Here is a 53,560-nt window from a genome sequence, read left to right on the forward strand (position 1 = left end):
CGCGACGCCCGGGTGCTCCACCAGGGCGCTCCCGGCCACCGGGCCCTCGCCGGGCAGCACTTGGAACAGCCCCTCGGGAAGGCCTGCTTCCAGGGCGAGTTCGGCCAGCCGCAGAGCGGTCAGCGGGGTGGTCTCGGCCGGCTTGAGGAGGACGGCGTTGCCCGCGGCGAGCGCGGGGGCCAGACCCCAGGCGGCGATCGGCATCGGGAAGTTCCAGGGCGCGATGACCCCGATGACGCCGAGCGGTTCCAGGATCGTGAAGTCGATGCCGCCCGCCACCGGGATCTGCCGGCCGAGCAGCCGCTCCGCGCCGCCCGCGCTGTAGTCGAGGAGGTCGCGGACGTTGCCCGCCTCCCACCGGGCGTTGCCGATGGTGTGACCGGCCTGCCGGACCTCCAACTGGGCCAGTTCCTCGATGTGTTCGTCGACCACGGCGGCGAAGCGGCGCAGCAGCCTGGCCCGGTCGGCGGGCGCTGCGGCCGCCCAGGGGCGCTGCGCGGCGGCGGCGCGGTGGACGGCCGCGTCCACGTCGGCGGCCGAGGCGGCGGGCACGGTGGCGATGACCTCGGCGGTCGCCGGGTTCAGGACGTCCAGGGCGGACGCTGCGGGGTGCTGTGACACGTACGGACCTCGATCAGGGAAGCAGGGGGTGGTCGGAGGCGTTCTCGTGGTCAGAGGCGTTCGAAGGAGCGGCGCAGCTCCCAGTCGGTCACCGCGGAGTCGTACGCGGTGAGTTCGACCTTCGCCATGTTCAGGTAGTGCGCGACGACCTCCTCGCCGAACGCCTCCTTCGCGATGGGGCTGGCCTCCCACAGCTCGGCCGCCTCGCGCAGGGTCGTCGGCACCTGGTCGTACGCGGCGGTGTAGGCGTTGCCCGTACACGCTTCCGGCAACGGCAGCCGGTGCTCGACCCCGTACAGACCGGCGGCGACCAGTCCGGCCACGGCCAGGTGCGGGTTGACGTCGCCGCCGGGCAGCCGGTTCTCGAAGCGCATCGAGCGGCCGTGGCCGACGACCCGTAGGGCGCAGGTGCGGTTGTCGACGCCCCAGGCGACGGCGGTGGGGGCGAAGGAGCCCGGCTGGAAACGCTTGTAGGAGTTGATGTTGGGCGCGTAGAGGAGGGAGAAGTCGCGCAGGGCGGCGAGCTGGCCGGCCAGGAAGTGGCGCATCAGCTCGGACATGCCGTCCGGACCGTCGCCGGCCATCACGTTCTCGCCGTTCTCGTCGGTGAGCGAGAGATGGATGTGGCAGGAGTTGCCCTCGTTCTGGTCGTACTTGGCCATGAAGGTGAGCGAGACACCCTCCTGGGCCGCGATCTCCTTGGCGCCCGTCTTGTAGACGGCGTGCTGGTCGCAGGTGGTCAGCGCCTCGTCGTAACGGAAGACGATCTCGTGCTGCCCGGGATTGCACTCGCCCTTGGCGGACTCGACGGTCAGCCCGGCCTGCTGCATCTCGTTGCGGATGCGGCGCAGCAGCGGTTCGATGCGGCCGGTGCCGAGGATGGAGTAGTCGATGTTGTACTGGTTGGCCGGGGTCAGCCCACGGTAGTCGCGGTCCCAGGCCTCCTCGTAACTGTCCCGGAAGACGATGAACTCCAGCTCCGTGCCGACCTGCGCCGTGTAACCGAGCGCGGCCAGCCGGTCCAGCTGGCGGCGGAGGATTTGGCGCGGCGCGGCCACGACGGGGCTGCCGTCGTGCCAGGCGAGGTCGGCGATCAGGAGCGCGGTGCCCTCGTGCCAGGGGACCGGGCGGAGCGTGGCGGGGTCGGGGACCATGCCGAAGTCGCCGTAGCCGTTCTCCCACGACGACATCGCGTAACCGTCGACGGTCCGCATCTCGGTGTCCACGGCCAGCAGGTAGTTGCAGCCCTCGGTACCGTGCTCCAGCACCTCGTCGAGGAAGAAACCGGCTGCGAACCGCTTCCCCTGGAGCCGACCCTGCATATCGGGGAAGGCCAGCACCACGGTGTCTATCGACCCGTCCGCGACGCGTGAGCGGAGCTCGTCGACGGTGAGCGGGGGTGTGCGGTCTGCCACGGGATTCCTCCTTGGGTGAACCGGGAGGCTTAAGGTATGACAGAGAACCATTGATTGGGAAGGGAATCCGCGAGTGGTCACCAGAGGGAGAACCGACGGCACCCGTCCGGTGGCGGCGGACGGTGTCCCGGACGCCGTGGGCGAGGACGCGACAGGCGGGGAGGGCTCCGCGGCTCCGGTCTCCGTCCTGCGCCCCGTCCGCGCGGGCAACGGCTTCGAGGAGACCCTGGAGCAGGTCCTGCAACTGCTCCGCCTCGGCCTGGTCCCGCCCGGCGACCGGCTGCCCGCCGAGCGCGAGCTGGCCCAGCACCTGGGGGTCAGCCGGGTGACCCTGCGCGAGGTGCTCAAGGTCCTCCAGGACCAGGGCATGGTGGAGAGCCGGCGCGGCCGCTACGGCGGAACGTTCGTCCTGCCGCGCGCCGCCGCGGCCGACGGCAGCGACGAGCTGCGGCGCCGGGTGGCGGCCGTCGACGTGGAGGACACCCTGCGCTTCCGCGAGGTGCTGGAGACCGGGGCGGCCGGGCTCTGCGCCGACGGGCTCGCGGACGGCGGGGCGGCCCGGCTGCGGGCGGCCCTCGAAGCCACCCAGGGCGCCCGCCTGGAGGACTACCGCCGCAGGGACACCCTGCTCCACCTCACCCTCGCCGAACTCTCCGGCTCCCGCTCGCTCGCGGCGCAGTACGCCTCCGTACGCGCCACCCTCAACGAACTCCTGGACTGCATCCCGCTGCTGGTGCGCAACCTGGAGCACTCCCAGCAGCAGCACGCGGCCGTCGTCGAGGCCGTGCTCGACCGGGACGCGGAGGCGGCGCGCGAGATGATGCGCGAACACTGCGCCGGGACGGCGGCGCTGCTGCGGGGCTTCCTGGCCTGAAATCCACGGGGGTCGGTTTTGAGCGGCCCGGGACGCATCCGTAACCACTCTTTAACGCAGGCCCCTTGCCTTTCGCGCCGACGTTCCACAAAGGTGTGCCGACGAACCTTTGATCGAAGCAGTTCCATCGACGACGTCGACAGAGATCTGGAGCGCCTCATGGCTCAGGGAACCGAAACACCTGCCGGACCACCCGATTCCACGAGCCCGGGGGCGACCGGCTCGGCCGCGTACCTGCGCCGCCGGACCCTGAGGCGCGGCAGCGCGGGGTGGCTGCTGCTGACCGGACTCGGCGTCGCCTATGTCGTCTCCGGCGACTTCTCGGGCTGGAACATCGGCCTCTCCAAGGGCGGCTTCGGCGGACTCGCCGTCGCCATGGTCCTCATGGGCGTCATGTACGCCTGTCTGGTCTTCGCACTGGCCGAACTCTCCGCCATCCTGCCGACCGCGGGCGGCGGTTACGGCTTCGCCCGGCGCGCGCTCGGCACCGGGGGCGGCTTCCTCACCGGCACGGCCATCCTCATCGAGTACATCCTCGCCCCCGCCGCCATCTCCCTCTTCATCGGCGACTACGTCGAATCGCTCGGCCTGTTCGGGCTGACCTCCGGCTGGCCGGTCTACCTCGCCTGCTTCGCGATCTTCATCGGCATCCACCTCTGGGGCGTCGGCGAGGCCCTCCGCTTCAGCCTGGTCGTGACGGCGATCGCGGTCGCCGCCCTGCTGATCTTCGCCGTCGGCGCGTTCACGGAGTTCGACGCGGGCCGCCTCAACGACATCCCGGCCGACCCCAGCGCCTTCGGTTCCAACTCCTGGCTGCCGTACGGGCTCCTCGGCATCTGGGCGGCGTTCCCGTTCGGCATGTGGTTCTTCCTCGGGGTGGAGGGCGTACCGCTCGCCGCCGAGGAGGCCAAGGACCCGGTCCGCTCGATGCCGAAGGCGCTGGCCATCTCGCTCGCCGTGCTGGTCTTCCTGGCGCTCATCACCTTCGTCTCCGCCACCGGCGCCCAGGGCGCCAACGCCATCAAGGAGGCCGGGAACCCGCTCGTGGTCGCCCTCCAGGGCGACGGCGAGCCGACCGCCCTGAGCCGCTTCGTCAACTACGCGGGCCTCGCGGGGCTCGTCGCCTCCTTCTTCTCCCTGATCTTCGCGGGCTCCCGCCAGCTCTTCGCCCTCTCCCGGGCGGGCTATCTGCCGCGCTTCCTCTCCCTCACCAACCGCCGCAAGTCCCCCTACCTCGGCCTGCTCATCCCCGGCGTCATCGGCTTCACCCTGGCCGCCTGGAGCGGCAACGGCGGCCGGATGCTCAACGTCGCCGTCTTCGGGGCCACCATCAGCTACGCCCTGATGGCCCTGTCCCACATCGTGCTGCGCCGCCGGGAGCCGGACCTGCCCCGGCCCTACCGCACCCCCGGCGGCGCGCGCACCTCGGGTGTCGCCTTCGTTCTGGCATGCTCGGCGCTGGTGGCGACCTTCCTGGTGGACCGGGACGCGGCGTTCATCGCACTCGCTGTGTACGCGGTGGCGCTCGCCTACTTCGCCTTCTACAGCCGCCACCGGCTGGTCGCGGCGGCCCCGGAGGAGGAATTCGCCGCACTCGCGGCGGCGGAGGCGGAACTCAAGCGCGACTGACCGCCCCGCACCGTCGTCGATCCGTAACGAGTCAACCGAAGGAGCCGTTCCATGTCCCGGCCCGTCATCGGCATCAGCACCTACCAGGACCCGGCCCGCTGGGGTGTCTGGGAGATGCCCGCGGTGCTCCTGCCCGCCGCCTACCCCCGGCTGGTCCGGGCGGCGGGCGGACTCGCGGTGCTGCTGCCGCCGGACGAGGCCGCGGACGCGGCCCGGGAGACCGTGGCCGCCCTGGACGGGGTGGTGATCGCCGGGGGAGCGGACGTCGAGCCGTCCCGCTACGGCGCCGCTCCCGACCCTCGTACGGGGCCTCCGGCCCGCGAGCGTGACGCCTGGGAACTCGCCCTGATCGAGGCGGCGATCGAGCTGCGCGTCCCCCTGCTGGGCATCTGCCGGGGCATGCAACTGCTGAACGTCGCCCTCGGCGGCACCCTGCACCAGCACCTGGACGGTCACACCGGCGGCCACGCCGTCTTCGGCGGCCACCCGGTGGACCCCGTGCCCGGTACGGCGTACGCGGCGGCCGTCCCCGAGCAGACCACGGTGCCCGCCTACCACCACCAGGCCGTCGACCGCCTGGGCACCGGCCTGATCGCCTCCGCCCACGCCCCCGACGGAACGGTGGAGGCGCTGGAACTCCCCGACCACGAGAGCCTGGTGCTCGGGGTGCAGTGGCACCCGGAGATGGGCGACGACCCCCGCGTCATGGCCGCCCTCGTCGAGGCGGCCCGCCACCGCTCGCGCGTATCAGCGCCGGGTGTCGGGCAGCTGGGGTGATCCGGCGCCCGGACTGCCGTGACCGGGCCCGGAGAAGCCCGGGCCGGTGAAGTCGGGGCGGGTGAAGTCGGGGCGGGAGAAGTCAGGCCGGGTGTGGTCGGGCCGGGTGTGGTCGGGGCCTGCGAAGGCCGGCGGGGTGAAGCGCGGGCCGCCGGGTGCCGCCGCCGCTCTTCCCGCCTCGGCGAGTTCCCCGAGCAGGAACGGGCGGATCGCCTTGTCCCGCAGGGCGGTGCGCCAGGTCTCCCGGGCGCGGTCCAGGTCGGCCGAACGGTCCACCCCCGGCGGTGAGCCGGGCGCCGGCCGGCGGGCGGCGGTGCGGTAGACGGCGACGAGGCTGATCAGGGAGGTGGCGGCCGCGATGGCCAGACTGATCCAGCCGACCCGGACGAGGGTGTCGGCCAGGGCCGCCATGCTGTCGGTCAGGCGGAGCCCGTACCCCAGCAGGAGGAAGGTCGCCCCCGCGACGGCGGCCAGGATCGGGGTCAGCACCCCGAGGACCGCCAGGGCACCGGCGCCCGGCCGCTCCTGGTGCCCCGGCCCCGACAGGGGAGCGGGACCGCCGTCGCCGCGCCGGCCGTGCGACGCGCGCCGCAGGGCCGCGTACGCCCGGTACTCCGCAGCGGCGGCCGGAGCCGTACGCCCCACCGCGGCCAGGGCCCGGATCCGCAACCGGCCGCCGCTGACGCCGGATTCCTCCAGCAACCGCTGGAACTCCGCCGACGCGAGCACCTCGTCGACCACTTCCGCGTAGGCGGATCTGTCCTCGTCCCCGAGCGGGGAAGGCCTGCCCATACTGTCCCTCTGTCGATATGTCGCTGTGTCGCTGCGGAGGCCGCAGGTTCCCGTGGGCTTCCTGCGGCCCCGGAGCCGTCGTGGCTACAGGTGCTGGGCGACGGCGGGCATGAGGTCCTGGAACGTACGCCCGTCGGCCGCGGCGCCGATCGCGGTCATCTGCCACCCCGAACCGGCCCGCTGGACCTTGGCCATGATCTGCGCGGTGTGCCGCCCGCCGCCGGTCAGCGTGTACCGCGCGAGCTCCTGGCCGGTGCTCTCGTCGACCAGACGGCAGAAAGCGGCCTCGACCTCCTCGAAGGTCTGGCCGGTGAACGAGTTGACCGTGAAGATGATCTGGTCGACGTGGACGGGCACGCGCCGCAGGTCGACGACGATCGACTCGTCGTCGCCGCCCTCGCCCGCACCGCCGACCCGGTTGTCACCCGTGTGCTGGACCGAACCGTCGTCGCTGGTGAGGTGCTGGAAGAAGACCACGTCCTGCGGGTCCTTGCCCGCGAAGAGCACGGCCGAGGCGTCCAGGTCGATGTCGCGGGCGGTCAGCCGGGCCAGGAAGCCCTTGCGGGGCGCGGACTTCCAGCCCAGCCCCATCCGTACGACCCCGAGTTCGCCGCCGCCGGACTTGGTGAGGCTGACCTGCTGGCCCTTGGAGAGGTTGATCGTCATGGCTTCCGCCTTCGCTGTTGCGGTGAGGTGAGGTCAGGTGAGATGAGTGTGTCCGGGCGGCGGGGCGGGGTCAGAGACCCACGCCGAAGTCGGCGACGATGCCGCTCAGCCCGGAGGCGTAACCCTGCCCGACCGCACGGAACTTCCACTCGGCGCCGTGCCGGTACAGCTCGCCGAAGACCATCGCCGTCTCGGTGGAGGCGTCCTCGCTGAGGTCGTAACGGGCGATCTCCGCGCCGCCCGCCTGGTTGACCACACGGATGTAGGCGTTGCGGACCTGGCCGAAGCTCTGGCCGCGCCCCTCCGCCTCGTGGATCGAGACGGGGAACACGATCTTGGCGACGGTACCCGGCACGGCGGAGAGGTCGACCTTGACGATCTCGTCGTCCCCCTCGCCCTCGCCGGTGAGGTTGTCGCCGGTGTGCTCGACCGAACCGTCCGGGCTCTTGAGGTTGTTGTAGAAGACGAAGTGCGCGTCGGAGAGGACCTTGCCCGACTCGTCGCAGAGCAGCGCGCTCGCGTCGAGGTCGTAGTCCGTGCCGGTGGTCGTGCGGACGTCCCAGCCGAGGCCGACGAGGATCGCGGTCAGCCCCGGAGCCTCCTTGGTCAGCGAGACATTTCCGCCCTTGGCCAGACTCACGCCCATGGTGTTCTCCCTCTGTGTGGTGACGGTGCAGACACTCTGCGGCACCGCCATAAAATCTACAACACTGTAGATTTTATAGGGCAGGTGGGAAGGGGTCGTAGGTGTCACCGGAGGGCCGGTGGCTGGATACGATTTCCCGGTCGCCCGGCAGATGAACGGCAGGGACCGGGCGGCTGAGCGAAGCAGGACGAGAGGGGGGCCGGACGGTGGACACCGAAGGAGCCGGTGGCGAACGGGAAACGCCCGCCCGCAGGCGGGGCCAGGGCGAGCTGGAGGCCCAGGTGCTGTCCGTGCTGGGCGAGGCGACCGAACCGGTGACCGCCGCCTGGGTGCTGGAACGGCTCGGCAGCGGCCTGTCGTACAGCACCGTCATCACGATCCTCACCCGCCTGCACGCCAAGCAGGCCGTCACCCGGACCGGGCGGGGGCGCCCGGTCCTGTGGCAGCCCGTGGCGAACGAGGCCGGCCTCGCCGCGCTGCGGATGCGCAGCCTCCTCGACAAGCAGAGGGACCGGGACGCGGTGCTCGCCGGCTTCGTCTCCGTCCTGTCGGCGGACGACGAGGAGCTGCTGCGCTCGCTGCTCGCGGAGAGCGAGCCCGGGGGCGGCGGCGCGCCGGGGAGCGGCCCCGGCACTGGACCCGATGGGCCTGGTGGGCCTGGCGCAGCGCCCACGGACCGGCCGGAGGGCTGACGATGGGCGTCTTCGTGTATCTGCCTCTGGTCCTGCCCCTCACCGCGCTGCCGATCGCGCGGCTGGCCGAGCAGCACCTGCATCCACGGAGAGCCGCACGCCTGCTGACCACCGTCGCCGTGATCCTCGCCTCCTGCAGCCTGGTCTGTCTCGGGCTGCTGGTGGTGGTCGGCACCGCGCAGCTGCCCGGCAACCCGCTGCCCGACGGCTGGTCCGACGAGGAGGTGCGGGAGGCCGTCCCGCACGACGCCTTCGCCGGCAAGGCCTCCATCCTGGCGCTCGTCGCCGTCACGATGGCCTGCGGGTTCACCGTCCACCGCCACTACCGCTTCCGCGCCCGCGCCCACCGCACCCTCGCCGGCCTGCCGGGCGGCGGCGACCTCGCCGTGCTCCCCGACGACGTGCCGTACGCCTACGCGCTGCCCGGTTCGCCGGGCCGGGTGATGGTCTCCACCGCCATGCTCGCCGCCCTGGACCCGGCGGAGCGCCGGGCGCTGCTCGCCCACGAACGCGCCCACCTGGACGGCCGCCACCACCGGCTGCTGCTCGCGACCCGGCTGGCCGGGTGCGTCAACCCGCTGCTGCGGCCCCTCCAGGCGGCCCTCGTCTACTCCACCGAGCGCTGGGCGGACGAGGAGGCGGCCCGGGTCACGGGCGACCGCCGGCTGACGGCCCGTGCGGTCGGCAAGGCGGCGCTCATCTCCGCCCCGGGCCCCCGGGCCGCGGCCGTGGCGGGCTTCGCCGCCGCGGGCCCGGTGCCGCGCCGGGTGGCCGCGCTGCTGGGCCCGGTGCCACCGGACCGGGGCTGGCCGCCCGCGCTCACCCCGGCCGGCGCCGCCGCGTTCGTCGCCGCCGCCGGGACGACCGTCTCCGCGCTCTCCGCGCTCAACGCGGCCGTCGCGCTCTTCCTCGTACTGGAGGCGGCGACGACGCCGCTGTAACCCCTGCGGGACCTCAGGGAGTGTTTCAGGGAGTGGTGTCCCGCTCGGTCGTCTCCCCGCGGATCACGCGGGGAGCGGACGGGGACGGGCCGCCGCCCTCGCTCCTGCCCTCGTCCTTGAGCGCCTGCTTCTCGCTCTTGAGGATGCGCGCGGCCTTCCCTGCTGACCGCACGAGATCGGGGAGCCGTTTCACGGCCAGCACCGCCACGATGACCAGGAGAAGGATGGTGAGCTCGCCGATCCCGAACATGGCTGCTGCTTTCTCTGGGCGGACGTGACGAGAAGTCATCCGGATCCCCTGACGGGCGGCCGGCAGAGTGCAATCTACAGGGCTGTAGAGCACTCGTTCCCCGGGTTCCCGGATCAGGCTGATCCGGGCAACACCCGCGCGGTGGCGTCCGGGAGGCGGCTCCACCAGTGGCCGTAGCGCCGGTAGACCTCCGGTTCACGGCCGGCGAGGAACCCCACCAGCGACCGGGCCTCGGCGGCGAGCCCCTCCCAGACCTCCTCGGCCAGGGGGTGGAACGCGGTCGCCTCGATGCCCCCGGCGACCGGGCGCCAGATCCCGGCCACGTACCCGTCGACCAGCAGCGTCGGCAGCACATCGCCGTTCGCGCGGATCACGGTCCTGCGGTACGCCTCCGGGAGGACCCGGCCGCGATCCGCGTACGCCAGCAGGACGCTGTCCCACATCGCCATCAGCCGGGGCGGTGCCGGCTCCGCCCCGTCCGGCCGCGGAGCCCCCGGCAGGTCGAACAACTCCACGCCCTCCGGCCCCTCCAGCCGCTCCAGACCCTCGGCAAGGTCCGCCAGCGCCGCCCGCGCCCGGGCCCGCGTGACCATGGCGAACTGCGCCACGTCCGCGACCGAGGCGGGCCCGAACCCCGAGAGGTAGCGCAGGACCAGCGTGCGCAGGGACGCGGCCGACGCCTCCGGATCGGTCCGTACGGGACCGGTCCGGGGCGCGATGTAGGAGGGGCGGTGGCCGAACGACCAGGGCGGGGCGGTGGGTGCGTGGAGCAGCGGCGTGTACTGCCGCAGCCCCCACCACGCCCCGTCCTGCGGCGGCGTCCCCAGCTGCTCGCCCAGCCAGGCCTCGCACTCGGCGGTGGTCCGGGGCCGGTCCGCGAACTCCAGCAGCCGGGGGACCAGCGCGTCGGCGTCCGCCGCCGTCAGCCCGGACGCGGTGAAGCGGCTGCCCAGCCGGGAGGCGCGCACCACCGGGTGCATGGCCTCCCGGAAGGCCGGGTGGTCGTCGGCGTGCACGGCGTGGAGAGTGAGCCGCATCATGGTCGCCTTGACCACGCGGTGGTCCGTGAACGCGGTGTCGAGTCCGGCCGGGTCGAAGGCGGTGAGCCGGTTCCACAGCGCGACGTACGGCGAGGCCGGCTGCTGGGCCTGGAGCGCGACCACACGACGTACGCCCTCGGCGGCGTCCAGCGGCTCGCGCCGCAGCAGCAACTGCCGGGCCAGCGTGGAGCGGTTGAGCCCTCGCGCGGTGATCCTCGTGCCCGTCATCGGTGCGTTCCTCCGGTGGTCGTCCGCGATCCGTCCCCCGCCCGCCGTGCGGCCGTGGGGGCGGCGAACGACGAAACCGTACGCCGCCGGTCCCGTCGGCCGGACGGCGCGGTCCGGGGCCGACTCCGGGCGGGGGACCGCCGGGACGGCGGACACGTCACCGCGCTGCTCTCCTGAGCCGCCCGGGGGCGCGTCCCGGCCGGGGTGCCGGGACGATGCGGAACGCGGTGTTGAGGACATGGTCGATCACATCGCGCGAGGGCTTGTCCGTGAGGTCGGTGAGGAGCCGGGCCAGGGTGTTCAGGAGGAACGGCGAGTTCATGACGTACCGGTTGAGCACGGGCTGGAATCCCGAGCGGCTGAAGACCACGTCGGCGGCCGCGTTGCCCAGGCGGTAGTAGCGGCCCCAGCGGCGGTTCATCTCCACCGGGTAGCCGCGCAGCACCTGTTCGCGGCGAGCGCCCTCGGGGTGGGCCAGGGCGAGTGCCGCCGTCTCCGCGGCGACCTCGCCCGCCTCCAGGGCCTGGCCGATACCTTCGCCGTTCCACGGGCTGACCATGCCGCCGGAGTCGCCGACCAGCAGAAGCCCCCGCGCGTACAGCGGATGGCGGTTGAAGCCGAGGGGCAGTGCGGCGCTGCGGACCGGGCCCTCGGCGTTCTCCTCGCGCAGCCCCCACTCCTCGGGGGTCCGGTCCAGCCACTGGTCCAGGGTGGCCCGCAGGTCGGCCTTGCCGTGCCGGCGGTGGGGGAGCGCCCCGAGGCCTACGTTGACCCGGCCGTCGCCCATTGGGAAGATCCAGCCGTACCCGGGGAGGTACGGTCCCCCGTCGGGGAAGCGGAGGTCGGCCCAGAGCTCCAGGTACTCCTCCCGCGAGCGCTCCGGGCTGCGGTAGTAGCGGCGGGCCGCCGTGGCGATCTGCCGCCCGGGGTCCCGCTCCAGACCGAGCGCCAGGGCGAGCCGGGCGGAGGCCCCGTCGGCGGCGACGACGACCGGCGCGCGGAAATCCACCGGCCCCGGGGCGTCCGGCGTGTCCGAGGTCGCGCTGACCCCGGTGACCCGGCCCGCCCGGTCCGTCAGCGGCCGCTCCGCCTTCCAGCCGCTGTACAGCCGCGCCCCGGCCGCCACCGCGTGGTGCGCCAGGATGTCGTCGAAGTCGTGGCGGCTGCGGGAGAGCCCGAAGTCCGGGTAGCGGCCCAGCGCGGGCCAGTCGATGTGCACCCGGTGCTTCCCGGCCACCCAGCGCATCCCGCGCGAACGCGTCCACCCCGGCGCGGAGATGTCGACGCCCATCCGGATCAGCTGGTGCACCGCGCGCGGGGTGAGGCCGTCGCCGCACACCTTCTCCCGGGGGAAGCGGGCCTTCTCCAGCAGGATCACGTCCACACCCGCCCGGGCCAGGTGGTACGCGGCCGACGAGCCGGCCGGGCCCGCCCCCACCACGATCACCTGGGCGTCCTCGCCCGCGCGCCCGCCCGCCGCCGGATCCGCTGACATCTCCCGCATCACAACCCTTCTCGCCTGCTCACGGACGGCCGGTGCTCCGCCGTGGGTGGTGGCCCCGGTGGACGAACATCATCGGCCAGGAGGGGCCGCAGCGGAACCAGGCCTCGGGCCTGCCCGGCCCGCCCGACAAGCCCTGTGTCTACGATCCCCGGGTGACCACACCTCCGCAGGAGCTCATCGAGGCCGCCCTCGCCCGCGCCGACGCCGGTCTCCTCGCCCGGCACCTCGACGCCCGGACCTGCGCCCCGGAGCTGCTCGGCCGACTGGTCCGCCACCCCGACCCCCGCGTACGCCATCTCGGCCTCGCCCTCCTCACCGAGCGCACGAGCGCCCCGGCCACCGCCGCCCGTTCTGAATCCGGCTCCGGTCGCGGTTCCGACTCCGGCTCCGCTTCTGGTCAACAGGAGCTGCTCGTCAGTCTGTTGCCCGACTCCTCGGGGGCGACGCCTGAGGAGTCCCTCGCCCTGGCGGAGCTCCACGGGCGGCTGCGGACCGAGCCGGACCGGCCCCGACGGCCGCTGCCCGACTGGCGTGCGGCCGGGTGGCCCGCCCGCGTACAAATCGCCTGGCTGCGGGCCGAACTGCTCGCCGATCCCGCCGTCGTCTTCACGGAACCGGCCGGAGAGCTCCTCTACCAGGCCGTCCGCGCCACCGATGTCCTGGACGCGCACCACCCCGAGCGGCTCGTCGCCGGGCTCGCCGCCACCGGGAACCCGGTGCTCCAGGACGAGGCGCTGCGCCTGGCCCGAGCCGGACTGCACGCCGGCCTCCTCGCCCCGGCTGTCGTGCGCGGGCTGCTGGTCCGGCTGCTCGGCGCCCCCGACGCCGGGGTGGTGGGGGCCGCGCTGCGCGAACTGGCCGAGCCCTGGGCGGTGGTGGTGCCGCTGGACGCGTCGGTGATGGGTGAGCACCTCTCCGGTGGCGGCCACGGTGACGCGACCGGGTCCGACTCCCTTGGCGCCGCCGCCCTCACCACCGCCGCCCGGCACGGCCACCGCGACCTGCTCCTGCGCACCGCCGGTGACGAGGCGGCGGACCCCGCCCTGCGGCGGCGGGCCGTGGAACTCCTCGGCGGTCTCGCGGAACGTACCGACATCGGCCGCCTCCTGGCCCTGGCCGCCCGCGACCCGCTGCTGTTCGCCGGGCCCGTACTGACCTGCCTGGGCGGCCTGCACCGGCGCGGCCACTTCCCGTCGGCGCCGGACGTCGTACCGGTCCTCGGCCTCGCCCTGGCCGACCACACACAGCCCGCCGAGGACGTCGCCACCATCCTCCACACCTGCCGCCGCCCGTTCTTCGACGCCCTCCTCGACGCACCGCTCACCGCTCCCGACTGGCCGCGCCGCCTGGACCTCCTGGTCGCGCTGGCCGGTCAGGGCGCGGCCGACATCCCGGTCGGCGAGGCCGTGGCCCGGCTCCTGCCGGCCGCTCCCGCCCCGGGCCCGTTCCTCGACGCGATCCGGGTCCTGCGCCCCGTGGACGCCGAGGAAGCCGTGCTGGCCCTGCTGCCCACGGCCCCCGTCGAGGCACTGGCCGCGCTGGAGGCGATCGGCGGCGAGCGTACGGAGGCGGCGCTCGCCCTGGGGCTCGGCGTGGGGGAGTACGGAAGTGACGTGGCCCGGTACGCCCCCTGGGCGGCGGAGGGGGAGCCGGGAGCCGCGCCGACCCCCGTGCCGGCTGTACCCGGCCCGGGGATCGCGCCCGCCCTGCGTGCCGTACGCGGCCGGGCGCTGGAACTCCTGTGGCACCTCACCACCGACCCCGACCGGCGTCGGCGCCTCCTCGCCCGGCTCGACCCCACCGACCTGCCGCCCCGCATCGCGGCCGACCTCGGCGCCCCCGACGAGCAGGAACTCGCCGTCCTGCGCTCCCGCCCGGACGAGGCCGACCCCGTGGCCGCGCTCCGCCGGATCACCGAACACGCGGGGGCGGGCACGTCGACCCTCGTCGCCGACCTCCTCCTGCGCGTCGTGCGCGACCTCGCCGCGGACCGGGAACCCGCTCCCGCCCCGGACCGGCGCCACAGGTCACGCGAGGACGGACCGCGCCCGGACGGGGAGCCGGAGCTCCCCGACGCCGTACTGGACGCGATCCAGGCCCTCGGGCGCCGCCTGTACGCGCGCCGGCGGGTCCGGCCCGTCTGCCTGCTGGACGCCCCGGACGCCCACGGCGCGGGCCACGCGCTCCTCGCCACGACGCTGCTCGACCTGCTGGACAGGCCCGCAACGACCGCCGCCGAACAGGCCGTGCTGCTCAAGGCGTTGCTCCGGATCCCCGCCACCGCGCACACCCGGCCCCGCGTCCACCGCCTGCTGCGCAGCCGAGACCCGCAGGTACGCAAGCACGTCATCGCCCTGCTGGCCCACGACACCTCGGGGACCGACGCGCGGGCCCTGTCGGCGACGCTGCTCCCGCTCACCGCGTCGCCCGACATCCGGACCGTACGGCAGGCGCTCCTGGCGCTCGGGGCGGCGCGGGCCGACTGGGCGGCCGAGCCGGTCGCCGCCTGCCTCGGCCACCCGAACATGAACATCCGGAAGACCGCCGCCGGGACCCTGGCCCACGCGGGCGGGCCGGAGGCCGTGCCGCACCTCCTGCGGCGGCTCGGCCGCGACGACAACCCGGGCCTGCGGGACGCGCTGAAGCGGGCGCTGCGGGCCGTGCTCGGTGAGGCGTACGCGGCCACCCTCCTTTCCGCCGCCGAGGAGAGCCGGGACGAGCGGGCCCGCCGGCTGCTGCTGGCGGGCCTCGACGGCATACCGTCGGTGCGTTCGGTGCTCGCCCTGCACACCCAGGGATCACCGGTCGCGCCCGCTCTGCTGACGCTCGTCGCCGACGGCCGTGTCCGCCTCTCCTCGGGCTCCGTCCATGACCTGGCGGAACCGCTGGCCGGGCTGGGGCTCCCGGTTCCACCGCACACCCCGGCCGGGCGGCCGGACGTGGCCGACCGGGAGGTGGAGGCGCTGGTGCGCGGCGGTTGGGACCCGTCGCTCGCCCTGCGCATCGCGCGCCGCCCCGAGCCGCCGGATTCCGCCCTGGCCCGCGAACTCACTTCGCTCCGCCTCCAGTTGAACCGCTGGCTCGCCCTCGCCGACAGCTCCGGACCGGCGGCGCTCCGGGCCCGCCTGCTGTGGTGCGCGCTGCGGCTGTGCCCGGCGCCGTGGTCGGCGGATGAGGTGGCGGTGCTCGGCCGGTACGCGGGGGTGGTGACCGACGCGTTCGAGGAGGCCGTGAGTGGAGGAGGGCCGGAGGAGCTGGCGGGGGAGCTGCTGGACGTCCTGGACGCGGTGGTCCCGGCGCTGTCCGCCGTGCGGCGGTTCACCGTCGTGGAGCAACTGCGCGCGCACCGGCGGGTGTTCCCCGCCTCTCCGGCCCTGACGCTCTCCCTGCTCCGACGGTGCGGAGCCGTGCTGGTCCGTGCCGACGTCGACCGGGCGCTCGCCGCCGCCCACCTGGGCCCCGATCCCTGGCGGACCGCACCGGGCGTGCTGCGCGAGGCCTTCGGCGTAACGGAGGGGGAAGCCACCGGGCTGTCCGCCGACGGGCATGGCGCGTTGCTGGAGGCGGTGTTGCGGGATGCGGTACGGACTCCCGGCGCGCTGGCGGAGTTCCGGCGCGGCGGCATCGACGGGGCCTTCAAGAGTGCACCCGGCGCTCGCCGCTCCCGGCAACTGCTGCACGCGCTCATCGACGCCTACCCGGCCGCCGGACCCGACGTACGCGCTCCGCTCCTCGACTGGATGACCGCGCTCCAGCCGCTCGACGCACCGCCGTGGACCGTCGCCGAGACCCGGTCGGCCCGAACTCCCCGCGTACAGGCCCGGGTTCGGCCAGGCGATCCGGACGGGCCGCACTCCGCCGCCAGGCAGCCTCGGCTCCTGGCCCTGCTGGAGGCCGACGACCCGGACGACCGGAACGCCGCCGCCCGGGCGCTCGGCGGACGGCCCGAGCCGGAGGTGGCGCTCGCCGTCGTCCGGGCGTACCTGCGCGGCCGCGTCGACCAGCTGCCCGACGCCGGGGTCGACTGCCTGGCCCGTACGCCGGCGGGCCTCGGAGTGGCGGAGCTGGGCGCCCAAGGGGTGCTGCCGGAAAGGGCGTTGAGCTGTGCGGGGCGCCTGCGCCCCTGGGCCCTGCCGCCGCTCGTCCCGATGCTGCTCGACCGGTGGCAGCACGGCCCGCCCGCCGTGCACACGGCCGCCCGTACGGTGCTGGACCGGGTTCCCGCCGACGTACTGGCGCACCTGCTGGGCCCGCGCGTCGAGGCGGGCGCCCACGGTCTCCTGGAGTTGCTGGCGGGCCGGCCCCTGCTGCGAACGCCCGAACTGGACCGCGTACGGCGCCGGTTGCGCGACGAGGGCCGCGATGCCCTGGCCGACCGCCTCGTCCTCGTGGCAGGCCCCCTGCGCGGGCCGGACGCCGAGGCCGAGGACGCCGCCGCGCTGGACGCCCTGCGCGCACCCGCCCCGGGCGCTCCGGCAGCGCGGGCCCACCTACCGGCCCTGCCGGAGCTGCTGGACCTGGCCCGCAGGGGGACGCCGGAACAGACCCGCCGCGCTCTCGGCCGCCTCGTCGAGGAGCACCCGCCGACACCGGGCGGCGAGCCGGACCCGGCCCTCGACGCCGTGATCGAGGAGCTGCTGCGCCACCCGCGAGCCGGGGTGCGCCTGCACGCCCACCGGGCCTCGCGCGCCCTCTTCGACCGGGCCGGCCACGCCCGGTCCACGGTGATCCTGCTCTCCGACCCGCTGCCGGACGTGGTGCGGATGGCGGTGAGGACCCTCGGCCGGGCCTCGTGGGAGCCCGCCCTGCCGGAGCTGGTCCGCCTCCTCCAGCACCCGAAGCCGGTCGTCCGCAGCGCCGCGCGGGAGGCGGTCGCCGGCTTCGGCCCGGCGGCCGCCCCGGCACTGCGCCGGGCGGCGGCCCACGCGCGCCCCGACCGGCGGTCGCTCTACACGGACCTCCTCTCCCAGGTGGCGGAGACCGGCAGGAGCACCTAGGGCGTGTCCGGCGGATCTTGACCGGGTCGGGGTGTCTCAGTCCCCGTCCTCCCGGGCCGCCGCCACCGCGACCTGGTGCAGCGTCCGTCCCGTACGGGCGGAGCGGGCGTGGTACGGGTCCGGTGAGCCGGGCCGGTCGCGCACGGCGAGGCGGTCGTTGGCCTTGATCAGCAGCCACGCCTCCTGGCCGCCGCTCTCCGGCTCGTCGCCCACCCGGAAGCGGGTGAGCGCGAACTCGCCGTGCAGTTTGGACCCGTGGAGCCAGAACGTGGCATGGCCGAGAGCGAGGGACTCCGCGAAGGGGACCGTGTCACCCTCCCCGTCGTGGCCGAGCGGCTCGTACGTGCCCTGGTCCCAGACGATCACCGTGCCGCTGCCTGACTCGCCCTGCGGGATGACCCCCTCGAACTCGCGGTACTCCAGAGGGTGGTCCTCCGTCTCGACGGCCAGACGCCGGTCGCTCGGATTCTCCGAGGGGCCGCGGGGGACCGCCCAGGACTTGAGTGCGCCGTCGACCTCCAGGCGGAAGTCGAAGTGCATGCGCCGCGCGTCATGGATCTGCACGACGAAATGAGGCCGCGGTACGCCGTCGAAACGGGGCCGCGGTACGCCGTCGTTCCGCATGCCGTGCTCCCTCCGCCCGCACCGCCCGGTCCCGCCGCGCTGTCCGGTGCAGCTCGGCCGCGCCGCCGGGTCGGTAACTCCTACTCTGCCGCTGCCCGGAGGGAACCGCACGGCGAGCCTCGCCGCGTTCAGTCGCATATGCCTTCGGCATGGTCCGTTCGCTCTCCGGTCTGGACCAGGTTATTGACGGCTCCTGCGGCACTCCCTTAAATCAAGAATTGAAATATGCACCCGAGGTGATCGCCCCAACCGTTCACCTCTCGGTGTCGATCTGTCATGCACATGTCCCCCCACGAAGCGAAGTGATGACCGTGCACCTCCCGCGCAACGCCGTACCCACCCGCTCCCGGCGCCGCCGCACCGCGCTCTACGCGGCCTCCCTGCTCTGCTGCTCGGCCCTCCTCGCCACCCTGCCCGGCGGAGCCTCCGCGGCCCCCGGATCCGCCCCCGGATCTGCCCCCGCCCCCGTCCCGGCGGCCGTCTCCTTCGAGGACAACTTCGACGGCCCGGCCGGCGCGGCGGTCGACGGCTCCAAGTGGCAGCTGGAGACCGGCGACAACGTCAACAACCACGAGCGGCAGTTCTACACCGGGGGCAACGACAACGCCGCCCTCGACGGCCAGGGCAACCTGGTGATCACCGCCCGCAAGGAGAACCCCGGCAACTACCAGTGCTGGTACGGAACCTGCGAGTACACCTCGGCCCGGCTCAACACGGCCGGCAAGTTCGCCGCCGCCTACGGACACGTCGAGGCCCGCGTCAAGGTCCCGCGCGGCCAGGGCATGTGGCCCGCGTTCTGGATGCTGGGCGACGACTTCGGCAACGTCGGCTGGCCGCAGAGCGGCGAGATCGACGTGATGGAGAACGTCGGCTTCGAACCCGGCACCGTCCACGGCACCCTGCACGGCCCCGGCTACTCCGGCGCCGACGGCATCGGTGCCGGCTACACGCTGCCGAACGGGGCCGCGTTCGCCGACGACTTCCACACCTTCGCCGTCGACTGGGCACCGGACTCCATCACCTGGTCCGTCGACGGCAACGTCTTCCAGCGGCGCACCCCCGCCGACCTGGGCGGCAAGGAGTGGGTGTTCAACAAGCCCTTCTTCCTCATCCTCAATCTCGCGGTCGGCGGCTACTGGCCCGGCGACCCCGACGGCTCCACCCCCTTCCCGTCGCAGCTCGTCGTCGACTACGTCCGCGTGACCACCAACGACTGACCGCCCGACGACTGTCGGCGGTCCGCACGGACGAGGGACGCGATCCGCCGGCTGCGGTGAACGCTGCGGTGAACGTTGCGGTGAACCAGGTGAATCAGCAGCCCCGGTGCCTGTGCGCGGGGTCCTCCACGCACAGGCACCGGCCCCCACCCCCCCCGCTCGACCCCCGACGGACGGAGACCCCATGACCGACACCCCGCCCCCGAGACCCGGAATCCTCGGGCGGCTCCGCAGGCTCCGCAGGCTCCACAGGCTCCGCCGGCTCGCCCTGCCGGGCCTGTCGCTCATCGCCATGGCCGCGTTCCTGAGCCCGGGCGCACCCGCGAACGCCGTCGAGATCGCCGCGGTCGGGCAGATCACCGGCATCGGCGGCAAGTGCGTCGACGTGGCCGGCGCCTCCTCGGCCAACGGCACCGCCGTCCAGCTCTACGACTGCAACGGCACGGGCGCTCAGCAGTGGGACGTCCGCTCCGACGGCACCGTCCGCGCCCTCGGCAAGTGCCTCGACGCCAAGGACGGGGCCACCGCCAACGGCACCCCCGTCCAGCTCTGGGACTGCAACGGCACCGCCGCCCAGCGATGGGGCATCTCCGCCGCCCGCGACATCGTCTCCGTCGCCGCCGACAAGTGCCTCGACGCCACCGGCAACAGCTCCGCCAACGGCACCCGCCTCCAGCTGTGGACCTGCACCGGCGCCGCCAACCAGAAGTGGACCGCCCCCGCGGGCGGCTCCGACCCTGACCCGGGCGGCCCCCCGATGGCCGTCGCGCCCTACCTCTACAACGGCTGGGGCAGCCCGCCCTCCCCGACGACCGTGATGAACGCGACCGGCGTCAAGTGGTTCACCCTCGCCTTCGTCCTCAGCAACGGCTACTGCAACCCCCAGTGGGACGGCGGCCGCCCGCTCACCGGCGGCGTCGACCAGCAGACGATCAACACCGTGCGGGCCGCCGGCGGTGACGTGATCCCGTCGTTCGGCGGCTGGAGCGGCAACAAGCTGGAGAGCTCCTGCGGCAGCGCCGGCGAACTCGCCGCCGCCTACCAGAAGGTGATCAACGCGTACGGGCTCAAGGCCATCGACATCGACATCGAGGCGGCCGCCTACGACTCCCCGACCGTCCAGCAGCGCACGGTCGATGCCCTGCGGACGATCCGCGCCAACAACCCGGGCATCAAGCTCTACATCACCTTCGGCACCGGCCAGAACGGCCCCGACAGCAGCCTCATCAACCGGGCCGCCCAGGCCGGACTCACCATCGACAGCTGGACGATCATGCCGTTCAACTTCGGCGGCAACGGCCAGAACATGGGCACGCTCAGCGTCCGCGCCGCCGAAGGCCTCAAGACGGCCGTCAAGAACGCTTACGGCTACAGCGACGACCAGGCCTACCGGCACACCGGCATCTCCTCGATGAACGGCACCACCGACGTCGGCGAGACCATCACCGTCGCCGACTTCCGCACGATCCTCGCCTACGCGCAGCAGCGGCACCTAACCCGGCTGACCTTCTGGTCCGTCAACCGCGACCGCCCCTGCACCGGCGGCGGCGCCGACACCTGCTCCGGTGTCGGCCAGCAGCCGTGGGACTTCACCAGGGTCCTCGCGCAGTACCGGGGCTGACCCTGGCCCGCCCCTTCCGAGGGCGGCTCACAGACGGTGGACGGCGGCAGAGGTGCTCCTGCCGCCGCCCACCCCTTCCACCTCCACGACGTGAGAAGCGGAATAGCATGATCCTCATGGAACAGCGCACACTCGGCAGGACCGGCCGTGACGTATCGGTCGTCGGACAGGGCACCTGGCAGCTCGGGGGCGACTGGGGAGAGGTCGAGGAGAGCGACGCCTTCGACGTCCTCGACGCGGCCGTCGACTCCGGCGTCACCCTCTTCGACACCGCGGACGTGTACGGGGACGGCCGCAGCGAACAGCTCATCGGCCGCTACCTGAAGAACCGCCCCGACGCGGACATCTTCGTCGCCACCAAGATGGGCCGCCGCGCGGACCAGCTCCCGGAGAACTACGTCCTGGACAACTTCCTTACCTGGAACGACCGTTCCCGCGCCAACCTCGGCACCGACACCCTCGACCTCGTACAGCTGCACTGCCCGCCCACCGCCGTCTACTCCTCCGACGCCGTCTACGACGCCCTGGACACCCTGGTCGACGAGCAGCGGATCGCGGCCTACGCGGTGAGCGTCGAGACCTGTGCCGAGGCGCTGACCGCCATCGCCCGCCCCGGCGTCGCGAGCGTGCAGATCATCCTCAACCCGTTCCGCCTCAAGCCCCTGGACGAGGTCCTTCCGGCGGCGGCAGCGGCGGGCGTCGGCATCATCGCGCGCGTCCCGCTCGCCTCCGGGCTGCTCTCCGGCAAGTACACCAAGGACACGGTCTTCGGCCCCGACGACCACCGTACGTACAACCGGCACGGCGAGGCGTTCGACCAGGGCGAGACGTTCTCCGGCATCGACTACACGACCGGGATCGAGGCCGCCGCCGAGTTCGCCGAACTGGCTCCCGAGGGCGCCACCCCCGCGCAGACCGCGCTGCGCTGGATCATCCAGCAGCCGGGCGTGACCAGCGTGATCCCCGGCGCACGCTCGGTGGAACAGGCCCGCGCCAACGCGGCCGCCGCCGCCCTGCCGCCGCTGCCCCGGTCCACGCTGGACGCCGTACGGGAGCTGTACGACCGCTCCATCCGCGCGGAGGTCCACGGCCGCTGGTGACCGGTGGTCAGGCGAGCGGGACTCAGTCGTCCTGCTCGTCGTCCTCTTCCTGATTCTGCTGCTGCTGCTGCCCCTGCCCCTGCTGCTGCCCCTGTTCTCCCGGCTGCTCCCCGCCGTCCTGGACCTCCTGCGAGGCCGGGCCGGAGGAGGGTCCGGGGGCCGGGGTGTCGGCCGAGCTGGAGTCCGGCGAGAACAGGATCATCCCCAGATAGACGGCCGCCAGGAACGTCGCCGTCCCCGCGATGGCGCTCGCCACCCTCGGACGCCGGCGAATCGCCTCCCGCGTACTGCGGCGGCGGGCCGGGGCCGACCGGGACGTGGTGGAGCGTCTTCGCCCCGTGGGCTGCGGCAGCCGGTACGTCGCAGGGCCCGCGGGGGCGGCCGGGGCCGACGGCGAAGGGGCGGGGGAGGGGGCGGCCCGGCGCGACGCGGGCTTCGGCATCGGGAGCGGCTCCGGACGGCCGCGCCAGGCGTCGGTACGGAACCAGTCGGAGACCTGCTGCGCCGTGGGCCGCTCCTCGGGCTTCTTGGCCAGCAGGCCCAGGAGGTACGAGTCGAACGCGGCCGAGATGTCCACACCGCGCTGCCGCAGCGGGACCGGCGGGGTGTCGACATGCTGGTACAGCGTGGCGGTCGCGGTGTCGGACTTGAACGGCGGCTGCCCGAGCAGCAGTTGGTAGACGACGCAACCCAGCGAGTACATGTCGGACGCGGAGTCCGCCGTACGTCCCAGAGCCCGCTCGGGCGCCAGATACAGGCTGGTGCCCACGATGTGGCCGGCCGTCGTCAGCGCTGTCGAGGGGTCGTCGACGAACTGGGCGATGCCGAAGTCGCCGATCTTCACCGAACCGTCCGCGTCCAGCATCAGGTTGCCCGGCTTGATGTCCCGGTGGACGATGCCCTGGCGGTGCGCGGCGGCGAGACCGGCGGCCGCCTCCCCGGCGATCCGCGCGACCTGCTCGGGATGGACGCGCTCCTGGGCGGCGAGCAGATCACCGAGGCTCTGCCCCTCGACCAGCTCCATCACCAGGAAGAAGCGGTCCTCCCAGGCCCCGAAGTCGAATACGGCCACCAGGTGCGGGTGGCTCAGCCGGGCGGCGGTCTGGGCCTCCAGCCGGAACCGGGCGGTCGACGAGGCGTCCGCCTGGTCCCCCAGCAGCAGCTTCACGGCCACGGCACGGCCCAGCACCTCGTCCGCGGCGCGCCACACCTCGCCCATACCGCCACGGCCGATGGGGGATATCAACCGGTACCGACCAGCTACCAGCACCTGTTCACCTAACTCGAATCGTGGCCCGCTCCGACTGCCGGTCCACCGCGCGGCTGCCTGCCCCCTGAGGGACCCTGCACGGCGGAGTGAACGACATGATCAGGATATCGGTCCGCGGAGCCGCCGGTGTCCCGACGGCCCTCCGCCGAGGCGCGGCTGACGGCCCGGCACGTTCAGGAGCGGCCGCCCGGCCGGGCCTCGCCCCGCAGCCAGCCGTACGCGGCCTCCGCCCTGAAAGCCGACTGCCCGCCCGCGAACAGCAGATCGGCGGCCTTGAACGCCGGGTCGGAGGCGGTCGCGGGCACATACGGGACGGCGATGCACCGCATCCCCGCCGCGTGCGCGGCCGCGGCCCCCGGCGGCGCGTCCTCCAACACCACACAGTCGGCCGGTTCCGCCCCCATCCGCCGGGCCGTCTCCAGGAACACGTCGGGCTCCGGCTTCCCGTGCGCGACCTCCTCGGCGGAGACGTACAGCGGGATGTACGCCTCCAGCCCCGTGACCGCGAGCACCGCCCCGATCGCGGCCCTGGAGGAACCGGAGGCCACCGCCATCGGCACCCCGGCGGCGTGCAGGAGCTCCACGAAGGCCCGCATCTGCCCGAACACCTCGGTGGACGCCCCCGCCAGCTCCAGGTAGAGCGCGTTCTTCCCGGCGAGCAGCTCGTCGACCGGGGCGTCGATCCCGTACTCGGCCCGCAGGGCGGTCAGGGTCTCCCGGGTGCCGATCCCGATGAAACGGGTGTGGTCCTCCCAGCTGAAGTCGCTCACCCCGTACCGGGCGAGGAGCCGGCGCCCCGCCTCGTAGTAGTTCGGTTCGCTGTCCACCAGCGTGCCGTCGAGGTCGAAGATCACATGGAGGCCGGGTCGCGGAATCATGGCCTCCAGCATGCCGCAACGAACCCGGCCTTCAGCCTGCCGCAACGGACCCGCCGCGGGCGCGGGCGCCCGGGCCGCCTCAGCCGGTCTGGCCGGCCGCCACCCGCCCCACGGACTCGACCAGCGGCAGCACCCGGTGCGCCACCCGCTCGCGCAGCGCCACGTCCGTCCGGGTCCTGACCACGCCCGGCAGCTGGATCAGCCGCTGGATCACGTCCTCCAGATGCCCGTTGTCCCGGGCCACGACCCGGGTCAGCAGATCCCCGCCTCCCGTGGTCGAGAACGCCTCGATGATCTCGGGAACGGCCGCCAGCGCGTCACCCACCTCGACCAGGTGCCCCTGGGTGACCTCCAGGTGGACGAAGGCGAGGACGGGGTGGCCGAGGGCGGCGGGGGAGAGGGCCGGCCCGGTACCGGTGATGACCCCGTCCCGCTCCAGCCGGTCCAGCCGGGCCTGGAGGGTGCCACGGGCCACCCCGAGGATGCGCGCGTACTCCCGCACGCTGGTACGCGGCTGCTCGATCAGCAGGCGCAGGATCCGGGTGTCGAGAGCGTCCACGGCCATGATCCGCCGGCCTCCTTCTGGTGCGGTGGTCCGTTGGCCTCCTCCTGGCCCACAGATCCCGTGAAGAACTATGCCATTGGTCCAGGAGATTCGCTCTCGTTTGATCCGTAGGCCTCCAGGATGCTCTGATGGTCCTGTCGATGGCGCCGCGGACTTCCGTGGCGCCTTTTTCATGCCGAGCGCGCGGGGCCCACGGGAGACGCGGAAGGGGAGCAGTGTGCTGAAGAGGGTGTTCGTGGCACCGGACCCGGGGAGGGTGCGGCTGCGGTTCGCGAGCCGGGCCGTCATCGGGATCGGGGTCGCGGTCGCGCTGTGCGGGCTCGTCGGGCACTCGCTCGTCGCCGCCATCACCGGCGGTCTCGCGGCGCTGCTGGCCCTCTTCACGGTCACGGACGCCACGGTGCGGCAGCAGGCCGTCACGACCGCGCTGCTTCCCGTCGCCGGGCTCCCGGTCCTCGCCGTCGCCGCCGTGCTGCACGCCCAGCCCGTCGCCCGCGACCTGGTCTTCCTCGCCGTCATGGGAGCGGGCGTCTACGCCCGGCGCTGGGGGCCGCGCGGCCACGCGCTGGGCGTCTTCGCCTTCATGACCTTCTTCGCCGCCCAGTTCCTGCACACGGTGCCGGGGCAGCTGCCCGAGCTGTACGCCGCCGTCCTGCTGTCCCTCGCCGTCTCCTCCACCGTCCGCTTCGGCTTCTGGTGCTACGAGCGACGGCTGCCCGCCGTGGCCGTGCCCGCCCCTCCGGAGGGCCGCGGACTGGCCCGCATCACCACCCGGCAGGCGGTCCAGGCCACCCTGGGCGGCGCCTTCGCGCTGGGCCTCGGGCAGGTGCTCTCCGACCAGCGCTGGTACTGGGCGGTCGGCGCCACCTGGTGGGTCTTCGTCAACACCACCTCGCGCGGCGAGACCCTCGTACGCGGCTTCCGCCGGGTCCTGGGGACCGTGATCGGTATCGCCGCCGGCTTCTTCGTCGCCATCCCGCTGGAGGGCGCCGGGGCGCCGACCGCCGCCATCGTCGCGGTCTGCGTCTTCGGGATCTTCTACACGGCGGCGGTCTCGTACAGCTGGATGATGTTCTTCGTGACCGTCATGGTCGGCGTGCTCTACGGGGTCCTGGGCGTCCTGGACGCCTCCCTGCTCTGGCTGCGGGTCGCGGAGACGGCCGTCGGCGCGCTCGGTGCGGTGCTCGCCGTGCTGGTGGTCCTGCCCGTCACGACCCACGCCATCACCGACGCGTGGATCCGCAAGGCCCTGCGGTGCGTCCACGCCTGCGCGGCCGAGGCCGCCGAGCGTCTCGCCGGCTCCCTGAGCGCCGACCCCGGTCCCCGGGTCGCCGAGCTGGAGGTGCTGCTCGGCCGGGTCCGGCTCTCGCTCGCGCCGCTGGTGCACCCCCTGAGCCCGCTGAAGGCCCGTAAGACGCGGGCGCGGCAGGTGCTCGCCCTGCTGGACGACTGCGTACGGGAGGTGCGCGGCCTGGCCTCCATCGCCGCGGACCCGGCCGCCTCGCACGACGCCCGGCTCTCGGCCGCCTGCTCCCGGGTGGAGGAGGCGGTGGAGGAGCTGCTGCGCCAGGAGAGCCGGGAGGAGCGGGGAGCCGTGCGCGCGGGCGTGCAGTCCGGCGCCGCCGTGGATCACCCCGCCCTGGCCCATCTGCACGGCCTGGAGCGGGCACTGGCCGACCTCGCCACTCCGCTGCACAGCCCGCCCCGGGCCCCGATCGCCGCCTGAGCCCACCCCTTTCCCGTCGCCCTCCGGATTGGTCCAGACCTGAGGCGGTGTGCCTGCTACCGTCGGCCGGAAGATCACGGCGACGGTGAAGTGGGGTAGTGCGATGGGCGGCAGCAGCACCGGGCGGGCATTCATGGGGTCGTTCACCTCGGCGGGCGGCCTCGGCGTCACCGTCGCGGAGGTGGACCGGAACACCGGAGCACTGACCGTGCTCGGGTCCTCGGACGCCCTGCCCGACCCCTCGTTCCTCGCGCTCGGACCGGGCGGAGAGGTCCTGTACGCCGTCGGCGAGAGCGCCCCGGGCTCGGCGGCCGCCTTCGACGTCAGCGGCGACGTACCGGCCCTCCTGGGCCCTGTACGGCCGGTCGACGCCGACGGCCCCACCCACCTCGCGCTCGCCGCGGGCCACCTGGTCACCGCCAACTACGGATCCGGCAGCGTCACCGCCCTGCCCGTGCTCGCCGACGGAACGCTCGGCGAGGTCTCCTCGGTCGTCCGGCACGAGGGCAGCGGCCCCGACAGCGAACGCCAGGAGGGCCCGCACGCCCACCAGGTGCTGCCCGACCCCTCCGGCCGCTGGGTGGTCGGCGTGGACCTCGGCACCGACTCCGTACGGGTCGGCGCCCTGGACCCCGCCACCGGCGCCCTGGAGCCGCACGGCGAGACGTCGCTGCGCCCGGGCACCGGACCGCGCCACCTGGCCTTCCACCCCTCGGGCCGCTACGCCTACGTCCTGAACGAGCTGGTGACGACCCTCACCGTCTGCCGCTGGGACGCCGAGGCGGGCCGTCTGGAGCCACTGGGGGAGGTTCCGGTACTGCCCGACTCCGAGCCCGCGGGCGACCCCGACGGCTCCGTACGGGCCTACCCGTCCGAGGTGGTCGTCGCGCACGACGGGCGCTTCCTGTGGACCGCCAACCGGGGCCACGACAGCATCTCGGTCCTGACCCTCGACGAGACCGGCGAGAAGGCCGCCCTGGTGGCCACCGTCGGCTGCGGCGGCCACTGGCCCCGCGACCTCACCCTCGACCCGAGCGGTCAGTGGCTGTACGCCGCGAACGAGCGCTCCGGGAACGTCAGCTGGTTCGCCGTGGACGCGGAGACGGGCGTCCCGCAGCACGCGGGCTCCGTCGAGGTCCCGGCGGTCTCCTGCGTCGTCCTCGGCTGACCCGGCGGCGTACAGACAGCCGGAAAGCCGGAAAGCCGCGGCCCGGACCGGTCGGACCTTCAGGGGTCCTCCGGTCCGGGCCGCGGCTTTCCGTGCGTCCGTGCCGCTTCCGTCGACCCGGGTCAGTGCGCCTGGGCGCCCTGCGGGGTCGCGGGCGTGATGCCCAGCGCCGTGGCGTACAGCGACAGCACGAGCTTGCCGATCGCCGGGTAGGCACCCAGCGGCTCGGCGGTCGCGCAGCCGGCCTCCTTGGCGGCGGCGTCCAGCAGGCCGGGGTCGACCTCCGGGCCCACCAGGTACGGCGCCAGCGCGAGCTGCGCCGAGCCGGAGCCCTGGAGCTGCTGCGCGATCGAGGCGACCGACCCCTCCACGTCCAGCGCGGCGGCCATCACCGGCACGGCGAGCCGGGCGGCCAGCAGCATGCCGGTGATCCCGGCGGCCTGCACGGCCTCCTCGCCGCCCACCGTGGCCAGCACGATGCCGTCGGCGGCGGTGGCGACCGTGAACAGCCTGGCGCGGTCGGCCCGCGCCAGCCCGGCCTCCGAGAGCCGGACGTGCAGGGCCTCGGCGAGCAGCGGATGCGGACCGAGCACGTCGGTCAGCTCCACCTGCGTACCGCTGTCCATCACGGCCTGCCGTATCCGCCGGATCAGCGCGCTGTCGGGACCCGCGAGCAGCGGGACCACGACGGCGGACGGACCGGCGGGCTCGGTGGCCTCGCGGCCGACGGCGACGGCCTGCTCGTAGCGCTGGACGCGCTCGGCGGCGGAGTGGGCGAGAACGGTGGCCAGAGTCGGGTACTCGGCATCGTCACCGTCGAGATAGCCGATCCGGGCGTTGAGGCCGGGCAGCTCGGAACGGGCGATGCTGATCACCTCTTCGGCCAGACTGCGCGTGGCCGAGGAGGGGGTACCGGGAACGGCGAGAACGAGCGCGGCAGCGCCCTCAGGTGCGACCACGGGCTCCGGGCGGCGGTGCCGTCCGGACTGGCGAGGTCGCGGCATTCGTACAGGCAGGCCGGAAGCGGGCCCAGTGGGGGTGCTCATGGCGCCGCATGCTACTGGTTTTGGATGCTCCTCTGTTCGGGGAGGGTCCGGTCGAGCGTTAACTATCCGCTTATGTCCGATGAGTGGCGTACCGGTGAAGTGTCCGTGTCTGTCGGGCTGTCCACCGCCCCGCTCACCGGCCCGTCCGCCGGTACGTCGTCGCTTTTCGGATCCCCGTTCCGTACCTCCGCCTCCACGCCTCCGGAAGGTCCTGAGGGTCCGTCCCCGGCCGGGACGAACAGCATCGTCGGGTGGTGCGGCAGCCGCAGATCGTCCAGGGCCAGAGCGCGCGCGATCCGGAGTGCGCCGGTCAGCGGATCGCCCGTCCCGGTGGTCACGCGGGCCTGCGGAACCAGCCGCGCCAGCTCCTCGCGCACCGGTCCGAGCAGAGGCTCGCCCATCCGGAACAGCCCGCCCGTCAGGGCCACTTCGCAGGCGCCGTCGGCCTCGGGGTCGGCCGTCGGACAGACGGCCGCCGCCGCTTCGGCGATATGCGCGGCCGCCTCCCGCAGAATGCCCGCCGCGACCTCGTCCGCTCCGGCGCACGCCGCCACCTCGGGGGCGAACGAGGCGAGCACGGCCGGGCGGTCGGAGCGCGGGTAGAGCAGCCCCGGCAGAGCCTCGGCGGGTCCGAACACGGCGTGCAGCCGGGCCAGCAGAGCCGGGGAGCCGCCGCGCCGCCCGTCGTGGGCGCGCATCGCCGCGTCGAGTCCCGCCCGGCCGATCCACGCACCGCCGCCGCTGTCACCCAGAAGATGACCCCAGCCGTCGGCCCGGTGCCACCCCGTGAGGTCCGTGCCGAGGGCGATCATGCCCGTGCCGCCCGCGACGACCGCCCCGGGGCGCTGTCCCACCGCGCCCGCGTAGGCCGTCACCGCGTCGGCTGCCAGCGCCATCCGACGTACGCCCAGCGCTTCCGCGAGCGCACCGGGCAGCTCCGCCCGCAACCGCCCGCCGAGCGTGGCCATTCCGGCGGCCCCGATCGCGAACGCGGCGACCTGCCCGGGGGAGACCTGCCCGGAGGAGTCGGCCGTGCCGCCGGCACTGGCCCGCCCCAGCAACTCCGCCGCCGCGGGCAGCAGTTGTTCCAGCAGATGGGCCGCGTCGATCCCCCCGGCCCCCGTCCGCACCGGCTCGGCGCAGACAGCCGTGAACAGCGGCCCGTCCGTGTCCACCCGGCCGAGCGCCACCCGCAGCCCCGACCCGCCGGAGTCGACCCCGAGGACATACGCCTCCGGGGTGGGTGCGGGGGACGGGGCGTCGGTCACGGCAGACGCCAGTCGACCGGCTGCGCCCCCTGGCGCTCCAGCAGTTCGTTGACCCGGCTGAACGGCCGCGAGCCGAAGAACCCGCGGTCGGCCGACATGGGCGAGGGGTGCGAGGACTCGATCGCGGGGAAGTCGCCCAGCTGCGGGCGGAGGTTACGGGCGTCCCGCCCCCACAGGACCGACACCAGCGGCGTGCCCCGGGCCACCAGCGCCTTGATCGCCTGCTCGGTCACCTCTTCCCAGCCCTTGCCCCGGTGCGCGGCGGGCCGCCGGGGCGCGGTGGTCAGCGCCCTGTTCAGCAGCAGCACCCCCTGCCGGGTCCACGGCGTGAGGTCGCCGTTGGACGGTCGCGGCAGGCCGAGGTCCGCGTGCAGCTCCCGGAAGATGTTCTCCAGGCTGCCCGGCAGCGGCCGGACATCGGGCGCCACGGCGAAGCTCAGCCCGATCGCGTGCCCCGGCGTCGGATACGGATCCTGGCCGACGACGAGGACCCGCACCTCCTCGAACGGCTGCTGGAACGCCCGCAGTACGTTGGCCCCGGAGGGCAGATACGTACGGCCCGCGGCGATCTCCGCGCGGAGGAAGTCGCCCATAGCGGCGATGCGTTCGGCGACGGGTTCGAGGGCGTCGGCCCACCCCGGCTCGATGATCTCTTTCAACGGTCGTGCTGCCACGCGCCGCACTCTACTGGTGATACGACCACTCCGATCAACTGCCGTCAGGCGGAGGCCCCCCGCCCCGCCGCTCAGCCGAGAGCCACCGCCCGGACGCAGAGCACGTCCGGCAGATGCGAGGCGAGCTGCTGCCAGCTGTCGCCGTCGTCCGCGCTCGCGTACAACTCGCCGTTGCGGTTGCCGAAGTAGATCCCGGCGGGATCCGCGTCGTCCGTGCAGAGCGCGTCGCGCAGCACCGTGCCGTAGTGCTCCCCGCCCGGCAGCCCCACCGTCAGCGGCTCCCAGGTGCGCCCCGCGTCGGTCGTCCGGAAGACCCGGCAGCGGTGCTCCGCCGGGACCCGGTCGGCGTCGGCGTTGATCGGGAAGACGTACGCCGTGTCGCCGCGGTGCGGGTGCGCCACGGCGGCGAACCCGAAGTCGGAGGGCAGGCCCGCGCCGATGTCGCTCCAGCTGTCGCCCGCGTCGTCGCTGCGGAAGACACCCCAGTGGTTCTGGAGGTAGAGCCGGTCCGGATCGGCCGCGTCCCGGGTGACCTTGTGGACGCACTGGCCGAACTCCGGGTCCGGATCCGGCAGGAAGACCGCCGAGACGCCCTTGTTCGCCGGCTCCCAGCTCTCTCCGCCGTCCTTCGTCCGGAACACGCCCGCCGTCGAGACCGCGACCGTCACCGCACGCGGGTCCCGGCGGTCGGTGAGGATGGTGTGCAGCCCCTCCCCGCCGCCGCCCGGCTCCCACTTGGAGCGCGTCGGGTGCTCCCAGAGCGGGCGGACCAGCTCGAAGGACTCGCCCCGGTCCTCGGAGCGGAACAGGGCGGCCGGCTCGGTGCCCGCGTAGACCACGTCCGGGGCCTCGGGGCCGGCCGGCTGCAACTGCCAGACCCGCTCCAGCGACGCCCCGGTGAACTCGGGGAACTTCACCGCCGGACGCTGCGGCTCGACCCAGCTCTCGCCCAGGTCGTCGGAGTGGAAGACGGACGGCCCCCAGTGCGCGCTGTCACCACCCGCCAGCAGCCGGGGCGTGGTCCCACGGGTGTCGATGGCCACCGAATAGATCGCCTGCGCGTTGAAGTGCGGCCCCTCGATCTTCCAGTTCCCCTCGCGCCTGCGGCCGATGAAGAGACCTTTGCGGGTGCCCACGGTGAGGAATACGTCGGTCATGGTGGAGACCTCCCGATCACGTCGTTGTACCGGATGTGAGCCAGTCTGCACCCGACCACTGACAGTGGCCCGTGGACGCTCCCGGCGCGCCCGGTGGCCGGCCCTCGTACGTACCTCGCGGCGACGGCTCCCTTGACCGCCGTCCGGCGGCGGACCTAGCGTTGGCGCAGCGTAGAAAGCGCTTGCAGTCCCCTGGCGAGCCCCGAGACCCTGGAGCACCCGTGGTGACCTTCGACGGACTGCCCGGCGCCGTCGCCGTCTCTCACCTGACCGTCTACGACTGGCCCGCCGCCGACGGCCTGCGCGGCGGCACCCCGCACCTGCACCTCACCTGCTCCGAGGGGTACGTGGTGATCGGCGGCACCGGCTCCGTACAGACCCTCACCGCCACCGGATTCCGGCAGACGCCCCTGGCGCCCGGGGCGCTCGTCTGGTTCACCCCGGGCACCATCCACCGGCTGGTCAACGAGGACGGGCTGCGCGTCGTCGTGCTCATGCAGAACAGCGGGCTGCCCGAGGCCGGCGACGCCGTCCTCACGCTTCCGCCCGCCCTCCTCGCCGGCCCGGACGTCTACGGCGCCGCCGTGGCGCTGCCCCCGGACGGTACGGAGGCCGAGCGGGAGCACGCGGCCCGCGCCCGGCGCGACCTCGCGGTGGAGGGGTTCCTCGCCCTGCGCGAGGCGGCGGACGCGGGCGACCCGGAGCCCCTCGCCGCGTTCCACCGCGCCGCCGCCGCGCTCGTCCGGCCCCGGGTGGGGGAGTGGCGCGCCCGCTGGGAGCAGGGTGCCGCCGTGGCCGCCGCCGCGACCGCCGCCCAGCTCGACGCGCTGGGGCGCGGCGCCGGGGACCATCTGGCGGAGGCACGGGTGCACGGGCAAAGGCCGGTGGAGCGGGGGCGGTTCGGGATGTGCGGCCGCCTGGACGTCTACCGGGTCTGAGCGGCGGCCGGCGCGGGGACCCGCGGGCAGGTCAGCAGCCGCGTGGTGCTGCCGTCGTCCTCCTGGATGTCCCTGACGTGGACGAAGCCGATCCGGCCCAGCACGGCCAGCGAGGCGGCGTTCTCGGCGGCCACGGTCGCGTGCACCTCCGCCAGTCCGAGGGTGTCGAACCCGTGCCCGACGAGAGCGAGCGCCAGCTCCGTACCGAGGCCACGGCCCCAGACTCCGGGGGCGAGCGCGTAGATGATCTCGTGCCCGCCGGAGGCTTCGGTCGGCTTGATCTCGGCGTGCCCCACGAGCTCGCCGCCGACCTTGACCGCCCAGACCTCGAAACGGTTCTCGGCGTAGACCTTGGTGAAGATCCGGCCGAAGAGCGCCCGGTCCTCGGCCTCCGTGGACGGCCCGTCGCCCATCCACCGGGAGACCGAGGCGTCCTGGAACAGGGCGACGAACTCCTCCTCGTCGGCGGGCGTGTACGGGGTGAGCAACAGGCGGTCGGTGCGTAGCAAAGGATTCACAGGGGGTGAAGCTACGGGCGGCCGGAGTCCCGGCACAACCGAATTCCGCTGGTCAGCGATGCGCGGCTCAGCTGAGATGCTGGAGCGGCACACACCACAGCGGCACACACCACAGCGGCACACACCACAGCGGCAGGCACCGCACGACCGGGCACGAGGAGCAGACGATGCGCAGCGGGATCATGGACGCCGACGGTCACGACGTGCCGGTGGCGGTGGCCCCGGGGGAGGCCGGACCCGATCCCCGTGTCTCCGTGACGCTGACGCCCCCGGCGGGCGAGCTGCGCTGGTCGTGCACCCCGGCCGCGGCCCGGGAGCTGGCGGCCGCGCTGGTCCGGGCGGCCGAGGAGACCGAGAACGCGTCCGACGAGGGGCCGGTCACGGTCCCGGCGGGCGAGCTGCGCCGCGGTGACGTACGGGACGGTGACCGTTCCATGACCGTGGACGGCGTACGGACCGACGGCTCCACGGCCCACGTCACCTGGAGGTCCGGCGCGGGCCGTACCTGGAACCAGAGTTACGACGTCAACACGGCGATCACCCTCAGGCGCCGGGTGCCCGGCGACCGCTGAAGCCTCCGCCCGCAGGTCCGGCCGCCGTCCGGCCCCCCCATCCTGCCGCCAGGAACAGCCACTTCGGTCTCCGGACCGCCCTCCGCCTCGCTAGGCTGGCCGTGATGTTCACCGACCAGGGACCCACCCTTCGCGAACTGGCCGTCCAGGCGCTCTCGTCGACCGAGCGCGGCTACGACCTCCTCGCCCCGAAGTTCGACCACACGCCCTACCGGACCCCGGACCGGGTCCTCGACAGCGTCACCCGGGCGCTGGAGCCGCTCGGCCCCTTCGGCACCGGCCTCGACGTCTGCTGCGGGACCGGCGCGGGCGTGGGCGTGCTGCGGCAGGTGTGCCGGGAGCGGGTCGCCGGGGTCGACTTCAGCGCGGGCATGCTCGCCGAGGCCCGCACGGCGCTCCCGCCGCTGGACGGTGGACCGGCGGTCGACTGGGTACGGGCCGACGCCCTCGCGCTCCCCTTCGCCCCGGCCTTCGATCTGGCCCTGAGCATCGGCGCGTTCGGCCATTTCCTCCCTGCGGACCGCTTCGGGCTCTTCGCCGAGGTGTACGGGTCGCTCCGGCCGGGCGGCCGCTTCGTCTTCCCGATCGGCGCCCCGCCCGCCGTGGGGTCGCGCGCCTACTGGTCGCTCCTCGGCTTCGACGCGGCGATGCGGGTGCGCAACGCCCTGTGGCGCCCGAAGTTCATCATGTACTACCGCACGTTCCGGCTCTCCGACGTGCTCGACGACCTGACCGACGCCGGATTCAGTGTGCGGCTGATGGCCCTGACCGACCTGGGGCAGCGCCCCGACGGCTCCCCGCGCGCCCGCCTGGTGGTGGCGACCCGGGAGTGACGCGGGCGACCCGGTGCCAGGCACTCACCCCTCCTCGCCCCGCGCCGCCGCCAGCAGCCCCTGCCAGTCGGGGATCTTCACCGGCCCCCGCCCCAGCGAACGCCCCAGGGCCGCCTCCGCGCGCTCGATCGACAGCCAGCCGTCCCACTCCACCGGCCGCAGCCCCCACGCCCGCAGCACGGCCAGCGGGTCCTCCGCGGCCGGCCGGCGGGCGAGCAGCGGCGCGTCCTCGATCAGCGAGGCGACGGTCTCCTTGGCGCAGGACCGGTTGGAACCGATCACCCCGGTCGGCCCCCGCTTGATCCACCCCGCCACGTATTCCCCGGGTGAGGGCACCCCGTCCCGCAGGACCCGCCCCGCCGCGTGCGGCACCGTCCCGCGCACCGGGTCGAAGGGCAGGCCGGGCAGCTCCACCCCGCGGTAGCCGACGGCCCGCAGCACGAGCTGGGCCTCGACGTCCTCGTACGCACCGGTGTCCTGGACGCCCCCGGCACCGTCCGGAGCCGTACGCGCGAACCGCACCCCCGCCACCCGCCCGCCGCGCTCCAGCAGCTCCACCGGCCGCAGGAAGAACCGCAGCCGGATCCGGCGTGCGGCATCGGCCGCCGCGGGCTCACCCCGCGCCGACCAGCCGCGCAGCACGTCCAGGTTCCGCCGCACGACCGCGGGCAGCGGCAGCCCCTCCTGGGCCGCGTACGCCGGGTCCATGGCCAGCTCCGCCGGGTCGACGACGACCCGCGCCCCGGGCAGCGCCCCCAGCTCCCGCAGCTCCTTGGTGGTGAACCGGGCCTGGGAGGGGCCGCGCCTCCCCGCGATGTGCACCTCGCGCACCCGGCTGCCGGCGAGCGCCCCGAGCGCGGCCCTCGGCACATCGGTGGCGCGCAGTTCGTCCGCGCCGCGCGCCAGGATCCGGGCCACGTCGACCGCCACGTTGCCGACCCCGATCACCACGGCCGAGCGGGCTTCCAGCGTGAAGCCGTCGGGGGCGATGTCCGGGTGGGCGCTGTACCAGGAGACGAACCGGGTGGCGGACCAGCTCCCCGGCAGATCCTCGCCCGGCACCGCCAGCGGGCGGTCGGCGGCGGCCCCGACGCAGTAGACGACCGCGTGGTACAGCTCCGCCAGACGGGCCGGGGGGACGCCGTCCGCCCCGCCGATCTGCACATGGCCGACGAAGGTGACCCGCTCGTCCTCCAGGACCGCCCGTAGGCTGTTCTGGAGCGACTTGATCTTCTCGTGGTCGGGGGCGACCCCGTACCGCACCAGGCCGTACGGGGTGGGCAGCCGGTCCAGGACGTGTACGCGGACCTCGGGCACGAGCGACCGGTTCAGCAGGGCCTGGGCGGTGTAGACCCCGCTGGGACCGGAACCGACGACGGCGACACGGAGCACGGCGCACCTCTTCCCGGAGGGTGCTTTCCAGCATCGCACCGACGGCCGGAACACGGGAGGTCCGCGGCCGGGTGACCCGGACCGCACCGAGCCGTACCGGACCGGACCGGACCGGACCGCTCCGGACCGCGGCGCGTCGCTCACGTCATCAGCGTGCGCATCCGGTTGATCTCCACCGTCTGCTGGGCGGCGACATCGCTCGCCATCTCTTCGACGAACACGTCATTCCCCTCGGAGAGCGCCTCCGTGGCCATGGTGATCGCCCCTTGGTGGTGGGTGATCATCAGCTCCAGGAAGAGCTGGTCGAAGGCCTTGCCCTTCGCCGCGCGCAACTCCTTCAGCTGCGCTTCGGTGGCCATACCGGGCATCCCGGCATGGTCGTGGGGCTGTTTGCGGTCCTCGCCACCGTTCCTTTTCAGCCAACCTTCCATGGCGCCGATCTCCGGTTTCTGGCCTGCGGATATGCGCTCGGCCAGCCGCTTCACGGCTGCGGCGGAGGCTCGTTCCGGGGCGAGTTCGGTCATCACGAGGGCCTGGGAGTGGTGCTTGATCATCATCTGTGCATAGCGGAAGTCGGCGGAGTTCGCGGTGTCCCTGCTCGCCTCCTTCGCCGCCTCCTCGGCAGTGAGCGTCCGGGCGGGCTCGCCCGGTCTGCCGGGGGCCACCACCCCCGGACCTGCGTCCTTGCCCGAGGCCGGCTTCGTGTCGCCGCCGTCGCCGTCGCAGCCGCCCAGGGTGAGAGCGGCGGCGATCACCGCTGCCGCGAGGACGGTTGCGCGCGGACGGGCGGACGGACGGTGGATCAACACGGGGACCTCCTGTGCCACATGGGTGTGATGCAGACCGTTCCTAGCACGCTTCCGCGGGCCCGAAGATCAAAAACTTCATTACGTCTCTGTTGCCATCTGTTGATGTGTACATGGGAGGGACGATACTGCCGGGGTCCGTGAACCGTTCGAACCCCGAACGGATACAAGGGAGGACGCAGTGATCTCGTTGCACACCACCCGCGTGCGGCGCAGACGTCTGGGCGTGGCAGCAGCCGCGGCCGGGCTCTTCGCCGCGCTGCTGACGGCCGCACCCGCAGCGGCGACGCCCGACCCGGGCGACGCCCCGGTCGGCCGCGGCTCCGTGACCACCAGTCAGCAGGCCGAGGCCCGCGCCGCCATCCGCGGCGGTGACATACCCGGCGTGGACGAGATCGTCCACAGCTCGAACATCAAGCACCTGACGAGCGTCCCGAAGGGCGCCCTGAAGGGCACCAACACCGACCTCGCGTTCCAGGGCAAGTACGCCTACGTCGGCAACTACGACGGCTTCGTCATCTACGACATCAGCAACCCGAAGAAGCCGAAGACGGTCTCCGAGGTCCTCTGCCCGGGCGCGCAGAACGACATCTCGGTCTCCGGGAACCTGCTGTTCCTGTCCACCGACTCCTCGCGCAGCGACGACTCCTGCTCCAGCACCACCCAGCCCGCCACGGAGAAGTCCTCCTGGGAGGGCATGAAGATCTTCGACATCAGCAACAAGCGCAACCCCCGGTACATCGCGGCTGTCGAGACCGCCTGCGGCTCGCACACCCACACCCTCGTGCCGGACGGCAAGAAGAACATCTACATCTACGTCTCCTCGTACTCGCCGAACGAGACGTTCCCCGACTGCCAGCCGCCGCACGACGGCATCTCCATCATCAAGGTTCCGGTCAAGAAGCCGCAGAAGGCCAAGATCGTGGACTTCCCGGTGCTTTTCCCGGACGGCGGCAACCCGGGAGCGCCCACGAACCCGGGCGTCTTCAAGACGTCGGGCTGCCACGACATCACGGTCCTGCCCTCCCAGGACCTGGCCGCCGGTGCCTGCATGGGTGACGGCATCCTGTTGTCCATCAAGGACCCGGCGCGCCCGAAGGTCATCGACCGGGTCCAGGACAACGTGAACTTCGCGTTCTGGCACTCGGCCACCTTCAACCAGGGCGCGAACAAGGTCGTCTTCACCGACGAGCTCGGCGGCGGCGGCGCGGCGACCTGCAACGAGGAGATCGGCCCCAAGCGGGGTGCCGACGGCATCTACGACATCGTGGGCAAGGGCGACCAGCGCAAGCTGGTCTTCCGCAGCTACTTCAAGATCGACCGCCACCAGGCCGACGTCGAGGTCTGCGTCGCCCACAACGGCTCGATCATCCCGGTGAAGGGCAAGGACCTGATGGTCCAGGCCTGGTACCAGGGCGGCATCTCCGTCTGGGACTTCACCGACTCGGCCAAGCCGAAGGAGATCGCCTTCTTCGAGCGCGGCCCGGTGACGCTCGACCAGGTCACCACGGCAGGCCCCTGGTCGGCGTACTACTACAACGGCCACATCTACTCCAGCGACATCGCCAAGGGCTTCGACGTGCTGAAGCTGACGGACAAGCGCACCGACCCGGCGGCCAAGGTCAAGCTGGACGAGCTCAACGTGCAGACGCAGCCGGACTACTTCGCCCGCTGACCCGTCGGCAGGAGGAGTCCTCCGGTTCGTCCCGCACTCACAGCGCCGGCGTGCGCCGGGCGGTTCTTCCCGCCCGGCGCACGCCGGCCCCGCGCGTGGATGGGATGCGCGGGGCCGCGGGCGCCGCAGATTATTCATTGACCGATGAGCCGGGCCGGGACATGCTGTATGCCGCGCCTGGATCCGGCGACGCGGGGGATCGCCGGAGTCAGGTGTGTTTCCCGGGGGAGCGGCTCCGGTCCCGGGCTCAGACGGCGGTACGGGCGTTGCCGCCGGTCGCGGCGGCCCACTCCACGAGCAGACGCTGGTACTCCGCCTCGTCCTGCGGGGACAGGTAGCCGCCCGAGCGCTGCCACAGGCCGCGGATGTCCGCGTTGACCTCTGTGGCGGAGCGCGTGGAAACGGACGACGACGACATCGGGGACATGCATACAAGGCTACGGCCCCGATCCGATGATCCGACCCCATGCGGGACGGGATATCCCTCACACGACGGGGGTTCGGGGCGGGATTTCGGTCACACTCCGGGCTCCGGCGCCCTGCGGGACACGCTCCGGGCGTATCCGGCGACGGTGAACGCCACCACCGCCACCCCCAGCAGCGTCCCGCCCACCACATCGGTCAGCCAGTGCACCCCCAGGTACACCCGGGTCACCGCCACCCCGATCACCGAGACCACCGCCACGGCCACCGCACCGGCCCACAGCGCCGGCCCCGCTCCGTACAGCCGCAGCAGCCACAGGAGCAGCCCGCAGCTCACCACCGCCGTCATGGCGTGCCCGGAGGGGAAGGCCGAGAAGTGGGCCGAGTCCACCGGGTCCGGCCAGCGGGGGCGCTCGCGGTCCACGGCGGCCTTCACCCCCTGCGAGAGGAGGGAGCCGAGCAGGCTGGCGGCGGCCACCCACAGGGCGAGCAGCCGCGCGCCGCGCCACCACAGGGCCACCACGGCCACCGCGACCAGCGCACGCATCGTCCACGGGTCCCAGAACCAGTCCGTCAGCACCCGGTTGGCGTGGACCAGTCCCGGCTCGGCCACCGCGTGCCGGTGCAGGGAATCGGCGACCGTACGGTCCAGGGACATCAGGGGCGACCACTGCGCCGCGACCAGGGCGAGGAGCACCACGAACAGCGTGAGAACCGCGGTGCCCGCTGCCAGGGCGGCCGCGGGGCGGGGGAAGCGGTCGTCCGTCCTGGTGATGTGAGGGGAGTGCATGGGGTGATCCTCGCGGACACCACCGCCGGGTGGCTAACCCAGAGCGCGAAGTCCCGGAACGAAGGCCACCACGAGCGGGACGACCGGGACCAGTGCGGCCGCCGCCGTCAGACGCAGCCGGCGGCCCGCCGTCAGCCGGTCCACCGGGGCCAGCAACCGGTTGACGCGCAGCGGGACTTGGGCGTCCGGGGTGGGGCAGGGACCGAAGACCCCACGGTCCTCGTTCAGCCCGACGAGGGCGAGCGCGGTCGTCAGCCGGCCGAAGCGGCGTGAGGCCACGTCGTCGGCCGCCAGCTCGACGAGCCGGTGCATCTCGTCCCGGAACGCGGCGAACACCGGGACCTGCGGGAAGCCGATGGCCAGCGCCGAGGAGCAGTGCAGCAGCCAGTCGTGCCGGGCCTGCGCGTGGCCCTGCTCATGGGCGAGCACGGCATCCAGCTGACGGCCCTTCAGCCGTCCCAGGGCAGCGGTGGTGATGACCAGCTGGGGCGCCGAACCGGGCAGCCACCAGGCGTCCGGGCGCTCGCCCTCCAGCACCACGAGGCGGTCGGCGCCGGGCTCCTCGCCCGGCAGCAGCGGGGAGCGGACCAGCAGTTCCGCCCGGCGCTGCTTGCGGCGCCGCCGCGCGCGCCGGATCTCCCGCAGGAGCATGGCGCCGCTCCACAGGCCGCCCAGCGCCAGCAGCACCGCGATGACCGCCGACCAGGGCCCGTACGCGGCCAGGGCGTACGCCTCGACCACGGCGTGCGGAGCGGGGGCGAAGACATGGCCGCGTACCGCCTGCCAGGCGGCGGCCGCGCTGAACGTCATGGAGAGCGCGAACGACACGAGCACCCCGGCCACCACGCACTGCCACACCCACAGCGCCACCACCGGTTCGCGCTCCGGCCACCGGGCCCGGGCCATCAGGCGCGGGGTCACCAGAGCGGTCAGTGCACCGAGCAGCAGCAGCGCGAGGGAGACCAGCATGGCGCCAGCCTATGAGGGGCGGACGATCCGGGGGTATGGCTGCGCCCGGCAAGTGACGCAGACCACGGTTTGGAGGGCCTCTGTCTCGCGATCTGTCTCACAGAGTGAGAAGCATGGCGAACATGGCGATGCCCATGGTCAGTCGGCAGGCCATCGTCAGCTCGGTCCCCCCGCCCGCCGCGACGCCCGAGACGCCACCCCCGAGGCCGCCCCCACCGCCCCGTACGACGCCCTCCGTGCTGCCGCCCGCGAAGCTCGCGACGCCCGTCCCCGCCGGTATGAGGTGCCCGGCGGAGCGCAGCACGTACAGCGCGTAGTAGAGGAGCAGCACCCCTGTCAGCACCGGGACGCCCCCGGCGCCTCCCGCCGCCGCTCCGTGCCCGGCGTGCCCGCCCGCGCCCGCCGCCCCCGGCGCCATCGTCACCGCCATGTAGACCATCGCCAGCGAGCCGACCAGATGGTGCAGATGGTGGGCGCCGCGCCGCGCCGACCGGAGCGCCCGCAGAGCGGCGGCGCCGAACACGGCTCCGTACACCGCCCAGGCCCACTCCGGGAGCGTCAGCACCGCGGCCGGTACGGCCATCGCCGCCATGCCGAAACCCATCAGCGCCTCGCCGCGCGCGGTGCTGCGCTCCTGAGGGGTGCCGGTGCGGGTGCGCAGCAGGCAGTAGGCACCGCTCACCGCGCACAACGCCAGCAGCAGCCAGCCGGCCAGGGCCCCTCCGTGCACGGCGAACCTCCTCCTCGGACGTACGGCCGGTGCGGTGGCGTACAGCGGCGTACGGCACCGCTGTAGTCGATGCCCAGGCCCGGGCCGCCGAACCCGGCGCGCGGGGGCGTGAAGGGGGTGCGCCGGGGTCCGGAAGGGGCGCTCCGGGTCGCGTTACTCTCGACCCGGACGTGTGCGCGGCACGCAGAGAGCAGCAGAGCACACGCAGAGAGCAGCAGAGAACGGAGCCTTCCACCATGGACACCGCCACGCCCCCCGGCTCGGCCCGCCTGACCTTCCGCGACGCGACCGACGCGGACACGCCTGCGCTGGTGGCCCTCATCGAGTCCGCCTACCGCGGCGACTCCAGCCGCACCGGCTGGACCACCGAGGCCGATCTCCTGGAGGGGCAGCGGACCGACGAGGAGGGCGTGCGCGCGGTCATCAACGCTCCGGCGGGCCGGCTGCTGGCGGTCGAGCGCGACGGCGGGCTGATCGCCTGCTGCCAGCTCGAACACCGTGGCGACGCGGCGTACTTCGGGATGTTCGCGGTCCGCCCCGGCGCCCAGGGCGGTGGCCTGGGCAAGGTGATCATCGCCGAGGCGGAGCGCACGGCCCGGGAGAGCTGGGGCGTGGCCGAGATGCACATGACGGTGATCTCGGCGCGCGAGGACCTGATCGCCTGGTACGAGCGGCGCGGCTACCGGCGCACGGGACAGTTCACGCCGTTCCCGTACGGCGACGAGCGCTTCGGCATCCCGCAACGCGACGACCTGGCCTTTGAACTCCTGGTCAAGAACATCGAGGACCGCCAGGGGGTGTCCGGAGGATCTTGACCGGGTCCGCGACGCCTGGCGCTACCCCAAGCTCTCGGCCTCGCTCGAGCAGGGGAGACCCCATCCCTCGCGGATCCGGGGCGGTCCCAAATGGTTCGAGCCACCAGCCGCTCGATCCGGTCCCCCATCGCACCAGTGATCACCCACCGGACGGACGCACCCGATCGGCCCACCAAGAGACACGCTTCAGGACGGGCTTCCCTCAGGCCGCAGCTGGGATGGTGTGGTCGCAGTACGGCCGAGGACTGCGTTCCTGGCGCGGGCCCCGGGTGGCGGCCCGGATACGTGAGGCGGCTGCGGCGCAATGGTAGGCATGGAAGTGCTGGACAAGGGTTTCGCGCTGAGCGGGAGTGCCTGGGGCGCCCACCAGGATCAGGTCCATGTGATGGGGCATTTGCACCGATCCATCAGGGGCGATGTGGGTGACGCGCAGCGAGCACAGCAGGCGGTCGCTCATCAGTCGCCGCAGGCGGCAGCGTATGTGGGTCTCGGGGTAGTGGACATCGACGGTGTCGTCCGTGCACGAGATGTGCTCTGCCGGATCGAGGCGCTTGTCGGTGATGATGAGAGCGAAACGCGGGGCGAGGCCGCGGACCAGCGCGAGGCGCGGCCGCTGGCGTGGGTGCGGTGGATGGGGCACGGAGTCCTCCTGGGGCGCTGGTGTCCGGGGCGCCGGGCGAGCGCCCACTCCCATACGGCACCGGCCACGGCGACCCAGCGGTCGGCGTACGGGGCGGGGCGCGGGCGGGCCCGGTCTGCGGTGGCGCGGGCCAGGGTGGCGAACGCGCCGGTGACCAGCGAGGGCCTTGGGCGTCCGCGACGGGCGGAGTTGGCGGCGAACCGCAGCACGCGAGCACCGCGTACATCCTCTTCACCTCCGGGTCCACCGGGCGTCCCAAGGGATTGGTCATCCGCCACGCCGACACCGACGCCTACCTACGCACGCTCTCGTTCACCGCGTGGATCTGCGCCTCGGGCTCGCTCAGGCCGATGAGCAGGATCTCCGCCTCCGGGTACAGGCCCGCCAGGGTGTTGCAGACCGAGCCGGCGAAGGGGTCCTGGGAGCCGTTGCTGAACAGGGCGGTGAACCCGTCGACGACGTGTGCCAGGTCGTAGATGTAGGCCGGAGTGGAAATCCCCTGCGGCACGACGGGGCACGCCGCCGACCGGGGTGAACTCCTTGTGCGCGGCCCTCAGCGGTTCCCCGGGTACCTCGACCCGGCCGACGACTCGGGCCGCTTCGTCACCGGCGAACCCGCCACCCGGCTCTCCGCCTACCAGGGCGGAACGCTGACCGGTTCCGCTTGGTACCGCACCGGAGACCGTGTCGAGCGTCGCGGCGAGGACCTGGTCCATCTGGGGCGTCTGGACAGCCAGACCAAGATCAATGGCTACCGGGTCGAGCTGGGAGAGGTCGAGGAGGCACTGCGCTCCTGCCCCGGCGTCACCGACGCCGTCGTGGTGGCCCGCACCGACCGGCCGACCCCCGTCCTCCAGGCCGCCTACACCGGCGACGCCCTCGACCCCGGGCCTCTGCTCAGGACCCTGCAGCAGCGGCTGCCCGGATACATGGTGCCGCGCACCCTGCTGCACCTGCCCGAACTGCCCCTCAACCCCAACGGCAAGACCGACCGCGCCGCCGTGCTCGCCGCCGTGGACACCGACCGGCCCGCCGTTCCGCCCGCCGACCGTCCCGGCCCTGCCGGCGCCGTCGACGCCCGCCGCACACCCCTCACGGAAGGAACCCGTTGACGTGACCGTGACCGCGACCGCGACCACCGACACCCCCGCCCGGCTGCCCGGCCGGGACGAGTTCTGCTCCGCCATGGCCCATCTGGCCACCGGCGTCGCCGTCATCACCACCGCGGGCCCCGACGGCCCGGTGGGCTGCACCGCCAACGCGGTGCTCTCGCTCTCCACCGAACCGCCCTCGCTCCTCGTCTCCCTCGCCAGCGCGGGCCGCACCGTGGCCCATGCCCGCGACCACGGGGCCTTCGCCGTCAACATCCTGAGCTGGCGCCAGCGGGAGTTGATGGGCCGTTTCGCCCGGCTGCCCGGCCCCGAACGCTTCCAAGGCGTCGACTTCCGTATCGAGGAAGGCTGCCCGGTGCTGGAGGGCACGGCCGCCGCCGTGGTCTGCCGACTCGACCAGGCCCCCACCGCGCTCGACCACACCCTGCTGATCGGCCGCGCCCTGTGGACGCGGGAGGACCCTGCCGCGCGGGCGCTCGTCCTCTACCAGCGCGGTCAGCACGCCGTGTCCGGCTGACCCCTCCCACCCGCCGACACGCCGACCCATCCACCCCCACCCTGGACAGGACGAACCATGAGCGTCTTCACCGACATGGAATCCGAGGTCCGCAGCTACAGCCGGGCCTGGCCCACCGTCTTCACCGTCGCCCGCGGCTCCGAGCTGCGCGACGAGACCGGCCGTACCTACCTCGACTTCTTCGCGGGCGCCGGCGCCCTCAACTACGGTCACAACCCGCCCGAGCTGAAGCCGGCCCTCCTGGAGTACCTCGCCGACGACGGGATCACGCACGGGCTGGACATGCACACAGCCGCCAAGGGCGTCTTCCTGGAACACCTGCGTGGCCTGGTGCTCGCCCCGCGCGGCCTGGACCACCGTGTCCAATTCCCCGGGCCCGGTGGCACCAACGCGATCGAGGCAGCGCTCAAGCTCGCCCGTAAGGTCACAGGGCGGCACAAGGTCGGCTACTTCGAACGCGGCTTCCACGGGATGACACTGGGCGCGCTCGTCGTCACAGCCAACCCGGCGAAGCGAGCCGCGGCGGGCGTCCCGCTGCCCCATGCCGTGCCGATGCCCTTCGACCACCTCGCCGACGACGACGAGCGTGCCGTCATCCGGCTCCTCCGATCCCTGGAGGAAGCCTCCGCCGACGGGCCGCTCGCCGCCGTCGTGGTGGAGACCGTGCAGGGCGAAGGCGGGATCAACCCGGCCCGTCCGGCCTGGCTGAAGGCCCTCGCCTCCTGGACCCGCGTCCACGGCACCCTGCTCGTGGTCGACGACATCCAGATGGGCTGCGGGCGCACAGGTCCGTTCTTCTCCTTCGAATCATCCGGGATCACGCCCGACATCATCTGGCTGTCCAAGTCGATCAGCGGGTACGGGATGCCCATGGCCCTCACCCTGATGCGCCCCGAGTACGACGTATGGCAGCCCGGCGAGCACAACGGCACCTTCCGGGGCTACAACCCGGCGTTCGTCACCGCCGCCCGGGCGCTGGAAGTCTTCTGGTCCGACCACGCGCTCCAGTCCAGGACCGTCACGCTGGGCGAACGGGTGCGCCGCTCGCTCACCGGGACCGCCGACCGCCACGGGCTCCCCACCCCGCGGGGACGTGGCCTGGCCTGGGGGCTGCCGCTCGAACGCCCGGCCGCGGCCCGTGCGGTGTGCGACGCCGCCTACCGGGCGGGGCTGCTGCTGGAGACGGCGGGTCCCCGGGACGAAGTGGTCAAACTCCTGCCACCGCTCACGGTGACGGACGGGGAGCTGGAGCGGGGCCTCGCGATACTCGACGAAGCCGTTGCCACCGTGGTCAGTTCCCGAGCCCTCGCGGCCTGACCGAAACCTGTCCGAAGAAGCGCGCGCCCCCCGGCTCGAACGCCGGGGGTGTATGAACGGAGAGCGGATGTCGGTCGACCTCATGGGCTTCCTCGGGGTGGTGTTAGTCGCCTACGTAGTCCCCGGCCCGGACTTCCTGGTGGTGTTCCGGTCGGCGATCGAGCATCCGGCCGAGGGGCGGGCGGCGGGGCTGGGTGCCCAGGCAGGACTGTGCGTGCACATGCTCGCCGCCGCCATCGGGCTGGCCGTGATCGCCGCCCGCTCCCCGGTGGTCTACGACACCGTCAAACTCCTGGGTGCCTTCTACCTGATCTATCTCGGGGTCCGGGCTGTGCTCACAGCCCGGCGGGCCGCCCGGGAGCGTGTCGCCGTGCGGGAGACGAAGGACGACAGCCTGCCGCTGGGAGAGCCGCAGTCCGCGGGTGCGCGGTGGCGCTCCGGCTTCGCCCAGGGGTTTCTCACCAATGTGCTCAATCCCAAGGCGGCGCTGTTCTTCCTCAGCATCCTGCCGCAGTTCGTCAATGACGCCGGCTCGATGACGGGGCAGATCTTCTTCCTCGGCATTCTGGACGTCCTGATCGGGATCCCCTACTGGTTCGCTGTAGTCGCCGTCGCCTCGCGGCTTCGTGCTCTACTGGCCCGTCCGAAGATCCAGCACCGCTGGGAGCTGGCCACCGGCTGGCTGTTCATCGCCATCGGCATCGGCGTCGCAACCGCCGCCTGAGTTCCGGTGTGACTCCCAGCCGCCGAGCGGGGTGGGGTGCCTGTCCACGGCCCGGACGGTCCCGCTCCGGCGGCGTACTGCCACCACACGTGGGCGTTCTCCTTCGCCGGCCCGCCCCGGCCCTGGGCGCACACCACGCGGCTTCAGGCGGTGAAGCGGCCCGTGCGGCGGATCTCGGGGAAGTCGGTGGTCGCCCCGTCCAGGTTCAGGGCCCGGGCCAGCCTCAGGTGGTCCTGGGTGTTCACCACCCAGCCGAGCACCTTCACGCTCTTGGCGTGCGCCTGCTCCACCACCTCCAGCGTGAGCCGGCGGATGTTCAGCGCCAGCGTCGGCGCGCCCGCCGCCTTGGCCCGCTCCACGATGTCCCCGCTCCAGCGGCTGGCGATCAGGACCGTCCGTACCCCCGGCACCAGCCGGGCGATCTCGATGACGGCCTCGTCGTGGAACGAGGAGACCTCCACCCGCCCCACCAGATCGCGGGCCAGGATCACCTCCGCCAGCGCCCGGGCCGCCGCCACGTCCTTGATCTCGGCCTGGAGCGGGGCCTTCACCGCGTCCAGGACCTCCTCGAAGACCGGGATCCGCTCGCCCTTCCCGGCGTCGAGCTCACGCAGCTCCGCCAGGGTCTTGCCGGCGATCGGCCCGGTGCCGTCGGTCGTACGGTCCACATCGGCGTCGTGCATCACGGCGAGCGCGCCGTCCTTGCTGAGGTGGAGATCCAGCTCGATGGCGTCCATCCCCGCCTCCTCCGCGCGGACGAAGGAGCGCAGGGTGTTCTCGGGCTCGACGCCCATCACTCCACGATGACCCAGGGTGAGAAAGGACAAGGCGACCTCGTTCCCGTCGGCGGCTGCCCGCCAACTGCTCCTGCCCGCAGGGAGATACGGACGCGGATCCGGCATGACGGCACCGGTGAGGGTAACGGCCGGGGCCGCGGATGTCTGCCGCCGTGCGGGCCCGGTGGGCCGGACGGCGCAAGGAGTGACGTAACTGCGCGCCTACCCGGCATACGACAGGAAAAACAGCGGTGACCATAGGGGGTCGGCAGGATAATTTTCAGGGCTTCACTTGTGTGAAGCAACCCTGCGCGGCTACGGTGGCTCCACGCGAGGTTCTCCCGTGGAGGAAGTGTTATGACGGAAATTCTTGTGCACGGTGCCGCCGAAGGCGCGATAGCTACTGCCCCGCGGGTGGTCGAGCACCCGGCGTGGCCCGCGCTCAGGGATGCCGTCGAGGAGATCCGCCCCTGGCAGTCCAAGGACGGCTCCATCGACTTCGAGGCCGAGGGCGCCCCCTCTCCGGCGACCGTCGAGCGCGTCGTCGAGCGCGTGATCGGCGCGGTGGAGGAGCTCTCCCCGCTGCTGCCGCACGACGCCGCCTACCACCGCGCGCTCGTCACCGACCTGCGCCGCTGGGCCGCCGACGGCTTCCGCGTACCCGACTTCCTGGACGCGCTGCTCGCCTTCCAGCCCGCGCGGAACCGGGTCGACGGCCTCCAGCACCTGGTCGTCTTCCCCATGTACACGCAGAACGGCAACCCGGACCGCAACTTCGAAGCCGTCGTGCTGAAGATGGTCTGGCCCGAGTGGCTCGCCGACCTCGAAGCCACCCGCTACGACAACCCGCTCTTCTGCGGGATCACCTTCGAGGACTTCACCGCCGGTTACGACACCAACTCCGCGGTCCTCTTCCCCGAGACCATCGCCGTGCGGGAGGCCCCCGAGCGCTTCAGCTGGGGCGGCATCTTCTGCGACCGCGAGGCCGCCCGCTTCCGCCGCGTCACCGAGGCCTCCGTCGAGCTGCTCGGCCTGGAGCTGCCCGAGGACATCCGGGAGATGATCGGCGACCAGACCCGGTGCGAGCAGGCCTTCGTCCTGTGGGACATGGTCCACGACCGCACCCACAGCCACGGCGACCTGCCGTTCGACCCGTTCATGATCAAGCAGCGCCAGCCGTTCTGGATGTACGGCCTGGAGGAGCTGCGCTGCGACCTCACCGCCTTCAAGGAGGCCGTGAAGCTGGAGGCCGAGGGCAACACGCACGGCCGCGACGTCCAGTACGCCGTCCTCTTCGACCGGATGTTCCGCTTCCCGGTCACCGGCGACCGCGTCCGCAACTACGACGGTCTCGGCGGCCAGCTGCTCTTCGCCTACCTCCACAAGCACGATGTCGTCCGCTGGACCGACAACACGCTGAAGATCGACTGGGAGCGTGCCCCGCAGGTCACCAACCAGCTCTGCGCCGAGATCGAGAAGCTCTACCGCGACGGCATCGACCGCCCCAAGCTGGTGCACTGGTTCGCCGCCTACGACCTGGTCTCCGAGTACCTCGCTCCGCACCCCGGATCCACCTGGGCCAAGGGTCCCGACGCCCTGGACCTCACTCAGCCCCCTCGCAAGCTCGTCGACGACGTGCTTCCGGACGAGTTTCCCCTGAGCATGTTCTATGAGGCGCTCGCCAAGAAGCTGAAGCACGTGATTGCCTCCGCCAAGGGAATTACCGCCGCGAGCGCCGAGCAGGCAGCCGCGTGAACGCATCTCCCGAGGAGACGGTGGCCATGAACGGAATCGGTAAGGGCGAGGGGACGGGCGTGCTCGAAGGTGCTGTGATCGCGGTCGCCGGAGCGGCGGGGCCCGCGGGCCGCGCGACGCTGCTGCGGCTCGCGGAGGCCGGTGCGACCGTCGTCGGCTGCGACGCCAACCCGGAGCGGCTCGCCGAGGCGGTGGACGCCGCCCGCTACGCGCACGGCGGCGCGACCGTCACCGGGGAGACCGTCGACCTGTTCGACCTCGACGCCGCCCGGGACTGGGCCAAGCGGACCGAGGCCGAGTTCGGCCGGATCGACGGCCTGGTCCACCTCGTCGGCGGCTGGCGCGGCAGCCCCAGCTTCCAGGAGACCAGCCTCGCGGACTGGGACACCCTGGAGAAGCTGCTGATCCGCACCGTCCAGTCCACTTCGCTGGCCTTCCAGGAACCCCTCCAGCGCAGCGACAAGGGCCGCTACCTCCTGATCAGCGCCGCCGGCGCCGGCAAGCCCACCGCGGGCAACGCCGCCTACTCCGCCTCCAAGGCCGCGGCCGAGGCGTGGACCCTGGCGCTCGGGGACGCCTTCCGCAAGGCGGGGGGCGAGGACGGGCCCGCGGCGGCGGCTGCGATCCTGGTGGTCAAGGCACTGGTGAACGACGCCATGCGCGCCGAGCGCCCGAATGCGAAGTTCGCGGGCTTCACCGACGTCAAGGAGCTGGCCGAGGCCATCGCCGGCGTCTGGGACAAGCCCGCCCCCGAAGTGAACGGAAAGCGCCTGTGGCTGACCCCGCAAACGTGAGGACCGACGCGCGACGCCACCACGACCCGCAGGTGCGCGGGTTCGCCAGTGACAACTACGCGGGCGCGCACCCCGAGGTTCTCGCGGCCATCGCCCTCGCCAACGGCGGCCACCAGGTCGCCTACGGCGAGGACGACTACACCGGCCACCTCCAGCGCGTCATGCACAGCCACTTCGGCCCCACCGCCGAGGCCTTCCCGGTCTTCAACGGCACGGGAGCCAACGTGGTGGCGCTCCAGGCGCTCACCGACCGCTGGGGCGCGGTGATCTGCGCCGAGTCCGCGCACATCAACGTGGACGAGGGCGGCGCGCCCGAGCGGATGGGCGGCCTCAAGCTCCTCACCGTACCCACGCCGGACGGCAAGCTCACCCCCGAGCTCATCGACCGGCAGGCGTACGGCTGGGACGACGAGCACCGGGCCATGCCGCAGGTCGTCTCGATCACCCAGAACACCGAGCTGGGCACCGTCTACACCCCCGACGAGATCCGCGCCATCTGCGACCACGCCCACGAGCGCGGCATGAAGGTGCACCTCGACGGGGCCCGGATAGCCAACGCGGCCGCCTCCCTGGACGTCCCGATGCGGACGTTCACCAACACGGTCGGCGTCGACGTCCTCTCCTTCGGCGGCACGAAGAACGGCGCCCTATTCGGCGAGGCCGTCGTCGTGCTCAACCCCGACGCGGTCCGGGCGATGAAGCACCTGCGCAAGCTCTCCATGCAGCTCGCCTCCAAGATGCGCTTCGTCTCCGTCCAGCTGGAGGCGCTGCTCGCCAAGGACCTGTGGCTGCGCAACGCCCGGCACGCCAACACCATGGCCCAGCGGCTCGCCGAGGGCGTCCGCGCCATCGACGGCGTGGAGATCCTCTACCCGGTCCAGGCCAACGCCGTCTTCGCCCGGCTGCCGCACGCCGTCAGCGAGCGGCTGCAGAAGCGCTTCCGCTTCTACTTCTGGGACGAGACCGCCGGTGACGTCCGCTGGATGTGCGCGTTCGACACCCGCGAGGACGACGTCGACGCCTTCCTCCAGGCGCTGAAGGAAGAAATGGCGCGGTAGTAGACCCCTGCGCCATGCATGAGTATGCGGCCGACCGGAAATCAATTGATTTCCGGTCGGCCGCTTCGTACGCTCCGGCACCATGGAACTGATCCAGGAGCACCAGGACATCGCCGCCTATCTGGCAGCCGACGAGGCCGTCGACCATGAGCACCCCGTCGTGAGGGAGACCGTGGCTGCCCTGACGCGTGAGGGCGACGACGCATACACATACGCCCGTACCGCCTTCGCGTACGTACGCGACACCATTCCGCACTCTGCGGACTCGGGCGATTCGCGCGTCACCTGGCGCGCCTCCGACGTCCTCGCCACCCGCAACGGCATCTGCTACGCCAAGTCCATCGCGCTCACCGCCCTGCTCCGGGCCCGCGCCATCCCGGCCGGGCTCTGCTACCAGCGGCTCACCGACGACGACGGGATGAACCCGGTCGTGCACGGACTGGTGGCGCTGCGGCTCCCCGGCCATGACCGCTGGGCCCGGGTGGATCCCCGGGGCAACAAACCGGGCGTCGACGCGCAGTTCTCCCTCGGGGCCGAGCGGCTGGCCTGGGCGGTCCGCGAGGAGATCGGCGAGGTCGACTATCCGGCGCTCCACGCCACGCCGCCCACCGAGGTCCTCCACGCGCTGCGGAACGCCCGGGACCGCGCCGAGCTCTGGCGGAACCTCCCCACCCAGCTCTGAGCCCCCCGGCGGTGCGCGCCGGAGGGCTCAGGGGTGCTCAGGGGTGCTTGGAGGGGGAGTCGGTCAGCCGAGCTCGCGTACCTGGGCCGGGGTCGGGGCCGTACCGCCGAGGTGGGCCGGGACCCACCACGTGTCACTCGCGTCCTTCGGGCGCACCGGGTAAGCCCGCTGGGCGGCCTCCAGCAGCTCCTGCACGCGCTCCCGCAGCCGCCGGGTGATCGCACCCGCGTACTGGTCGGCGGGCGCCTCCATGGGCTCGCCGACGCGGATGGTGATCGGGATGTGGCTGCGCTTGAAGTTACGCGGCCGCCCCTTGGTCCAGATCCGCTGCGTGCCCCACAGCGCCATCGGGATCAGCGGGACCCCGGCCTCCTGGGCGAGACGCGCGGCACCCGACTTGAAGCTCTTCAGCGTGAACGACTGCGAGATGGTGGCCTCGGGGAAGACGCCGACGATCTCGCCGGAGCGCAGCGACTCCAGCGCGTGAGCGTACGCGTGCTCACCCTGGTCCCGGTCGACCGGAATGTGCTTCATCCCGCGCATCAGCGGGCCGGAGACCTTGTGCCGGAAGACCGATTCCTTCGCCATGAAGCGGACGAGCCGCTTCTGCGGCAGGGCGCCGAGGCCGGTGAAGATGAAGTCGAGGTAGCTGATGTGGTTGCTGACCAGCACCGCGCCACCGGTCTTCGGGATGTGCTCCGAACCCTGAGTGTCGATCTTCAGGTCGAGCGCCTTGAACAGAGTGCGAGCGGCGCCGACGACCGGTCGATAGACGAGTTCTGCCATCTGGAGAAGACCCTTCTTCAGCGCCTGGGGAGGGTTCTCCCGGCGGAAGTTACGCAGCCGTAGGTTTTCGGCATTGTGGCGATGGTGCCCCATGCGCGGTCCCGTGGCCAGTCCCGGTGGGCCCCGGCCGCGAGATTCTCGTCACGTGCGCGCCGCCTCCAAGCTGCGGGAATGTCCAGCGGCCGGCCGGTGCTGACTCCTTGCGAAGAGCTCTGATCAGGAGGCGACAGTGGACGGCGGAACACCCGGGCAGCGGCTCGACGCGGCCCAACTCGGCGCGGAACTGGGGGAACGGGCGACACTCGTCCAGTTCTCCACCGCCTTCTGCCAGCCGTGCCGGGCCACCCGCCGCACGCTCGCCGACGTGGCCGCCATGGTCGACGGGGTCGCGCACATCGAGATCGACGCCGAGGCGCATCTCACGCTCGTGCGGCAGCTCGACATCACAAAGACGCCCACCGTGCTCGTGCTCGACGGCGCGGGCCAGGTGGTCCGCCGTGCGTCGGGCCAACCCCGCACCGCCGATGTCGTCGCGGCGCTGGGACGGGCCATATGACGGACCGTGACGCATCTCCCACATGGCGGAACGCCCTTGACTGCACCCACCACGCATCGTCAGTCTGACGCTATGCCGCCAGAACTCCTTCTCTACGGCCGGGTCCACGTGGACCTCGTACGCCACGCGAGTGCGCGCTGTCCGGGTGCCTGAGCAACCACGGCCCCCTACGCCTCTCCCGCAGAAGGACACCTCCATGACGGCCTCACCCGAACTCGCCCCCTCCCTCACGGCATCGCCCGAGCTCCTGCGCTCCGTCTTCCGCCGCCATGCCGCGGGCGTCGCGGTGATCACCGCCGCCGGGGAGCGGCCGGTCGGATTCACCGCCACCTCGCTCAATTCCGTCGCGGCCGAGCCCCCGCTGGTCTCCTTCGGCATCGGGACGTCCTCCTCCAGCTGGCCGGTGCTGGCCGAGGCGGAGTACGTCGGCGTCCACATACTCGGCGAGCACCAGCAGGAGCTGGCCGCCACCTTCGCCCGCAGCGGCGCCGACCGTTTCGGCCCGTCCACCGACTGGAGCAGCGGCCCCGAGGGCGTCCCGCTGCTCGCCGGCGTCTCCGCCTGGCTGGTCTGCCGGGTCGTGACCCGTGTCCCGGCGGGCGACCACCGCATCGTGATCGCCGAGGCCGTGGCCGGCGACCCGTCGGGGGCCGGGCGGCCGCTGGTCTACCACCAGGGGCGGTTCACGGCTCTGCGAGACTGAGGGCGGGCAGGCGGACGCTCGCAGGGACGTTTCCTCCGTTGGCAAGGTCACAGTGCGGAGCGCTTGCTCAGGGGTAAGAGACTGGGTGTACTGGCGAGTAATATCGGCCGGGAGCCCGGTCGGCCCGACCGGAAACGGCCCTGTAAGGCGCCTATGCTGCGTGCAGCAAGGCAGCCCGGAAATGACGATGCAGTAGGAGAGCCGGCGTGAGCTTGAGGATCGTTGTCTGTGTGAAGTACGTGCCCGACGCGACCGGTGACCGGCATTTCGCCGATGACCTGACGCTGGACCGT

At 72.9% G+C, this 53,560-nt stretch carries 53 protein-coding genes and 2 pseudogenes (1 of these 55 cut by a window edge); 28 read left to right on the plus strand and 27 right to left on the minus strand.

Annotated elements, in window-relative coordinates:
• Window positions 1–621: the beginning of an aldehyde dehydrogenase family protein gene (locus tag IF17_RS0126455; RefSeq protein WP_030570728.1), read on the minus strand. It extends 774 nt beyond the left edge of the window; 621 of the gene's 1,395 nt are visible here — the first part of the coding sequence; its start codon is at window positions 619–621; its stop codon lies off the left edge, out of view.
• 50 nt (window positions 622–671) lie between these two features.
• On the minus strand, window positions 672–2,036 hold the full coding sequence (locus tag IF17_RS0126460; RefSeq protein WP_030570732.1) for a glutamine synthetase family protein: 1,365 nt from the start codon (window positions 2,034–2,036) through the stop codon (window positions 672–674).
• A 136-nt stretch (window positions 2,037–2,172) separates the two neighbouring features.
• On the opposite strand from IF17_RS0126460, the gene IF17_RS0126465 reads away from it, so the two are divergent.
• From IF17_RS0126465 to IF17_RS0126475, 3 genes are all read left to right on the plus strand, one after another.
• The gene (locus IF17_RS0126465) at window positions 2,173–2,910 is read left to right on the plus strand and encodes a FadR/GntR family transcriptional regulator (RefSeq protein ID WP_051884128.1); all 738 of its coding nucleotides are present in this window, start codon (window positions 2,173–2,175) and stop codon (window positions 2,908–2,910) included.
• Between the two features lie 159 nt (window positions 2,911–3,069).
• The gene (gene eat / locus IF17_RS0126470; protein WP_030570738.1) at window positions 3,070–4,539 is read left to right on the plus strand and encodes an ethanolamine permease; all 1,470 of its coding nucleotides are present in this window, start codon (window positions 3,070–3,072) and stop codon (window positions 4,537–4,539) included.
• Window positions 4,540–4,590: 51 nt separating this feature from the next.
• The gene (locus tag IF17_RS0126475; protein ID WP_030570741.1) at window positions 4,591–5,316 is read left to right on the plus strand and encodes a gamma-glutamyl-gamma-aminobutyrate hydrolase family protein; all 726 of its coding nucleotides are present in this window, start codon (window positions 4,591–4,593) and stop codon (window positions 5,314–5,316) included.
• On the opposite strand, the gene IF17_RS0126480 is transcribed toward IF17_RS0126475, so the two are convergent.
• The 3 genes from IF17_RS0126480 to IF17_RS0126490 form a co-directional block, all read right to left on the minus strand.
• On the minus strand, window positions 5,287–6,108 hold the full coding sequence (locus tag IF17_RS0126480) for a hypothetical protein (protein WP_030570744.1): 822 nt from the start codon (window positions 6,106–6,108) through the stop codon (window positions 5,287–5,289). The two genes, IF17_RS0126475 and IF17_RS0126480, sit on opposite strands and share 30 nt — an antisense overlap.
• A gap of 84 nt (window positions 6,109–6,192) precedes the next feature.
• Entirely contained in the window at window positions 6,193–6,774 is a 582-nt protein-coding gene (locus tag IF17_RS0126485; RefSeq protein WP_026242192.1) for a TerD family protein, read from the minus strand.
• Between the two features lie 70 nt (window positions 6,775–6,844).
• The gene (locus tag IF17_RS0126490; protein WP_030570747.1) at window positions 6,845–7,420 is read right to left on the minus strand and encodes a TerD family protein; all 576 of its coding nucleotides are present in this window, start codon (window positions 7,418–7,420) and stop codon (window positions 6,845–6,847) included.
• Between the two features lie 206 nt (window positions 7,421–7,626).
• On the opposite strand from IF17_RS0126490, the gene IF17_RS0126495 reads away from it, so the two are divergent.
• Complete coding sequence (locus IF17_RS0126495; RefSeq protein WP_030570750.1) at window positions 7,627–8,112, plus strand: BlaI/MecI/CopY family transcriptional regulator; 486 nt, start codon at window positions 7,627–7,629, stop codon at window positions 8,110–8,112.
• A gap of 2 nt (window positions 8,113–8,114) precedes the next feature.
• The gene (locus tag IF17_RS0126500) at window positions 8,115–9,053 is read left to right on the plus strand and encodes a M56 family metallopeptidase (RefSeq protein ID WP_030570753.1); all 939 of its coding nucleotides are present in this window, start codon (window positions 8,115–8,117) and stop codon (window positions 9,051–9,053) included.
• 25 nt (window positions 9,054–9,078) lie between these two features.
• On the opposite strand, the gene IF17_RS0126505 is transcribed toward IF17_RS0126500, so the two are convergent.
• From IF17_RS0126505 to IF17_RS0126515, 3 genes are all read right to left on the minus strand, one after another.
• Entirely contained in the window at window positions 9,079–9,303 is a 225-nt protein-coding gene (locus IF17_RS0126505) for a twin-arginine translocase TatA/TatE family subunit (RefSeq protein ID WP_030570756.1), read from the minus strand.
• Window positions 9,304–9,416: 113 nt separating this feature from the next.
• Window positions 9,417–10,571 (minus strand): winged helix DNA-binding domain-containing protein, encoded by a 1,155-nt coding sequence (locus tag IF17_RS0126510; RefSeq protein ID WP_030570759.1) that lies wholly within the window; start codon window positions 10,569–10,571, stop codon window positions 9,417–9,419.
• 157 nt (window positions 10,572–10,728) lie between these two features.
• Entirely contained in the window at window positions 10,729–12,075 is a 1,347-nt protein-coding gene (locus tag IF17_RS0126515; RefSeq protein WP_030570761.1) for a geranylgeranyl reductase family protein, read from the minus strand.
• A gap of 152 nt (window positions 12,076–12,227) precedes the next feature.
• Between IF17_RS0126515 and IF17_RS0126520 the strand changes: the two genes are divergently transcribed.
• Window positions 12,228–17,072, plus strand: a complete 4,845-nt coding sequence (locus tag IF17_RS0126520; RefSeq protein WP_030570763.1) for a HEAT repeat domain-containing protein — start codon at window positions 12,228–12,230, stop codon at window positions 17,070–17,072.
• A 36-nt stretch (window positions 17,073–17,108) separates the two neighbouring features.
• On the opposite strand, the gene IF17_RS0126525 is transcribed toward IF17_RS0126520, so the two are convergent.
• Window positions 17,109–17,696, minus strand: a complete 588-nt coding sequence (locus IF17_RS0126525) for a DNA polymerase ligase N-terminal domain-containing protein (RefSeq protein WP_030570765.1) — start codon at window positions 17,694–17,696, stop codon at window positions 17,109–17,111.
• Between the two features lie 305 nt (window positions 17,697–18,001).
• Here IF17_RS0126525 and IF17_RS0126530 point away from each other — a divergent pair, with 305 nt between their 5' ends.
• The 3 genes from IF17_RS0126530 to IF17_RS0126540 all read left to right on the plus strand — a co-directional run bounded on the left by IF17_RS0126530 (window position 18,002) and on the right by IF17_RS0126540 (window position 21,634).
• Window positions 18,002–18,913, plus strand: a complete 912-nt coding sequence (locus IF17_RS0126530; RefSeq protein ID WP_030570767.1) for a glycoside hydrolase family 16 protein — start codon at window positions 18,002–18,004, stop codon at window positions 18,911–18,913.
• Between the two features lie 184 nt (window positions 18,914–19,097).
• Entirely contained in the window at window positions 19,098–20,534 is a 1,437-nt protein-coding gene (locus IF17_RS0126535; RefSeq protein WP_030570769.1) for a chitinase, read from the plus strand.
• 107 nt (window positions 20,535–20,641) lie between these two features.
• Entirely contained in the window at window positions 20,642–21,634 is a 993-nt protein-coding gene (locus IF17_RS0126540; RefSeq protein ID WP_030570772.1) for an aldo/keto reductase, read from the plus strand.
• A gap of 22 nt (window positions 21,635–21,656) precedes the next feature.
• Here the strand turns inward: IF17_RS0126540 and IF17_RS0126545 are convergent, their stop codons facing one another.
• The 3 genes from IF17_RS0126545 to IF17_RS0126555 all read right to left on the minus strand — a co-directional run bounded on the left by IF17_RS0126545 (window position 21,657) and on the right by IF17_RS0126555 (window position 24,347).
• Window positions 21,657–22,904 (minus strand): serine/threonine-protein kinase, encoded by a 1,248-nt coding sequence (locus tag IF17_RS0126545; RefSeq protein WP_078616039.1) that lies wholly within the window; start codon window positions 22,902–22,904, stop codon window positions 21,657–21,659.
• 173 nt (window positions 22,905–23,077) lie between these two features.
• A complete protein-coding gene (locus tag IF17_RS0126550) occupies window positions 23,078–23,794 on the minus strand; it encodes an HAD family hydrolase (protein ID WP_030570779.1) in 717 nt (238 codons plus the stop codon).
• A 67-nt stretch (window positions 23,795–23,861) separates the two neighbouring features.
• Complete coding sequence (locus tag IF17_RS0126555; protein ID WP_030570782.1) at window positions 23,862–24,347, minus strand: Lrp/AsnC family transcriptional regulator; 486 nt, start codon at window positions 24,345–24,347, stop codon at window positions 23,862–23,864.
• A gap of 217 nt (window positions 24,348–24,564) precedes the next feature.
• Between IF17_RS0126555 and IF17_RS0126560 the strand changes: the two genes are divergently transcribed.
• Together IF17_RS0126560 and IF17_RS0126565 are read left to right on the plus strand one after the other, a co-directional pair.
• Window positions 24,565–26,073 (plus strand): FUSC family protein, encoded by a 1,509-nt coding sequence (locus tag IF17_RS0126560; RefSeq protein WP_030570786.1) that lies wholly within the window; start codon window positions 24,565–24,567, stop codon window positions 26,071–26,073.
• 103 nt (window positions 26,074–26,176) lie between these two features.
• Window positions 26,177–27,241 carry a lactonase family protein gene (locus IF17_RS0126565; RefSeq protein WP_030570789.1) on the plus strand — a complete coding sequence of 355 codons (1,065 nt, stop codon included), beginning with the start codon at window positions 26,177–26,179 and terminating at the stop codon, window positions 27,239–27,241.
• A 122-nt stretch (window positions 27,242–27,363) separates the two neighbouring features.
• On the opposite strand, the gene IF17_RS0126570 is transcribed toward IF17_RS0126565, so the two are convergent.
• The 4 genes from IF17_RS0126570 to IF17_RS0126585 form a co-directional block, all read right to left on the minus strand.
• A complete protein-coding gene (locus IF17_RS0126570) occupies window positions 27,364–28,287 on the minus strand; it encodes a sirohydrochlorin chelatase (protein WP_078616041.1) in 924 nt (307 codons plus the stop codon).
• Window positions 28,288–28,349: 62 nt separating this feature from the next.
• Window positions 28,350–29,555, minus strand: coding sequence for an N-acetylglucosamine kinase (locus IF17_RS0126575; protein ID WP_030570795.1), 1,206 nt, complete (start codon window positions 29,553–29,555; stop codon window positions 28,350–28,352).
• Window positions 29,552–30,229: a uracil-DNA glycosylase gene (locus IF17_RS0126580; RefSeq protein WP_030570798.1), complete on the minus strand. Its 678-nt coding sequence runs from the start codon at window positions 30,227–30,229 to the stop codon at window positions 29,552–29,554. Before IF17_RS0126580 ends, IF17_RS0126575 begins: the two co-directional genes overlap by 4 nt.
• A 71-nt stretch (window positions 30,230–30,300) precedes the next feature.
• Window positions 30,301–31,386 (minus strand): WD40/YVTN/BNR-like repeat-containing protein, encoded by a 1,086-nt coding sequence (locus IF17_RS0126585; RefSeq protein WP_030570801.1) that lies wholly within the window; start codon window positions 31,384–31,386, stop codon window positions 30,301–30,303.
• Between the two features lie 221 nt (window positions 31,387–31,607).
• On the opposite strand from IF17_RS0126585, the gene IF17_RS0126595 reads away from it, so the two are divergent.
• Window positions 31,608–32,324, plus strand: a complete 717-nt coding sequence (locus IF17_RS0126595; RefSeq protein ID WP_030570804.1) for a cupin domain-containing protein — start codon at window positions 31,608–31,610, stop codon at window positions 32,322–32,324.
• Here IF17_RS0126595 and IF17_RS0126600 read toward each other — a convergent pair.
• Complete coding sequence (locus IF17_RS0126600) at window positions 32,312–32,842, minus strand: GNAT family N-acetyltransferase (protein WP_032772620.1); 531 nt, start codon at window positions 32,840–32,842, stop codon at window positions 32,312–32,314. The two genes, IF17_RS0126595 and IF17_RS0126600, sit on opposite strands and share 13 nt — an antisense overlap.
• 167 nt (window positions 32,843–33,009) lie before the next feature.
• On the opposite strand from IF17_RS0126600, the gene IF17_RS0126605 reads away from it, so the two are divergent.
• Both IF17_RS0126605 and IF17_RS0126610 read left to right on the plus strand, forming a co-directional pair.
• Window positions 33,010–33,414, plus strand: a complete 405-nt coding sequence (locus IF17_RS0126605; RefSeq protein ID WP_030570810.1) for a hypothetical protein — start codon at window positions 33,010–33,012, stop codon at window positions 33,412–33,414.
• 104 nt (window positions 33,415–33,518) lie between these two features.
• Window positions 33,519–34,247: a class I SAM-dependent methyltransferase gene (locus IF17_RS0126610; protein ID WP_030570813.1), complete on the plus strand. Its 729-nt coding sequence runs from the start codon at window positions 33,519–33,521 to the stop codon at window positions 34,245–34,247.
• 24 nt (window positions 34,248–34,271) lie between these two features.
• On the opposite strand, the gene IF17_RS0126615 is transcribed toward IF17_RS0126610, so the two are convergent.
• Together IF17_RS0126615 and IF17_RS0126620 are read right to left on the minus strand one after the other, a co-directional pair.
• On the minus strand, window positions 34,272–35,639 hold the full coding sequence (locus tag IF17_RS0126615; RefSeq protein WP_030570815.1) for an FAD-dependent oxidoreductase: 1,368 nt from the start codon (window positions 35,637–35,639) through the stop codon (window positions 34,272–34,274).
• A 140-nt stretch (window positions 35,640–35,779) separates the two neighbouring features.
• Complete coding sequence (locus tag IF17_RS0126620; protein ID WP_030570817.1) at window positions 35,780–36,466, minus strand: DUF305 domain-containing protein; 687 nt, start codon at window positions 36,464–36,466, stop codon at window positions 35,780–35,782.
• Between the two features lie 160 nt (window positions 36,467–36,626).
• Here IF17_RS0126620 and IF17_RS0126625 point away from each other — a divergent pair, with 160 nt between their 5' ends.
• Window positions 36,627–38,120 (plus strand): LVIVD repeat-containing protein, encoded by a 1,494-nt coding sequence (locus IF17_RS0126625; protein ID WP_030570820.1) that lies wholly within the window; start codon window positions 36,627–36,629, stop codon window positions 38,118–38,120.
• A gap of 247 nt (window positions 38,121–38,367) precedes the next feature.
• On the opposite strand, the gene IF17_RS1000000138710 is transcribed toward IF17_RS0126625, so the two are convergent.
• The 4 genes from IF17_RS1000000138710 to IF17_RS0126645 all read right to left on the minus strand — a co-directional run bounded on the left by IF17_RS1000000138710 (window position 38,368) and on the right by IF17_RS0126645 (window position 41,032).
• Window positions 38,368–38,547 carry a hypothetical protein gene (locus IF17_RS1000000138710; RefSeq protein WP_026242188.1) on the minus strand — a complete coding sequence of 60 codons (180 nt, stop codon included), beginning with the start codon at window positions 38,545–38,547 and terminating at the stop codon, window positions 38,368–38,370.
• 90 nt (window positions 38,548–38,637) lie between these two features.
• Window positions 38,638–39,333: a phosphatase PAP2 family protein gene (locus tag IF17_RS0126635; protein WP_030570823.1), complete on the minus strand. Its 696-nt coding sequence runs from the start codon at window positions 39,331–39,333 to the stop codon at window positions 38,638–38,640.
• Window positions 39,334–39,366: 33 nt separating this feature from the next.
• The gene (locus IF17_RS0126640) at window positions 39,367–40,302 is read right to left on the minus strand and encodes a M56 family metallopeptidase (protein ID WP_030570826.1); all 936 of its coding nucleotides are present in this window, start codon (window positions 40,300–40,302) and stop codon (window positions 39,367–39,369) included.
• A gap of 97 nt (window positions 40,303–40,399) precedes the next feature.
• Window positions 40,400–41,032, minus strand: coding sequence for a DUF5134 domain-containing protein (locus IF17_RS0126645; protein ID WP_030570830.1), 633 nt, complete (start codon window positions 41,030–41,032; stop codon window positions 40,400–40,402).
• A gap of 236 nt (window positions 41,033–41,268) precedes the next feature.
• Here IF17_RS0126645 and IF17_RS0126650 point away from each other — a divergent pair, with 236 nt between their 5' ends.
• Window positions 41,269–41,847 (plus strand): GNAT family N-acetyltransferase, encoded by a 579-nt coding sequence (locus IF17_RS0126650; RefSeq protein WP_030570833.1) that lies wholly within the window; start codon window positions 41,269–41,271, stop codon window positions 41,845–41,847.
• A 202-nt stretch (window positions 41,848–42,049) separates the two neighbouring features.
• On the opposite strand, the gene IF17_RS1000000139050 is transcribed toward IF17_RS0126650, so the two are convergent.
• Window positions 42,050–42,487 carry a hypothetical protein gene (locus IF17_RS1000000139050; RefSeq protein WP_030570836.1) on the minus strand — a complete coding sequence of 146 codons (438 nt, stop codon included), beginning with the start codon at window positions 42,485–42,487 and terminating at the stop codon, window positions 42,050–42,052.
• Between the two features lie 20 nt (window positions 42,488–42,507).
• Between IF17_RS1000000139050 and IF17_RS1000000139925 the strand changes: the two are divergent.
• Window positions 42,508–42,741 (plus strand): annotated as a pseudogene (locus IF17_RS1000000139925) (hypothetical protein); the annotation flags it as partial.
• Window positions 42,742–42,779: 38 nt separating this feature from the next.
• Here IF17_RS1000000139925 and IF17_RS1000000139930 read toward each other — a convergent pair.
• Window positions 42,780–42,995: a hypothetical protein gene (locus IF17_RS1000000139930; protein WP_030570837.1), complete on the minus strand. Its 216-nt coding sequence runs from the start codon at window positions 42,993–42,995 to the stop codon at window positions 42,780–42,782.
• A 34-nt stretch (window positions 42,996–43,029) separates the two neighbouring features.
• Here IF17_RS1000000139930 and IF17_RS0126665 point away from each other — a divergent pair, with 34 nt between their 5' ends.
• The 4 genes from IF17_RS0126665 to IF17_RS0126680 all read left to right on the plus strand — a co-directional run bounded on the left by IF17_RS0126665 (window position 43,030) and on the right by IF17_RS0126680 (window position 46,157).
• Window positions 43,030–43,599 carry an AMP-binding enzyme gene (locus tag IF17_RS0126665; protein ID WP_030570840.1) on the plus strand — a complete coding sequence of 190 codons (570 nt, stop codon included), beginning with the start codon at window positions 43,030–43,032 and terminating at the stop codon, window positions 43,597–43,599.
• Between the two features lies 1 nt (window position 43,600).
• Window positions 43,601–44,116, plus strand: a complete 516-nt coding sequence (locus tag IF17_RS0126670; protein WP_030570842.1) for a flavin reductase family protein — start codon at window positions 43,601–43,603, stop codon at window positions 44,114–44,116.
• Between the two features lie 57 nt (window positions 44,117–44,173).
• A complete protein-coding gene (locus IF17_RS0126675; RefSeq protein WP_030570843.1) occupies window positions 44,174–45,433 on the plus strand; it encodes an aspartate aminotransferase family protein in 1,260 nt (419 codons plus the stop codon).
• A 67-nt stretch (window positions 45,434–45,500) separates the two neighbouring features.
• Window positions 45,501–46,157, plus strand: a complete 657-nt coding sequence (locus IF17_RS0126680) for a LysE family translocator (protein ID WP_030570846.1) — start codon at window positions 45,501–45,503, stop codon at window positions 46,155–46,157.
• Between the two features lie 143 nt (window positions 46,158–46,300).
• Here the strand turns inward: IF17_RS0126680 and IF17_RS0126685 are convergent, their stop codons facing one another.
• Window positions 46,301–46,984 (minus strand): glycerophosphodiester phosphodiesterase, encoded by a 684-nt coding sequence (locus IF17_RS0126685; RefSeq protein ID WP_076969013.1) that lies wholly within the window; start codon window positions 46,982–46,984, stop codon window positions 46,301–46,303.
• A 306-nt stretch (window positions 46,985–47,290) separates the two neighbouring features.
• Here IF17_RS0126685 and IF17_RS0126690 point away from each other — a divergent pair, with 306 nt between their 5' ends.
• From IF17_RS0126690 to IF17_RS0126705, 4 genes are all read left to right on the plus strand, one after another.
• Window positions 47,291–48,688, plus strand: coding sequence for a DUF6421 family protein (locus IF17_RS0126690; protein ID WP_030570852.1), 1,398 nt, complete (start codon window positions 47,291–47,293; stop codon window positions 48,686–48,688).
• 26 nt (window positions 48,689–48,714) lie between these two features.
• Window positions 48,715–49,482 (plus strand): SDR family oxidoreductase, encoded by a 768-nt coding sequence (locus IF17_RS0126695; protein WP_030570855.1) that lies wholly within the window; start codon window positions 48,715–48,717, stop codon window positions 49,480–49,482.
• Complete coding sequence (locus IF17_RS0126700) at window positions 49,479–50,540, plus strand: threonine aldolase family protein (protein ID WP_179115625.1); 1,062 nt, start codon at window positions 49,479–49,481, stop codon at window positions 50,538–50,540. Before IF17_RS0126695 ends, IF17_RS0126700 begins: the two co-directional genes overlap by 4 nt.
• Before the next feature lie 82 nt (window positions 50,541–50,622).
• Window positions 50,623–51,222 carry a transglutaminase-like domain-containing protein gene (locus tag IF17_RS0126705; RefSeq protein ID WP_030570861.1) on the plus strand — a complete coding sequence of 200 codons (600 nt, stop codon included), beginning with the start codon at window positions 50,623–50,625 and terminating at the stop codon, window positions 51,220–51,222.
• A 63-nt stretch (window positions 51,223–51,285) separates the two neighbouring features.
• Here IF17_RS0126705 and IF17_RS0126710 read toward each other — a convergent pair whose 3' ends face one another.
• The gene (locus IF17_RS0126710) at window positions 51,286–52,008 is read right to left on the minus strand and encodes a lysophospholipid acyltransferase family protein (protein WP_030570865.1); all 723 of its coding nucleotides are present in this window, start codon (window positions 52,006–52,008) and stop codon (window positions 51,286–51,288) included.
• A gap of 229 nt (window positions 52,009–52,237) precedes the next feature.
• Between IF17_RS0126710 and IF17_RS0126715 the strand changes: the two genes are divergently transcribed.
• The 3 genes and pseudogenes from IF17_RS0126715 to IF17_RS1000000138720 form a co-directional block, all read left to right on the plus strand.
• Window positions 52,238–52,564 (plus strand): thioredoxin family protein, encoded by a 327-nt coding sequence (locus tag IF17_RS0126715; protein WP_018515860.1) that lies wholly within the window; start codon window positions 52,238–52,240, stop codon window positions 52,562–52,564.
• 196 nt (window positions 52,565–52,760) lie between these two features.
• A complete protein-coding gene (locus IF17_RS0126720) occupies window positions 52,761–53,267 on the plus strand; it encodes a flavin reductase family protein (protein ID WP_030570868.1) in 507 nt (168 codons plus the stop codon).
• 206 nt (window positions 53,268–53,473) lie between these two features.
• Window positions 53,474–53,560, plus strand: a pseudogene (locus IF17_RS1000000138720) (electron transfer flavoprotein subunit beta); the annotation flags it as partial.

The sequence above is a fragment of the Streptomyces cyaneofuscatus genome (assembly GCF_000718135.1).
GTDB lineage: Bacteria > Actinomycetota > Actinomycetes > Streptomycetales > Streptomycetaceae > Streptomyces > Streptomyces cyaneofuscatus.

Bases quoted from the DNA above. Each gene is read 5' to 3' on its own strand.
- IF17_RS0126680 (WP_030570846.1), top strand. From the start codon at position 45,501: ATGTCGGTCGACCTCATGGGCTTCCTCGGGGTGGTGTTAGTCGCCTAC.
- IF17_RS0126635 (WP_030570823.1), bottom strand. From the start codon at position 39,333: ATGCACTCCCCTCACATCACCAGGACGGACGACCGCTTCCCCCGCCCC.
- IF17_RS0126510 (WP_030570759.1), bottom strand. From the start codon at position 10,571: ATGACGGGCACGAGGATCACCGCGCGAGGGCTCAACCGCTCCACGCTG.
- IF17_RS1000000138710 (WP_026242188.1), bottom strand. From the start codon at position 38,547: ATGTCCCCGATGTCGTCGTCGTCCGTTTCCACGCGCTCCGCCACAGAG.
- IF17_RS0126475 (WP_030570741.1), top strand. From the start codon at position 4,591: ATGTCCCGGCCCGTCATCGGCATCAGCACCTACCAGGACCCGGCCCGC.
- IF17_RS0126500 (WP_030570753.1), top strand. From the start codon at position 8,115: ATGGGCGTCTTCGTGTATCTGCCTCTGGTCCTGCCCCTCACCGCGCTG.
- IF17_RS0126515 (WP_030570761.1), bottom strand. From the start codon at position 12,075: ATGCGGGAGATGTCAGCGGATCCGGCGGCGGGCGGGCGCGCGGGCGAG.
- IF17_RS0126570 (WP_078616041.1), bottom strand. From the start codon at position 28,287: ATGAGCACCCCCACTGGGCCCGCTTCCGGCCTGCCTGTACGAATGCCG.
- IF17_RS0126550 (WP_030570779.1), bottom strand. From the start codon at position 23,794: ATGCTGGAGGCCATGATTCCGCGACCCGGCCTCCATGTGATCTTCGAC.
- IF17_RS0126505 (WP_030570756.1), bottom strand. From the start codon at position 9,303: ATGTTCGGGATCGGCGAGCTCACCATCCTTCTCCTGGTCATCGTGGCG.
- IF17_RS0126480 (WP_030570744.1), bottom strand. From the start codon at position 6,108: ATGGGCAGGCCTTCCCCGCTCGGGGACGAGGACAGATCCGCCTACGCG.
- IF17_RS0126565 (WP_030570789.1), top strand. From the start codon at position 26,177: ATGGGCGGCAGCAGCACCGGGCGGGCATTCATGGGGTCGTTCACCTCG.
- IF17_RS0126640 (WP_030570826.1), bottom strand. From the start codon at position 40,302: ATGCTGGTCTCCCTCGCGCTGCTGCTGCTCGGTGCACTGACCGCTCTG.
- IF17_RS0126710 (WP_030570865.1), bottom strand. From the start codon at position 52,008: ATGGCAGAACTCGTCTATCGACCGGTCGTCGGCGCCGCTCGCACTCTG.
- eat (WP_030570738.1), top strand. From the start codon at position 3,070: ATGGCTCAGGGAACCGAAACACCTGCCGGACCACCCGATTCCACGAGC.
- IF17_RS0126705 (WP_030570861.1), top strand. From the start codon at position 50,623: ATGGAACTGATCCAGGAGCACCAGGACATCGCCGCCTATCTGGCAGCC.
- IF17_RS0126605 (WP_030570810.1), top strand. From the start codon at position 33,010: ATGCGCAGCGGGATCATGGACGCCGACGGTCACGACGTGCCGGTGGCG.
- IF17_RS0126610 (WP_030570813.1), top strand. From the start codon at position 33,519: ATGTTCACCGACCAGGGACCCACCCTTCGCGAACTGGCCGTCCAGGCG.
- IF17_RS0126530 (WP_030570767.1), top strand. From the start codon at position 18,002: ATGACCGTGCACCTCCCGCGCAACGCCGTACCCACCCGCTCCCGGCGC.
- IF17_RS0126540 (WP_030570772.1), top strand. From the start codon at position 20,642: ATGATCCTCATGGAACAGCGCACACTCGGCAGGACCGGCCGTGACGTA.
- IF17_RS0126555 (WP_030570782.1), bottom strand. From the start codon at position 24,347: ATGGCCGTGGACGCTCTCGACACCCGGATCCTGCGCCTGCTGATCGAG.
- IF17_RS0126690 (WP_030570852.1), top strand. From the start codon at position 47,291: ATGACGGAAATTCTTGTGCACGGTGCCGCCGAAGGCGCGATAGCTACT.
- IF17_RS0126485 (WP_026242192.1), bottom strand. From the start codon at position 6,774: ATGACGATCAACCTCTCCAAGGGCCAGCAGGTCAGCCTCACCAAGTCC.
- IF17_RS0126535 (WP_030570769.1), top strand. From the start codon at position 19,098: ATGACCGACACCCCGCCCCCGAGACCCGGAATCCTCGGGCGGCTCCGC.
- IF17_RS0126720 (WP_030570868.1), top strand. From the start codon at position 52,761: ATGACGGCCTCACCCGAACTCGCCCCCTCCCTCACGGCATCGCCCGAG.
- IF17_RS0126525 (WP_030570765.1), bottom strand. From the start codon at position 17,696: ATGCGGAACGACGGCGTACCGCGGCCCCGTTTCGACGGCGTACCGCGG.
- IF17_RS0126695 (WP_030570855.1), top strand. From the start codon at position 48,715: ATGAACGGAATCGGTAAGGGCGAGGGGACGGGCGTGCTCGAAGGTGCT.
- IF17_RS0126585 (WP_030570801.1), bottom strand. From the start codon at position 31,386: ATGACCGACGTATTCCTCACCGTGGGCACCCGCAAAGGTCTCTTCATC.
- IF17_RS0126675 (WP_030570843.1), top strand. From the start codon at position 44,174: ATGAGCGTCTTCACCGACATGGAATCCGAGGTCCGCAGCTACAGCCGG.
- IF17_RS0126490 (WP_030570747.1), bottom strand. From the start codon at position 7,420: ATGGGCGTGAGTCTGGCCAAGGGCGGAAATGTCTCGCTGACCAAGGAG.
- IF17_RS0126650 (WP_030570833.1), top strand. From the start codon at position 41,269: ATGGACACCGCCACGCCCCCCGGCTCGGCCCGCCTGACCTTCCGCGAC.